Annotated in this window: 44 protein-coding genes and 1 tRNA gene (2 of these 45 cut by a window edge); 33 read left to right on the top strand and 12 right to left on the bottom strand. The window is 72.0% G+C overall.

Annotated elements, in window-relative coordinates; translation table 11 throughout:
- Together OG439_RS26180 and OG439_RS26175 are read left to right on the top strand one after the other, a co-directional pair.
- Window positions 1–20, top strand: partial view of a hypothetical protein gene (locus tag OG439_RS26180; protein WP_326943480.1) — the 3' portion only. 241 nt of this gene lie to the left of the window's left edge; only the last 20 of its 261 coding nucleotides appear in the window; its start codon lies off the left edge, out of view; the stop codon is at window positions 18–20.
- 281 nt (window positions 21–301) lie between these two features.
- Entirely contained in the window at window positions 302–907 is a 606-nt protein-coding gene (locus tag OG439_RS26175) for a response regulator transcription factor (protein ID WP_247055533.1), read from the top strand.
- Window positions 908–961: 54 nt separating this feature from the next.
- Here OG439_RS26175 and OG439_RS26170 read toward each other — a convergent pair whose 3' ends face one another.
- Entirely contained in the window at window positions 962–3358 is a 2397-nt protein-coding gene (locus OG439_RS26170) for a sensor histidine kinase (RefSeq protein ID WP_442792222.1), read from the bottom strand.
- Window positions 3359–3554: 196 nt separating this feature from the next.
- On the bottom strand, window positions 3555–4064 hold the full coding sequence (locus OG439_RS26165; RefSeq protein ID WP_326943478.1) for a DUF899 family protein: 510 nt from the start codon (window positions 4062–4064) through the stop codon (window positions 3555–3557).
- Window positions 4065–4437: 373 nt separating this feature from the next.
- On the opposite strand from OG439_RS26165, the gene OG439_RS26160 reads away from it, so the two are divergent.
- Window positions 4438–5058, top strand: coding sequence for an L-threonylcarbamoyladenylate synthase (locus OG439_RS26160; RefSeq protein ID WP_247055530.1), 621 nt, complete (start codon window positions 4438–4440; stop codon window positions 5056–5058).
- A 15-nt stretch (window positions 5059–5073) separates the two neighbouring features.
- On the opposite strand, the gene OG439_RS26155 is transcribed toward OG439_RS26160, so the two are convergent.
- Window positions 5074–5745: a maleylpyruvate isomerase family mycothiol-dependent enzyme gene (locus tag OG439_RS26155; RefSeq protein WP_326943477.1), complete on the bottom strand. Its 672-nt coding sequence runs from the start codon at window positions 5743–5745 to the stop codon at window positions 5074–5076.
- 165 nt (window positions 5746–5910) lie between these two features.
- Between OG439_RS26155 and OG439_RS26150 the strand changes: the two genes are divergently transcribed.
- Window positions 5911–6294: a YciI family protein gene (locus OG439_RS26150; protein ID WP_326943476.1), complete on the top strand. Its 384-nt coding sequence runs from the start codon at window positions 5911–5913 to the stop codon at window positions 6292–6294.
- Window positions 6291–7529: an RNA polymerase sigma factor gene (locus tag OG439_RS26145; protein WP_326943475.1), complete on the top strand. Its 1239-nt coding sequence runs from the start codon at window positions 6291–6293 to the stop codon at window positions 7527–7529. The genes OG439_RS26150 and OG439_RS26145 overlap by 4 nt, the downstream gene beginning before the upstream one ends.
- 13 nt (window positions 7530–7542) lie before the next feature.
- Here OG439_RS26145 and OG439_RS26140 read toward each other — a convergent pair whose 3' ends face one another.
- On the bottom strand, window positions 7543–8241 hold the full coding sequence (locus OG439_RS26140) for a helix-turn-helix domain-containing protein (RefSeq protein WP_326943474.1): 699 nt from the start codon (window positions 8239–8241) through the stop codon (window positions 7543–7545).
- Between the two features lie 64 nt (window positions 8242–8305).
- Complete coding sequence (locus tag OG439_RS26135) at window positions 8306–9106, bottom strand: AfsR/SARP family transcriptional regulator (protein ID WP_247055522.1); 801 nt, start codon at window positions 9104–9106, stop codon at window positions 8306–8308.
- Between the two features lie 564 nt (window positions 9107–9670).
- On the opposite strand from OG439_RS26135, the gene OG439_RS26130 reads away from it, so the two are divergent.
- From OG439_RS26130 to OG439_RS26075, 12 genes are all read left to right on the top strand, one after another.
- Window positions 9671–10498 carry a helix-turn-helix transcriptional regulator gene (locus tag OG439_RS26130; protein WP_442788295.1) on the top strand — a complete coding sequence of 276 codons (828 nt, stop codon included), beginning with the start codon at window positions 9671–9673 and terminating at the stop codon, window positions 10496–10498.
- A gap of 29 nt (window positions 10499–10527) precedes the next feature.
- Entirely contained in the window at window positions 10528–11523 is a 996-nt protein-coding gene (locus tag OG439_RS26125; protein WP_326943473.1) for a DUF1702 family protein, read from the top strand.
- Between the two features lie 83 nt (window positions 11524–11606).
- The gene (locus OG439_RS26120) at window positions 11607–12617 is read left to right on the top strand and encodes a DUF1702 family protein (RefSeq protein WP_326943472.1); all 1011 of its coding nucleotides are present in this window, start codon (window positions 11607–11609) and stop codon (window positions 12615–12617) included.
- Entirely contained in the window at window positions 12614–14587 is a 1974-nt protein-coding gene (locus OG439_RS26115) for a CRTAC1 family protein (protein ID WP_326943471.1), read from the top strand. The genes OG439_RS26120 and OG439_RS26115 overlap by 4 nt, the downstream gene beginning before the upstream one ends.
- A 4-nt stretch (window positions 14588–14591) precedes the next feature.
- Window positions 14592–15590: an enediyne biosynthesis protein gene (locus tag OG439_RS26110; RefSeq protein ID WP_326943470.1), complete on the top strand. Its 999-nt coding sequence runs from the start codon at window positions 14592–14594 to the stop codon at window positions 15588–15590.
- 53 nt (window positions 15591–15643) lie between these two features.
- A complete protein-coding gene (locus tag OG439_RS26105) occupies window positions 15644–16201 on the top strand; it encodes a DUF5987 family protein (protein WP_247055514.1) in 558 nt (185 codons plus the stop codon).
- Complete coding sequence (locus tag OG439_RS26100) at window positions 16198–17850, top strand: GMC family oxidoreductase (protein WP_326943469.1); 1653 nt, start codon at window positions 16198–16200, stop codon at window positions 17848–17850. Before OG439_RS26105 ends, OG439_RS26100 begins: the two co-directional genes overlap by 4 nt.
- Before the next feature lie 25 nt (window positions 17851–17875).
- A complete protein-coding gene (locus OG439_RS26095; RefSeq protein ID WP_326943468.1) occupies window positions 17876–18670 on the top strand; it encodes a TIGR03084 family metal-binding protein in 795 nt (264 codons plus the stop codon).
- Between the two features lie 153 nt (window positions 18671–18823).
- Complete coding sequence (locus OG439_RS26090; protein WP_326943467.1) at window positions 18824–24649, top strand: type I polyketide synthase; 5826 nt, start codon at window positions 18824–18826, stop codon at window positions 24647–24649.
- A complete protein-coding gene (locus OG439_RS26085; RefSeq protein ID WP_247055506.1) occupies window positions 24646–25098 on the top strand; it encodes an acyl-CoA thioesterase in 453 nt (150 codons plus the stop codon). Before OG439_RS26090 ends, OG439_RS26085 begins: the two co-directional genes overlap by 4 nt.
- Complete coding sequence (locus tag OG439_RS26080; RefSeq protein WP_247055503.1) at window positions 25099–25668, top strand: flavin reductase family protein; 570 nt, start codon at window positions 25099–25101, stop codon at window positions 25666–25668.
- Window positions 25669–25720: 52 nt separating this feature from the next.
- The gene (locus OG439_RS26075; protein ID WP_247055501.1) at window positions 25721–25906 is read left to right on the top strand and encodes a DUF6222 family protein; all 186 of its coding nucleotides are present in this window, start codon (window positions 25721–25723) and stop codon (window positions 25904–25906) included.
- A gap of 508 nt (window positions 25907–26414) precedes the next feature.
- Here the strand turns inward: OG439_RS26075 and OG439_RS26070 are convergent.
- Genes OG439_RS26070 through OG439_RS26055 form a run of 4 tightly spaced genes read right to left on the bottom strand, consistent with a single transcriptional unit; the run spans window position 26415 to window position 30502 of the window.
- Window positions 26415–27455 carry a carboxymuconolactone decarboxylase family protein gene (locus OG439_RS26070; protein WP_326943466.1) on the bottom strand — a complete coding sequence of 347 codons (1041 nt, stop codon included), beginning with the start codon at window positions 27453–27455 and terminating at the stop codon, window positions 26415–26417.
- The gene (locus tag OG439_RS26065) at window positions 27452–28654 is read right to left on the bottom strand and encodes a class I SAM-dependent methyltransferase (protein WP_326943465.1); all 1203 of its coding nucleotides are present in this window, start codon (window positions 28652–28654) and stop codon (window positions 27452–27454) included. Before OG439_RS26065 ends, OG439_RS26070 begins: the two co-directional genes overlap by 4 nt.
- Before the next feature lie 28 nt (window positions 28655–28682).
- Window positions 28683–30062, bottom strand: coding sequence for a cytochrome P450 (locus tag OG439_RS26060; protein ID WP_326943464.1), 1380 nt, complete (start codon window positions 30060–30062; stop codon window positions 28683–28685).
- A complete protein-coding gene (locus tag OG439_RS26055; protein ID WP_326943463.1) occupies window positions 30059–30502 on the bottom strand; it encodes an SgcJ/EcaC family oxidoreductase in 444 nt (147 codons plus the stop codon). Before OG439_RS26055 ends, OG439_RS26060 begins: the two co-directional genes overlap by 4 nt.
- Before the next feature lie 297 nt (window positions 30503–30799).
- Here OG439_RS26055 and OG439_RS26050 point away from each other — a divergent pair, with 297 nt between their 5' ends.
- The 9 genes from OG439_RS26050 (at window position 30800) to OG439_RS26010 (ending at window position 39299) form a co-directional block, all read left to right on the top strand.
- Window positions 30800–31132: a DUF6235 family protein gene (locus OG439_RS26050; protein ID WP_326943462.1), complete on the top strand. Its 333-nt coding sequence runs from the start codon at window positions 30800–30802 to the stop codon at window positions 31130–31132.
- 221 nt (window positions 31133–31353) lie between these two features.
- Complete coding sequence (locus tag OG439_RS26045) at window positions 31354–31839, top strand: DUF6423 family protein (RefSeq protein WP_326951620.1); 486 nt, start codon at window positions 31354–31356, stop codon at window positions 31837–31839.
- A gap of 28 nt (window positions 31840–31867) precedes the next feature.
- The gene (locus tag OG439_RS26040; protein ID WP_326943461.1) at window positions 31868–33178 is read left to right on the top strand and encodes an NAD(P)-binding protein; all 1311 of its coding nucleotides are present in this window, start codon (window positions 31868–31870) and stop codon (window positions 33176–33178) included.
- Window positions 33168–33620, top strand: a complete 453-nt coding sequence (locus tag OG439_RS26035) for a DUF6187 family protein (RefSeq protein WP_326943460.1) — start codon at window positions 33168–33170, stop codon at window positions 33618–33620. The genes OG439_RS26040 and OG439_RS26035 overlap by 11 nt, the downstream gene beginning before the upstream one ends.
- Entirely contained in the window at window positions 33592–34143 is a 552-nt protein-coding gene (locus OG439_RS26030; protein ID WP_326943459.1) for a carboxymuconolactone decarboxylase family protein, read from the top strand. Before OG439_RS26035 ends, OG439_RS26030 begins: the two co-directional genes overlap by 29 nt.
- Before the next feature lie 144 nt (window positions 34144–34287).
- The gene (gene aroF / locus OG439_RS26025) at window positions 34288–35316 is read left to right on the top strand and encodes a 3-deoxy-7-phosphoheptulonate synthase (protein WP_247055480.1); all 1029 of its coding nucleotides are present in this window, start codon (window positions 34288–34290) and stop codon (window positions 35314–35316) included.
- 185 nt (window positions 35317–35501) lie between these two features.
- The gene (locus OG439_RS26020; RefSeq protein ID WP_326943458.1) at window positions 35502–36650 is read left to right on the top strand and encodes a nucleotide disphospho-sugar-binding domain-containing protein; all 1149 of its coding nucleotides are present in this window, start codon (window positions 35502–35504) and stop codon (window positions 36648–36650) included.
- A 382-nt stretch (window positions 36651–37032) separates the two neighbouring features.
- Window positions 37033–38211 carry an acyl-CoA dehydrogenase family protein gene (locus tag OG439_RS26015; RefSeq protein WP_442792221.1) on the top strand — a complete coding sequence of 393 codons (1179 nt, stop codon included), beginning with the start codon at window positions 37033–37035 and terminating at the stop codon, window positions 38209–38211.
- Between the two features lie 68 nt (window positions 38212–38279).
- On the top strand, window positions 38280–39299 hold the full coding sequence (locus OG439_RS26010; RefSeq protein WP_326943457.1) for an NAD-dependent epimerase/dehydratase family protein: 1020 nt from the start codon (window positions 38280–38282) through the stop codon (window positions 39297–39299).
- Window positions 39300–40496: 1197 nt separating this feature from the next.
- On the opposite strand, the gene OG439_RS26005 is transcribed toward OG439_RS26010, so the two are convergent.
- A tRNA-Arg gene (locus OG439_RS26005) sits at window positions 40497–40573 on the bottom strand.
- Window positions 40574–41653: 1080 nt separating this feature from the next.
- Complete coding sequence (locus OG439_RS26000; protein ID WP_326943456.1) at window positions 41654–42037, bottom strand: peptidase inhibitor family I36 protein; 384 nt, start codon at window positions 42035–42037, stop codon at window positions 41654–41656.
- 390 nt (window positions 42038–42427) lie between these two features.
- Here OG439_RS26000 and OG439_RS25995 point away from each other — a divergent pair, with 390 nt between their 5' ends.
- A complete protein-coding gene (locus OG439_RS25995; RefSeq protein WP_326943455.1) occupies window positions 42428–43603 on the top strand; it encodes an MFS transporter in 1176 nt (391 codons plus the stop codon).
- A gap of 176 nt (window positions 43604–43779) precedes the next feature.
- Complete coding sequence (locus tag OG439_RS25990; RefSeq protein ID WP_326943454.1) at window positions 43780–44970, top strand: sensor histidine kinase; 1191 nt, start codon at window positions 43780–43782, stop codon at window positions 44968–44970.
- Here OG439_RS25990 and OG439_RS25985 read toward each other — a convergent pair.
- A complete protein-coding gene (locus OG439_RS25985) occupies window positions 44944–45582 on the bottom strand; it encodes a phosphoglycerate mutase family protein (protein WP_326943453.1) in 639 nt (212 codons plus the stop codon). The genes OG439_RS25990 and OG439_RS25985 overlap by 27 nt on opposite strands.
- A gap of 57 nt (window positions 45583–45639) precedes the next feature.
- On the opposite strand from OG439_RS25985, the gene OG439_RS25980 reads away from it, so the two are divergent.
- The 5 genes from OG439_RS25980 to OG439_RS25960 all read left to right on the top strand — a co-directional run.
- Window positions 45640–47658, top strand: coding sequence for a cytochrome c oxidase assembly protein (locus OG439_RS25980; protein WP_326943452.1), 2019 nt, complete (start codon window positions 45640–45642; stop codon window positions 47656–47658).
- Between the two features lie 124 nt (window positions 47659–47782).
- On the top strand, window positions 47783–49459 hold the full coding sequence (gene ettA / locus OG439_RS25975) for an energy-dependent translational throttle protein EttA (protein ID WP_247055465.1): 1677 nt from the start codon (window positions 47783–47785) through the stop codon (window positions 49457–49459).
- 16 nt (window positions 49460–49475) lie between these two features.
- Window positions 49476–52148, top strand: a complete 2673-nt coding sequence (locus tag OG439_RS25970) for a tetratricopeptide repeat protein (RefSeq protein ID WP_326943451.1) — start codon at window positions 49476–49478, stop codon at window positions 52146–52148.
- Window positions 52149–52610: 462 nt separating this feature from the next.
- A complete protein-coding gene (locus OG439_RS25965) occupies window positions 52611–57602 on the top strand; it encodes an NAD-glutamate dehydrogenase (RefSeq protein WP_326943450.1) in 4992 nt (1663 codons plus the stop codon).
- Window positions 57599–57671 carry the beginning of an acyl-CoA thioesterase gene (locus OG439_RS25960; protein WP_326943449.1) on the top strand. Its footprint extends 347 nt past the window's final position, so only the first 73 of its 420 coding nucleotides appear in the window; it begins with the start codon at window positions 57599–57601; its stop codon lies beyond the right edge, outside the window. Before OG439_RS25965 ends, OG439_RS25960 begins: the two co-directional genes overlap by 4 nt.

Raw genomic sequence — 57671 nt, 5'->3', positions numbered from 1 at the left:
ACGTCCTGGAAGCCGCCTGAGCGTCGTTTCCGCAGTTCCGCACCCGGCCCGTCGCTTGTGGACCGTCGCACAGTCCACAAGCGGGGCAAGCCGGAAAATTTCCCACCACGCTCGTTCGAGCCTCCGTCACCGGTCACCACAGGTAGCTGTCCGGTTGCGGATAGATCTTTTCCTCGAGTCGTCCCGGTGGGTGCCCGGACATTTCGCGATGCCGGCGCCAGTGGTGCCCGAATGGTGCAACCGATTCCTCGGGCAGAATGTTTAACTGGGGTTCTGGGGAATCGTGAGTGCGGAGGCATCCGTGATCAGAGTGCTCGTCGCAGAGGACATGCACATCGTGCGTGGGGCGCTGGTCGCCCTGCTCCGGCTGGAGCCCGACATCGACGTGGTCGCGGAGGTCGCGTCGGGCCTCGACATCGTGCCGATGGCCCGCGCGAAAGAGGCGCAGGTGGCGGTCATCGACATCGACCTGCCGGGCATGGACGGGCTCACCGCCGCCGGTGAGCTGCACGAACAGGTCCCGGACTGCCGGACGGTCATCCTCACCAGCCTCGGCAGACCCGGGACGCTGCGCCGGGCGCTGGACGCCAAGGTGGGGGGCTTCCTGCTCAAGGACGCGCCCCCGGACAAGCTGGCCAACGCCGTGCGAGGGGTCCTCGCCGGCCGGCGCATGGTCGACGGCGACCTGGCGCTGGCGGCCTGGGACTCGGTGGACTGCCCGCTCACCGCCCGGGAGCTGGACGTCCTGCGGATGACCGCGCAGGGCTTCGGGACGGTCGAGGTGGCCGCCCGGCTCTACTTGTCCGCCGGGACCGTCCGCAACTACCTCACGACGGTCGTCGCGAAGCTCAACGCCCGCAACCGGGTGGACGCGATCCGCATCGCCGAAGAGTCCGGCTGGCTGTGACCGCGGAAAGGTCTGGACCGAATGGTTCAGACCGCGTGGTCCAGACCGGGTGGTTCAGACCGGGACGACGGCCCGCAGCCGGAACCGGCCGTCCGGCTCGATCCCGGCGGTGAGCTTGCCGCCGAGGTCGGTGACCCGGTGGGAGAGGTTGCCGATCCCGCTGCCCGGGGACGCGTCGGCGGGCACGGCGACCGTGCCCGCGAGCCGCGGCGCGGGCACCCCGGCCGCCTGCTCTTCCGAGCGGGTGGCGGGAACGCGGGCGGCGTCCCGCTGGACACCGTCGTTGACGATGTCGAGGCAGATCCCGTTGCCGGTGCGGCGCATCGCGATCTCGCAGCTCTCCACCTTGCTGTGGCGCAGCACGTTCGTGATGCCTTCGCGCAGGACGACGGCCAGTACCGTGCGCACCGTCGTGGGCAATTCGTCTTCGAGCATCTCCATGCGCACCTTGACGTCCGCGGCCACCAGCACGGACTTCGCGGTGCGGGATTCACTGTCGAGGGACAGTTCGCGGTAGCCGCTGGCCACCGACCGGACGTCGGAGAGCGCCTGGCGGGTCAGGCCGAGGACCTCCGTCAGCTCTTCTTCGGCCCGGCCGCGGTCCAGCGGCAGCACCCGGGCGGTCAGCTCGCTCTTCAGCGCGATCGCGGACAGGCTCATGCCGAGCAGGTCGTGCAGGTCGCGGGCGAAGCGCAGGCGTTCCTCGGCGAGGGCCATCTCGGCCAGGCGCCGCCGGGTGCTGTCCAGCTCGGTGACCAGCCGGACCAGCCACAGCAGCCCGAACACGGCCAGCCCGGTCATCACGGTCGCGGCGGTGTAGAACACGGTGGAGGTGATGTCGGCGCCCGAGATCCGCTGGATCTCCGCGTAGGCGGCGATGTTCAGCGCGAAGAACGCCCAGCCCAGCACCGGCGGCAGGACCAGCAGCGCGCTGCCGATCAGCAGCCCGGGCAGGCTGACCCAGTTCTGCCCCAGCGGCAGCAGCGGGAGGTAGATCAGGCAGGCCTGGACGAACAGCATCCCGTAGCTCTGCGCCGAGCGCAGCTGGGTCGTCGGGCGGTTGAAGTAGGAGAACTGCAGGGCGAGCAGCGCCGCGATCGAGCCGACGACCAGGGCCAGGTCCCACGGCTGGTCGGTCAGCTGGAGCTCGTGCACGGTCGCGCCGAAGGCCATCATCGCCATGGTGAGCGGCAGCAGCCTGCGGATCCGCTTCGACTCGATCTGCGTCCGCTGCTCGCCCTCGTGCGGGGTGGGGGTGCCCTGGCGGCCGGGCACGGGCAGCTCGACGCGCAGCCGGAACCGGCCGTCCGCGTCGATCTTCGCGCTCGCGGTGCCGCCGAGCGCGGCGAACTCCCCGGGCAGGCTGGTCAGCCTGCTGTCCGGCGAGAGCGCCGGGGCGTCCGCCGTCATGCCGTCGTTGACGATCTCCAGGGTGACCTTGCCGTCCTGGTGCCGGACGTCGATCTCGCAGTGCTCGACGTCGCTGTAGCGCAGGACGTTCGTGACCCCTTCGCGGAGCACCTTGGCCAGCAGCGTGCGCGTCTGCACCGGCAGGTCACCCTGGTCGAGGTGGATCTGCACGGCGATCTCGGAGCCCGACAGCAGCGATTCGGCCGTCCGGGACTCCTTTTCCAGCGACAGCTCGCGATAGCCGTGGGAGATCGCGCGGACGTCGGACAGGGTGCGCTGGGCGGTGGCGGTGATCTCGGCCAGCTCGGCCTTGGCGCGGTCCACGGACTTCCGCATCAGCCGGTGCGCGAGCTCGCCCTTGAGCGCGATCGCCGACAGGCTCATGCCGAGCAGGTCGTGCAGGTCGCGGGCGAAGGCCAGCCGCTGCTCCGCGACCGCGCGCTGGGCCAGTTCGGTGCGGGCCTCGTGGAGGTTGTGCACCATGCGCGCGAGCCGGGTCAGCAAGTAGAAGACCAGGCTGTAGAACACCGAGCCGGCCGCGTTGTACACGATGCTCAGCGGCGAGGCGTCGAAGAACCAGTAGATCCAGGCGACGCTGAAGAACACCGCGGTCAGTGCCGGCCCGGCGTACCGCGCCGGCAGGGCGAGCAGCACCGCCCCGCCGACGAAGACGGGCATGTCGGCCCACAGCAGCCCGAAGGTCAGGAGGGGGACGTAGGCCAGCACGACCATCACGGCGACCAGGATCAGGCTGGTGGCGGAGTCGTGCCGGACGGCCGGGCGGCTGAACCAGAGCAGCTGGATGGCCAGCAGCCCGCCGATGCCCAGCAGCGCGTAGGCGCCGCGCACGAAGCCGACCGGCCCCGGCAGCAGCAGCAGGTTGACCAGCCCGATCACGCTGAAACCGGCGACGACGGCGACGACGATGGCCGAGGCCAGGTAGGCGGCCAGCCGGGGCCGCCGGTCCGCCGCGGTCGTGCCGCGGGGTTCGGCGGTCACCGAACGTTCGGCGGCAGACTCGAGTGCGGTGACCGGAGACAATCAGGTGCCCCCTCCGGGATCGGCGCGGCGACGTGCCTGCCGGGACGCCCGGTCCGGGCGCGGTGTCGCTCTCTTACGGGTGCTCTTTTACGGCTGATCTTAACGTACCAGAGCACACCGCAAGCGAAGAGAAGCGCGGAACACCGTTCCGACGACGGATTCGGCCGAATGGCCGCCGCGGAGCGGAGAAGACCGGTCAGCGGCCGGCCGGCGCCGGCGGATAGCCGCCCTGCTCCGCGAGCAGGCCCAGGAACCCCAGCCGCGGTACGGTGACCGACCCCATGTGCAGCACCCGCCCGCCGGCCAGCCGGAAGAAGCTCAGCCCGGACTCGTCGTCCCACGAGTCGCCGCCCGCGCCGGGCACGTGCCGGGTCGCCGGGAAGTCGTCGGTGAACGCCGTGCCGGCGGCCGAGTACGCGGGCACGCCCCAGCCGAGGTAGCGCCGGTACTGCTCGACCTTCGCGTAGGGCGCGTGGGAGACGAGCGCCAGCTGCAGGCCGGGTCCGTGCAGGGCGGTGGCGATGTCGGCGAGCGGCACGACGTCCGCCGGGCCGCTGTGGTCGGCCATCGGGTGGTGCACGGCCAGGCGGTCGTGCCTGCCGAACAGCCCGGCCAGGGAGACGAGCCCCCGCGGGCCCTCGAACAGGTGGTGCGCCCCGGCCACGACCCGGGGGCGGTCCAGCTCCAGCACGGTCGGCTTCGTCATGACTCGTCCTCCCTGGCTGCGGTCCCTCTTCGGAGTGTGACCGCGCTGCACGGGCGGGCCCAGCGTTCGCCACCGGAACCGCAAGCTGGGAGACGCGCTCGGCCGCCGTGCCAGATTCCGGCAAAGTCGTTCCAGTGCTTGTCACGCGCTGTCCGGAACGGCCGGCACACCGCCCGGAGCGGCCGACGCGGTGGCGGGAGCGGTCAACACGCCGCCCGCAGTGGCCGGCGCGGCACGCGGCGTCGACGGCGGAACCGCAAGCTGGGAGACGCGCTCCGACGTTCCGGGCGCCGTTCCGGTCGTCGACGTCGTCGCCGGGGCTGCTCGACGGCCGTCGTGCCGGGGTTCCGGGTGGCCCCTAGGCTCTGCGTTCATGGCACGCTATTTCGACCTGCACCCGGAGAACCCGCAGCGCCGGGCGCTCGGCCAGGTCGTCGAGATCCTCCGGCACGACGGGCTGATCGCCTACCCGACCGACTCCTGCTTCGCGCTCGGGTGCCGGCCGGGCAACCGCGCCGGGCTCGACCGCATCCGCACCATCCGCAAGCTGGACCACCGGCACCACTTCACCCTGGTGTGCCAGGACTTCGCGCAGCTGGGCCAGTACGTCCACGTGGACAACGCGGTGTTCCGCGCGATCAAGGCGGCCACCCCGGGCAGCTACACGTTCATCCTGCCCGCCACCAAGGAGGTGCCGCGGCGGCTGATGCACGAGAAGAAGAAGACGGTCGGCGTGCGCATCCCGGACCACCGCGTCACCCAGGCGCTGCTGGCCGAGCTCGGCGAACCGCTGCTCTCGAGCACGCTGCTGCTGCCCGGCTCGGGCGAGCCGATGACGCAGGGCTGGGAGATCAAGGAAGAGCTGGACCACCAGCTGGAAGCGGTGCTCGACTCCGGCGACTGCGGGGTCGAGCCGACCACCGTGGTCGACTTCTCCTCCGGGGAGCCGGAAATCCTGCGCGTCGGCGCGGGCGACCCGGCGCTGTTCGAGTGACGCTTCGAGTGACGCTCAGCCTTCCAGCAGTTCCAGCCACTCGGCCGTGCGCCCGCCGGTGAAGGTCAGCGCGAGGTCTTCGGCGTAGCGGCGGCCGGTCACCAGGAGGCAGAAGTCCTCGGCCGGGCCGGCGACGCGATCGGTGGCGTCCTCCGGCCCGAAGTCCCACCGCGCGCCGGACGGGGCCCGCAGCTCGAACCGGAACTGCTCGGCGGGCGGCGTCGCCTGCCGGCGCAGGTAGGCGCGGTCCCTGGTGCGGACGCCGTAGTAGGCGACGTGGCCGATGGAGTCGTCCCGGCGGGGCCGGACGCCGAACGCGTCGGCGATGTCCTGGCCGGCGGCGAACACCTCGGTCAGCACGGCCGCGGCGAGCACGGACGGGCGCAGCGGGCCGTCGCTCCACGGCAGCTGCTGCTCCTTCGGGGCGGCGGCGAGCAGGGCGGTGGCCTTCCGCTGCTCGAGCAGCCACGTCAGGATCGCCTCGTCGAGCGAGTCGTAGGAGATCTGCGGGGTCACGCCGAACACGCCCGGGTTCTCGACGCTGAGCCGGACCAGCCGCGCGGTCGACGTCAGCCGGGCGAAGTACCCGGTGATGTCGGGTCCCGGACCGGGGCCGCGCCCGTGGCGCTCGGCCAGCTCGGCCAGCGCCTCGGTCTCGGCCTGCAGTTCCGTGAACACGTCGGCCATCGGTGCCACCTCCTGGTGCCGGGAAACCGTGACTGCCCCGGTTCAGGCTGGCAGGCGCGACCGCGATGACTCCACTTCCCGCTTGCGGCGTGGCGGCACGGGCTCCGCGCGCCTCGGCTAGGGTCGGGCCGCGGACCAGGCGCGGTGGCCGAAGGGAGCCGGGACGTGAAGTACCTGCTGGCGATGTACCTGAACCCCGACGTGATGGCGAAGCTGTCCGAGCGGGACATGGACGCGATCACGACCGGGCACGGGGAGTTCATCCGCACGATCCGGGAGTCCGGCGAGATGATCAGCACGCAGGCGCTCGGCCCGGCCGGTGAGACCACCGTCGTGCGCGGGCGCCCGGGCCCGCCCGCGGTCACCGACGGCCCGTTCCTGGAGACCAAGGAATTCCTCGCCGGGTACTACCTCGTGGAGTGCGTGAGCAGGGAACGCGCGGTCGAGCTCGCGGCGATGATCCCGGACACCGCCTTCGACGGCCTCGGCGTCGAGGTGCGCGAGGTCGTCTTCTTCGCCGATGCCGAAGCCGAAGTCCCCATGGCGTGACCGCCGTCGCCGAGGTCCTGCGCCCGCTGGTGCCCTCGGTGCTGGGCGTGCTGGTGCGCCGGTACGGCCGGTTCGACGCGTGCGAGGACGCCGTCCAGGAGGCCCTGCTCGCGGCGAGCGAGCAGTGGCCGGGCGAAGGCGTCCCGGACAACCCGCGCGGCTGGCTGGTCACCGTCGCGTCCCGGCGGCTCACCGACCAGTGGCGCAGCGAGAGCGCACGACGCCGGCGTGAGGAGTCGGCCGCCGCGCGCGAACCGGTCGCCGCGGTACCCGGGCCCGGCGAGGAGCAGCCCGCGAACGCCGACGACACCCTGACCCTGCTGTTCCTGTGCTGCCACGCCGCGGTGTCGCAGCCTTCGCAGGTCGCGCTCACGCTGCGGGCGGTCGGCGGGCTCACCACGGCGCAGATCGCGAAGGCGTTCCTGGTGCCGGAGGCGACCATGACGCGACGCATCACCCGCGCGAAGGAGGCCATCGCCGCCGCGGGCTCGACGTTCGGCGCGCCGTCGCCGGACGACTTCCCGGAGCGGCTGCGCGTCGTCCTCCAGGTGCTCTACCTGATCTTCAACGAGGGTTACACGGCGACGTCGGGGGAGGACCTGCTGCGCGTCGAGCTGACCGCGGAGGCGATCCGGCTGACCCGCGCGGTGCACGCCCTGCGCCCGGACGAGGGCGAGGTGACGGGCCTGCTGGCGCTGATGCTGCTGACCCACGCGCGGCGGGCGGTGCGCACCGGCCCGGACGGCGAGCTGGTGCCGCTGCCCGAACAGGACCGCGGCCGGTGGGACGCGGCGATGATCGCCGAGGGCGCCGGGCTGATCCGGTCCGCGCTCGGCCGCGGACCGGTCGGGCCGTACCAGGTGCAGGCGGCGATCGCGGCGCTGCACGACGAGGCGCCCAGCACCGAGGAGACCGACTGGCCGCAGATCGTCGAGCTCTACGGCGTGCTGGGCGAGCTGATGCCGAGCCCGGTGGTGACCGTGAACCTCGCGGTCGCCCTCGCCCAGGTGCTGGGGCCCGACGCCGGCCTGGCCGTGCTCGACGAGCTCGACGGCGCGCCCGGCGTCGGTGCCCGGGCCGACGCCGTGCGGGCCCACCTGCTCGAACGCGCCGGTGACCCGGCCGCCGCGCGCGAGCACTACCTCCGGGCCGCGGACCGGACCGACAGCGGGCCGGAACGCCGGTACCTGCGGGCCCGTGCGGACCGGGCCGGCCGGGCGGAACCCCGGCCCTGACCCGGTCGCCGGGTCAGCGGACGACGATGCCGGTCGCCGGCTCCGGTGCCGCGGGGATGTGGAACAGCTGCGCGAACATCTCGAGGTCCGCGACGGCCCCTTCGATGCCGAGCTTGCCGGTGCGGGTCGCGTCGGCGGCGGTCAGCCGGCCGCTCATCAGGTCCAGCAGCGCGGTGCCGGCCGCCGCCTCGATCACCAGCTCGGCCCCGGGGAAGCGGCCCTCGCCGACCTTGACCGCGCCGTTCTCGACCAGCGCGTGCACGATCATCCGGTCGTCGTAGCGGATCTCGAAGTTGATCTGCACGTTCTCCGCGGCGTCGGAGCGGAACGTGGTGTAGAGCGACAGGATCGCCGCGTCCAGGGTGAACACCTCGTCGGCCTTCGGGGCGTTCAGCGAGCGGGCGCCCCAGAGCCCGAGGTCGAGCACGATGTGGTCGAGCTCGCTGCCGTACTGGGTCAGCTCGTAGACCAGACCGGCGTCGAGCTCGGCGCGGACGCGGCGGCGGAGCACGCCGGCGGCCTCCAGGTCGTTGAGCCGGGCCGACAGGATCGACGGCGGGATCTTCGGCAGACCGGCCTGCAGCTCGTCGTAGCGCTTCGCGCCGAGCACCAGATCACGGATGATCAGCAGCGACCAGCGCTCGCCGACGAGCTCGAGTGCGCGGGCGATGCCGCAGAACTGTCCATAGGTACGCGTGTGCGGAGCAGACATCGGACTTCCTCACTTCGTTCTCGGGCGTGCGACGGAAACGGCCGGAGCCGGGCAAAGCGGTGGGTCAGCGGTGATCCCCTTCGGAGATCAGCTCGCGGTGCAGCACCTGGAGGTCGTCACACGGCTCGACACCCAGTTCGCCGGCCAGCCGCGACCGCAGCCGGCGGTAGACGGCCATCGCGTCGGACCGGCGGCCGCTGCGGCCGAGCACGCGCATCAGCTGGCCGTGCAGTGCTTCGTCCAGCGGGCTGCCGGTGGCGAGCGACCGCAGCTCGCCGATCAGCTCGCGGTGCTTGCCGCTGATGATCTCCGCTTCGATCCGCAGGTGCAGCACGCTGCGCCGCTGCTCCAGCAGTTCCGTGCGGTAGGCCGACAACACCGGTCCACAGTGGACGTTCGCCAGCGGCGGCCCGGACCAGAGGTCGAGCGCCGCCCGGTAGGCGTCGGCCGCCGCGGCGTGGCGCCCGGCGTCCTGGTGCTCGTGGCCGAGCTGCTGCAGCCGGATGAACCGGTGGGTGTCCACTCGCGTCGGGTCGATGTAGAAGGTGTAGCCGGACTGCTTGGTGGCCAGCATCTTCTCGCCGTCGGCGGCCAGCCCGTTCTGGTCGATGCACCGGCGGAGGTGGTAGACGTAGGTGTGCAGCGTCGTGCGCACCGTCCGCGGCGGGTTGTCCGACCAGAGCTCCCGGATGAGCGTGTCGATGTGTACCATCTTGCCCGGGCGCAGCACGAGCACGGCGAGCAGCTGCAGCACCTTGGGCGTGGTCGGCGCGTAGTCGACCCCGCCACGCAGCACTTCCAGCGGCCCCAGGACGGTGAACGTCACCCCGGTGTCGTCCGGCGGTGGCGGCGATTCGGAGTACATGACTGGCCTCCAGCGTATTCAGTGCGCCCCCGCACTCCCCAGTGGTGCCGCTCGTGTCGCGGGACGGCCGACACCGAGCTTCTCCCTGAATGTGACAGAGAGCCGGACCGGCGGCCAGTGAGGCACCCACCAGAGTCGAGGTGCGTTTGTCGGGTGCTCACGTGCGTCACGCAGGTTCGCGGTGTGCGTTTCGCACGGTCCGCCATTCGGCCTACCCTGGTCGTCCGTTTTCGCGGGTGTCCGCCGGAACGGACCAGGCACGGGCGCGCCGGGCCCGCCCACTCCACGCGTGCGGGCGTCCCGCACCTCCGCGCCGTGCGTTCCACACGGTCCGGTCGATGTGGATTCCCCGTGGCCGCCCGGACGCCGTCCGGCCGAGTGCGTTTCGCCTGGTAGGCCTCGACCGCTCGTCAATCGAACTGCAAGCAGCGGCGTCTTCCCTGGGCACCAGGAGAACTGCCATCAGGGGAATTCGAGGTTGGACGCATGATGTTGCGGTCTATAGCTGCTGTCGGATACGAGAGCGAATTCGACGATGAGCCCCGGGCACCGGCCATCGAGCGTGTGGAGAAGTCGGTCCGGCCCGCGGTGCTGCAGGCGATTTCCATGATCCAGGAGCGCTACTACGAGCCCATCACGCTCGGGGACCTGGCCTCCGAGGTGTTCGTCAGCCGGTTCCACTTCTCCCGGATGTTCGCCCACGCCACCGGCGTGACGCCGGGCCGGTTCCTGACGGCCGTGCGCCTGTTCGAGGCGAAGCGGCTGCTGCTGACGACGTCGCTGAACGTCTCCGACATCGTGTGCAGCGTCGGCTACAGCAGTGTCGGCACGTTCACCAGCCGGTTCTCGCGGGCGGTCGGGCTGACCCCGACGCAGTACCGCGAACCGCAGGTGGCCGAGCTGCTCGTAGCGATTTCGCCGACGCTGCAACGGCTTCCGCCGCTGCGCACGCTGCGTGCGGCCGGTCGCAGCTGTGCTTCGCTGCAGTCGGGCACGGGTGTGCTGTCGATGCGGCTGGACATGCCGGGCGACGCCGCGCCCGCGGACACCCTCGTCGGGCTCTTCGCCGACCCGGTGCCCCAGTGCGGTCCGGTCGCCTTCGGCGGCTCGGCCGGCATGAGCTCGGGTGAGCTGACCATCCACGGCGTGCCCGCGGGGCGGTGGACGGCGATCGCCGTCGCGCAGCACCAGCCGGGCCTGGGCGGGCCGCGCTTCTCGATCGGCTACTCGACGGTGACCGTGACGGCGGAGGGCCTGTCCACCGGCCGGGTGGGCCTGCGCGCGCCGGCCGCGACCGACGCGCCGATCGCGATCACCCTGGCCTCGAAGCAGTCGCCGTTCACCCAGCGCATGCGCGCCGCTCAGCACCCGCACCTGCGCGCCGTCGCCTGATCCGCCGGAGAGAAGAGGACGACCACGTCATGTCCACGGTAATCGGAGTCCTCCGGAAGCGGTTCCTGGCTCCTTCACTGGCTTCGGTCGGGTTCGCCGAGCGCGGCTTCCCGGTCACCCACACCGACGCGACGGCCCGGCTGGAGGCGGTGCCGCAAGCGGTCGTGTGCGGGTTCGAATGGGCCATCGAAGGTGCGCCGCTGTGGGAGATCGAGCGCCGGCTGGCGCTGGTCGAGCCCGAACAGCGCGGCTTCGCCTACGAAGGCGCGACGATGGGCTACACGATCCTCGACGCCATGCCGGGCGGCGGCCGCGACCGCACCCGCGCACTGCTGGAAGGGCCGGGTCGCCCGCACATCTTCCTGACCTACATCGGGATCGGCTTCGCCATGGCGCGGCTGCCGCGGCCACTGTGGAAGAACATCCTGCCCGAGTTGACCGGGGTGGCCTACCACCCGGTGATGAGCTGGCTCGCCGTCGACGGCTACGGCTTCGACCGCGCCTACTTCGACACGGACAAGTGGGTGGGCGAGCAGGCGGACCCGGTGCCCTACCCGTGGGCGGGCCGGCCGGAGTACTTCGGCCGGGCGTTCGACCAGGGGGTCGGCCGCGCGCTGTGGTTCATCAACGGCGGGAACTCCGACGCCGTGGCCGAAGCGGTCGGGCGGTTCGCCGAGGCCCGCCGGGCGGACCTGTGGAGCGGGGTCGGGCTGGCCTCGACGTTCGCCGGCGGCAGTGACCAGTCCGGTCTGGCCCGGCTGCGCCACGCCGCGGGGGAGCACTACGACCAGCTCGCGCTCGGCGTCGTGTTCGCGGTGAAGGCCCGCACCTACGCCGGGTACGTGCCCGCGCACACCCACCTCGCCGCCGGCGTGCTCACCGACCTCGCGGTCGGGCAGCTGCAGGCCATCTCCGACCGGACGGAGGCGGTCGGCGACGACGGCGGCCCGCTCCCGCGCTACGAGCTCTGGCGGGCCGCGATCCGGGCGGAATTCCGGCCGCACGCACACCGAGCGGCGAGCTGAATCCGCGCCCCGGCAATCCGGCGGCAACGGTGGAGTAGACCGTCCGGAGTGGAATCTGTGACAGTTGATTCGAGTATCGGAAGATGTTCGTAGCCCGAAAGGGGAATGCGGTGGGCGACGGTTGGCGCGCATTGAGGCGCCGGATCCTGACACCGGACGACTCGGAGACGTCGCTGGACAAGCGTGGTTTCCACAAGAAGAGCCCGCAGGCTCAGGAACTGCTGGAAACGGTGGGGAAGAAATTCCTGCTCGGCTACGCGCACGCCGTCGAGTCCCGCAACCCCGCGCAGTGCGAGGAATGGCTGGAACGCATTCCGGTGCAGTTCCGCGGATTCGCCTACGAGGGCGCGGGAATGGGCTACGCGATGCTCGACGGGCTGCCTTTCGGCGGCCGGCGGCACGTCGACGACTTCATCGCCGGTCCGGGCGGAGCGCGGCAGCACTACATCATCCTGGTCGGCGCCGGCTGGGCGATGGCGCGGCTGCCGCGCTTCGCCTGGCCGAAGGCCGACCGGTTCGACCCGCTGCTGCGGTGGCTGGTGCTCGACGGCTACGGCTTCCACCAGGCGTACTTCAAGACCGAGAAGTACGTCCGGCAGCAGTACCAGGAGCCGGGCTTTCCCTGGCCGGCCAAGGAATACAGCGGTTACGCGCTGCGGGCCGTCGACCAGGGCATCGGCCGGGCGCTGTGGTTCATCTGCGGCACGGACGTCGACCTGGTGACGAAGACCATCGCCGGGTTCGACCCGGCTCGCCACGGTGACCTCTACGCCGGGGTCGGCCTCGCCTCGACCTACGCCTGCGGCGTCAAGGAAGACGAGCTGACCGAGCTGGCCCGCCGCGCGGGCGAGCACCGCGGGCAGCTCGCCCAGGGGAGTGCGTTCGCGGCCGACGCGCGGGTGACCGCGGGCCTGCTGCTCCCGGAGACCGAGGTCGCCACCCGGGCGATCTGCGGCCTGCCCGCCGAGCGCGCCGCGGCGATCACCCGGGAGGTGTGGCCGGCGACTGTCGTCGACGGCGAGCTCCCGGCGTTCGAGACCTGGCGGCAGCGGATCGCCGATGAAGTGCTGACTCACGGAGGAGTGAACAAATGACCGCGACCTCGCGCTGGCTGCGCCGGCAGCTGGCGGGCATCGTGGCGATCGCGCTGGTGCTGACGATGTTCTTCGTCGCGCGCCTGCCGACCGTCTCGGCCGCCGAGCAGGACCAGCTGGCAGCCAACTTCCACTTCACACCGATGACGATCGCGCTGCCCGCCGCGGCGAAGTCGCAGAACGTCCGGACGCTGAACAAGCAGTACGAGGCCATCTCGGCCTGGATGTCCTCGACCGGCGCCGGCATCGCGATGAACGACCTCGACGGTGACGGCCTGGCCAACGACATCTGCCTGGTCGACCCGCGCAGCGACCAGGTCGTCGTCACGCCGGTGCCGGGCCAGGGCCAGGAGCGCTACGCGCCGTTCGCGCTCGACCCGGCGCCGCTGCCGACGTGGGACTACATGGCCCCGATGGGCTGCGTCCCCGGCGACTTCAACGAAGACGGCCGGATGGACGTCATGGTCTACTACTGGGGGCGCACGCCGGTCGTGTTCCTGCAGAAGGCCGGCGCCACCAAGCTGGCTCCCGCGGCGTTCCAGCCGACCGAGCTCGTGCCGGGCAACCTGCGCGGCGCCGACGGCAAGTACAACGGCCCGCTGTGGAACACCAACGCGGCCACCATCGGCGACTTCGACGGCGACGGCCACGTGGACGTCTTCATCGGCAACTACTTCCCGGACAGCAAGGTCCTGGACCCGAACGCCGACGGCGGCATCACGATGAACCAGTCGATGTCGCACGCGACGAACGGCGGCGGCAAGTTCATCTACCGCTGGACCGGGGCCACCGCGGGGACGAACCCGTCGGTGTCCTTCGTGGACGCGTCGACGAGCATCCCGGCCAACGCCCGCACCGGCTGGTCGCTGGGCGCCAGCGCCACCGACATCGACGCCGACGGCCTGCCGGAGCTCTACATCGCCAACGACTTCGGGCACGATCACCTGCTCTACAACAAGTCCAAGCCGGGCGCCATCGAGTTCGGCGAGGTCACCGGGGTCCGCGGGATCGCCGACCCGAAGTCGAAGGTGCTCGGGAACGACTCGTTCAAGGGCATGGGCGTCGACTTCGGCGACTTCAACCACGACGGGCTGTACGACATCTTCGTCAGCAACATCACGACCTCGTGGGGTGTCGAGGAGTCGAACTACCAGTTCGTGAACACCGCCAAGGACCTCACGGACCTGCGCGGCCAGCTGCAGAAGGGCGTGGCACCGTTCCACGACGAGAGCGGCGAGACGCGCACGGCGTGGTCCGGCTGGGGCTGGGACCCGAAGATCGAGGACTTCAACAACAGCGGTGACGTCCAGATCGCGCAGGCCACCGGCTTCATCAAGGGGCAGGTCAACCGCTGGCCGCAGCTGCAGGAGCTGGCCGTGGCCAACGACGGCATGACGTCGAACCCGTTCTGGTGGCCGAACGCCCGTCCCGGTGACGACCTCGCCGGCGACCAGACGCTGCACTTCTTCGTGAAGCGCACGGACGGCACCTACGTCGACCTCGCGCCGAAGCTGGGCCTGGCCGTCCCGGTGCCCACCCGCGGCATCGGCGTCGGCGACGCGGACGGCGACGGACTGCCCGACTTCGCCGTCGCACGGCAGTGGGAGCAGCCGATCTACTACCACAACGACAGCCCGAAGACCGGCAAGTTCCTGCAGCTGAAGCTGACCACCGATGCCCCCGTGGCGCCGGGGCCCCTGCCGTCGGCCGGTTCGCCGGCGATCGGCGCCGAGGCCACCGTGACCACGGCGGACGGCAAGAAGTACGTGGGCCGCGTCGACGGCAGCAGCGGGCACTCCGGCCGCCGCAGCTTCGACGTCCAGATCGGGCTGGGTGCGGACGTCACCGGTCCGCTCGCGGTGCACCTGCTCTGGCGGGACCGCACCGGGAAGCCGCACACGCAGGACCTGAAGCTCGCACCGGGCTCCCACTCGTTCCAGCTCGGCACCCAGGCGAAGGAAGAGAAGTGACGTCATGGTGACGCCCATAACGACCAAAGTGGACACTGCACCGCCGAAGCGGACCAACAAGGTCATCACGGCCCTGCGCCGCTTCGCCATCTCGATCACGATCTTCAACATCCTCGGTTACACCGTGCTCGGGTTCGAGCAGCCGTGGATCTTCCCGTTCGTCGCGCTGGCGGTCTCCTACACCACGGAAATCGTGCTGGAGACCATCAACGCCCGCGTGACGAACCGGCCCGTCCGCTACCGCGGCGGCGGGTTCAAGGGCCTGGTGGAGTTCCTGTTCCCGGCGCACATCACCGCGCTGGCCCTGAACATGCTGACCTACGTCAACGACCACATCTGGGCGATGATCTTCGGTGTCATCGTCGCGGTCGGTACCAAGTGGGTGCTGCAGGCACCGGTGTTCGGCCGGATGCGGCACTACATGAACCCGTCGAACTTCGGCATCACCGTGATGCTGCTGGTGTTCCCGTGGGTCAACATGACGCCGCCGTACCACTTCTCGGAGAAGGTCGACACCTGGATCGGCTGGCTGATCGTGGCCGTCATCCTGATCTCGGGCACGGTGCTCAACTCGCTGCTGACCGGCCGGATGTGGCTGATCGGGGGCTGGCTGTCGTTCTTCGTCATCCAGGCCGTCCTGCGCGGGGTGCTCTTCGGCACGGCCATCCCCGGCGCGCTGGCGATGGGCACCGGGATCGCGTTCGTGCTCTACACGAACTACATGGTGACCGACCCGGGCACCACGCCGTCGAAGCCGGCTTCGCAGTTCGCCTTCGGCGCCGGTGTCGCGATGATGTACGGCTTCTTCACCGCCGCGCACATCGCCTACGGGTTGTTCTTCGCCACCGCGTCGGTGTGCCTGATCCGCGGGCTCTTCCTGTGGGGCCTGCACTTCTCGAACAAGTCGCGGATCAAGTTCGAGGCCGAGCAGGCCGCGCAGAAGGCGAAGCTCACCGCGGCACCGCCCGTCCCGGCCGGTGACGAGAAGCCGCTCGCGGCGTGATCCCGGAAACGCGGAACGCAACACTCCGCTTCGGACAGTGAGGAGGCAGGCCGGTGGCCAGCGAAGAAGAAGTCCAGGTGCTGACCCTGGAAGCGTACGCCGACACGATCGTGCCGGGGGAGAAACGCTCCCCGGACGACCACGCGGTGGCCGGGGTTTCCCCGGGGGCCGGCGCGGTCGAGGCGGGCGCGCTGGAGCTGCTGAACTACGACGCCACCGGCATCACCGCCGGCCTGCCGTACCTCGCGCAGTCGCTCAACGACCACGCGAAGACCTACGCGGGTGAGGTCGAGCTGGAGCTCGACTCCGACCTGCCGCCGTTCGTCGCGCTGCCCTACGAGCACCGGCGCGCCCTGGTGACCCGGCTGACGAAGCCGGGTCACCCGGAGAAGGAGGGCTGGGTCAGCCTGGCCCTGTTCTGCAACATGGCCTACGACACCGCCCCGCACCGGCACACCGCCGAAGCGCTGGCGGCCGGGCACCCCGGCCTGCTCGCGCTGGGCTACCGGCTGCCGGACGCCGACGGCCTGTGGCGGTTCCCGAAGTTCTCCTACGGCCGCAAGCTGGCCGAGCCGCATCCCGACACCACACCTTCGGGGAGTCCCGCATGAGCGCGATCGAGAAGACCGACGTCGTCATCGTCGGCAGCGGCTTCGGGGGGTCGATCCCGGCCTACCACCTCGCCGCGGGCGGAGCCAAGGTCGTGGTGCTCGAGCGCGGGCCGTGGCTGGCCGCGGACGACTTCGAGCACGACTACATGCTCGGCTCGAGCTACACCCGGGTGTTCGACTTCGTCGCCGGCGACGGGATGAGCGTGCTCGGCGGCAACTGCGTCGGCGGCGGCAGCGTGGTGTACTTCGCCGCGATGCCGCGGGCGCCGAAGTTCGTCTTCGACCGCCAGGGCAGCATCGGCCGCCGCATGTGGCCGGCGGAGATCAGCCGCGACTCGCTCGAGCCGTGGTACGACCGGGTCGACGAGTCGATCCCGGTGTCGCGCCAGGACTGGAACGACGTCAGCTACGCGGGTGGGCTGTGGGCCGCGGCCTGCAACCACTCGGGCCGCACGGCGAACCCGGCCCCGGTGGCGGTGGACAACGCCCGCTGCACCAACTGCAACTTCCAGATGGCGGGCTGCCGGTTCGACGCGAAGCGCTCGATGCTGACGAACTACCTGCCCGCCGCGCTGGCGCACGGTGCGCAGATCCGGCCGCTGCACGAGGTGGAACGGCTGGAGCGGACCGAAGACGGCGGCTACCGCGTCCACTACGACCTGATCGACGAAGAGGACTACCGCATCCACAACGGATCCGGCGTGATCGAGGCGAAGGTCGTCATCATCGCGGCCGGCGCCGGGGCGACGCCGGTGATCCTGCAGCGGTCCGAGGCCTCGCTCGGCCGGATGCCGCACGGGGTCGGCCGGTACTTCTCCGGCAACGGGGAACGGCTCAACACGGCCATCATCAACGAGGACCGCGTGCGCGAGGTGCTCGGACTGTCCCGTGAGGGCGGTGCCGCCTACGCCGCGAACCACATCGGCAAGGGCCCGACCGTGGCGAACTGGGACAAGCTCGACGGCTCGCTGCCCGAGTACGAGCGGTACTCGCTGGAGCAGCTGTACTTCCCGCCCGGGCTCGGCACGATCCTCGCGCAGGCGCCCGGCGGTGAGGAGCCGCGCTGGTTCGGCGCGGAGAAGAAGGAAATCCTCAAGCAGTGGTCGAGCTGGCTGACCATCTTCCTGATGACCGAGGACGACAACGAAGGCGTCTTCGGCACCCCGCCGCCGACCGGGAACGCGTACCGGATCTCGCAGCAGATGCTCGGCCGCGGGCCGTTGCGCTACGACCCGACGCCGAACACCCTGCGCGGCTGGGCCCTGGCCGACGCCGACTGCAAGGCCATCATCGAGAAGGACGGCCTGGCGAAGGTCGCGCCGTGGACCAACGACGTCGTGGGCGCCTACACCGTGCACCCGCTGTCGTCCTGCCGCATCGGTGACGACGCGGCGACGTCCGCGCTGCACCCGAACCACGAGCTGCGCGATCACGCGGGCATCTTCGTCACCGACAGCGCTTCGGTCCCCGGCGCGCTGACGGTGAACCCCGCCATGACGATCGCCGCGCTCGCCGAGCGGTCCGTGCCCGGCATCGTCCGCGCCCTGAACGAGCGCGGTGTCGACGTCAAGTACGGCGCGCCCGCTCCCGACGGCTCCATCACCGGCCGGCGCGCGGTGTCCAAACTGGACCTCGTGGCCGGCAGCTGAACCCCGAACGAGAGGACGGAACAACGTGACTGACACGACGGCTGTGCTCGCCGACCTGACCGCCGAGGCCGCCGAGGTCGACGCGCTCGTGGCCGGCCTCACCGAGTCCGGGTGGGAGACTCCGTCGCCCGCGCCGGGCTGGCGGGTCCGGGAGCAGATCGCCCACCTCACCTTCATCCTGCGCATCGCCGGCTTCGCCTCGGCGCAGCCGGAAGCATTCGTCGCGATGACGAAGTCGCTCACCGGCGGCCTCGACGCGGCGGTCGAGGCCGCGCTGAAGGAGTTCGAAACCGACCCGGGCGAAGTGCTGCTGGCCAAGTGGCGCGGCGAGCGGGACACCGCGATCAAGGCGCTCGCCGCGGTGCCGGGCGACCAGCTCGTGCCGTGGCTGGTGAACCCGCTGCCGCCGTACGTCCTCGCGTGCGCCGGGATGATGGAGCTGTTCGGGCACGGGCAGGACATCGCCGACGCGCTCGGCGTGACGCCGGTGCGCACCGACCGGCTGCGGCACCTGGTCGGGTTCGCCGTCCGCGTCTGGGACTTCGGTTACCAGGCCCGGAACCTGACACCGCCGGAGACCGAGTTCCGGTTCGAGATCACCGGGCCCTCGGGCGCGCTGTGGACGTTCGGGCCGGCGGACTCGCCGGAGCGGATCACCGGCTCGGCCGAGGACTTCTGCCTGCTGGTCACCCGCCGGCGGCACCGCGACGACCTCGACGTGCGCGCCGAGGGAGCGCTGGCCGACGGCTGGCTCGACATCGCGCAGGCGTACCGCGGGCCGGCCGGCGAAGGCCGGACGCCAGGCCAGTTCGGCCGCTGAGCGGTACCGGATCAGGCGAATTCGAGGATGCGTGTCGCCGGGTGCTGTCCCGGTGACCGCGGGCATGCAGAAAGAAGACACGACCGGAACACCGGGTCATGCTGAACCGGGGCCGGTAATCGGGGCACGAGTAGCCAGTGGGAGTGCGGTGGCATGAGCGGTGAGCGGATTTCGATCGTGGGTATCGGTCTCCGGTACCCGGACGCGGGTTCACCGGAGGAGCTCTGGGAGAACGTACTGGCCGGTCGCCGGGCGTTCCGCAGGCTGCCCGACGAACGGATGAATCGGGCAGACTACTATTCGCCAGACCCCAAGGCACCGGACCGGTTTTACGCACAGAAGGCCGCGGTGCTGCGGGACTACGAGTTCGACCGGGTCGCCCACAAGGTCGCCGGGAGCACGTTCCGGGCCACCGACACGACCCACTGGCTCGCCCTCGACGTCGCCGCGCAAGCGCTGGCCGACGCCGGGTTCCCCGAAGGCGAAGGCACGTCGAAGCCCGCCACCGGCGTGGTCATCGGCAACAGCCTCACGGGTGAGTTCTCCCGCGCCAACGTGATGCGCCTGCGCTGGCCCTACGTCCGGCGCACCGTCGCCGCGGCGCTGGCCGGGCGCGGCTGGGGTGACGACGAGACCGGCGACTTCCTGCGCGAGCTGGAAATCCAGTACAAGGCGCCGTTCCCGGAGATCAACGAGGACACCCTGGCCGGCGGCCTGGCGAACACCATCGCCGGGCGGGTCTGCAACCACTTCGACTTCGGCGGCGGCGGGTACACCGTCGACGGCGCCTGTTCCTCCTCGCTGCTTTCGGTGGTGAGCGCGGCCAACGCCCTGACGCAGGGCGACCTGGACGTCGCCGTCGCCGGCGGTGTCGACCTCTCCATCGACCCGTTCGAGGTGATCGGGTTCGCGAAGACCGGCGCGCTGGCCAAGCGCGACATGAAGGTCTACGACGCCGACTCCAACGGCTTCTGGCCCGGCGAGGGCTCGGGCATGCTCGTGCTGATGCGCGAAAGCGACGCGATCGAGCAGGGCAAGCGGATCTACGCGTCGGTCACCGGCTGGGGCGTGTCCTCCGACGGCAAGGGCGGCATCACGCGGCCCGAGGCCGCCGGGCACCGGCTGGCGCTGAAGCGCGCGTACACCCGCGCCGGCTACGGCGTCGAGACCGTGTCCTACTTCGAAGGCCACGGCACCGGCACCGCGCTCGGCGACGCCACCGAGATCGAGGCGTTGTCGACCGCTCGCCGGGACGCCGACCCGCTGGCCAAGCCGGCGGCGCTGTCCACGATCAAGGGCAACATCGGGCACACCAAGGCCGCGGCCGGGGTGGCCGGGCTGATCAAGGCCACCCTGGCCGTCTACCACCAGGTCATCCCGCCCGGCACCGGGCACTTCGACCCGCACGAGTCGCTGACCGGCGACGCGGCCCGGATGTACGTGCCGAGCGAGGCCGAGCTGTGGCCCGCGGAGCACCCGGTGCGCGCCGGCGTGTCCGCGATGGGGTTCGGCGGGATCAACTCGCACGTCACCGTGGCCGAGGGGCCGCACGCTCCCCGCCGCGACGAGCTCGACGAGCGCTCCCGCGCCCTGGTCGCCGGCCGGCAGGACGCCGAGCTGCTGCTGCTCGACGCCGACGACGTCGCCACCCTGCGCGGACGCCTCGCGGCGCTCCTCGAATCGGTGCCGAAGCTGTCGTTCGCCGAGCTGACCGACCTCGCCGGCAGCCTCGCCGCCGAGCTGTCGGGCAAGCCGGTCCGGGCCGCGGTCGTCGCCGCGAACCCCGAGCAGGCCGAGCGCAAGCTCACCCGGCTGCTCGAACTGCTCGAAGAGGGCGACTCGGTGTTCGAGAGCACCGACGGCATCTTCGCGAGCTCGCGGCCCACCGCGCCGCGGATCGGGTTCCTCTTCCCCGGCCAGGGTTCCGGCCGCGGCGGGGACAGCGCGGTCCGCCGCCGGTTCGACGTCGCCCGCGAGCTCTACGACGCGGCCGCGTTGCCGACCGACGGCGACCAGGCCTCCACCGAGGTGGCCCAGCCGCGGATCGTCACCGGCTCCCTCGCCGGGCTGCGGGTGCTTCGCGCCTTCGGCGTCGAAGCGAGCTCCGCGACCGGGCACAGCCTCGGCGAACTGACCGCCCTGCACTGGGCCGGCGCGGTCGGCGAGCGCGAGGTGGCCGAGCTGGCCAGGATCCGCGGCCGGGTGATGGCGACCGAGGTCGGCCCCGGCACGGGGGCGATGGCCGGTATCGCGGCGTCGCCGTCCCGGACCGAGGAGCTCGGGCTCGGCACCGACGTCGTCATCGCGGGCTACAACGCGCCGCAGCAGACGGTGATCTCGGGACCGATCGCGGCCGTCGACCGGGTGGTCGCACTGGCCAAGGCCCAGGGCGTCGGCGCGACCCGGATCAAGGTGTCGCACGCGTTCCACTCCCCGGCCGTCGAACCCGCCGCCACCGCGATGATCGAGCGGCTCGGCGAGTTCAGCTTCGAGCGGCTCCAGCGACCGGTGATCTCCACGGTGACCGGCGACGTCCTGCACGCCGCCGAGAACCTGCCGGAGCTGCTGTGCGAGCAGATCGTGCAGCCGGTCCGGTTCCGGGAGGCCGCCGCGAAGGTCGCCGAACGCAGCGACCTGGTGATCGAGGTCGGTCCCGGCCGGGTGCTCACCGGGCTCTTCGAGGACATCGCACCGCGGACGCCGGTTCTGGCGTTCGACACCGACAGCACCTCTCTCGGCGCCGTCCTGCGGGTGCTGGGCGCGGCGTTCGCGCTGGGCGCCCCGGTCACCCCGGAGCGGCTGTTCGCCGGCCGCGTGGTCCGGGAACTGCCCGCCGACGGGGTCTACCGGTTCCTGGCCAGCCCCTGCGAGGCGGCTCCGGCGATCGACGCCGAGCTCGCCGCGGAGCAGGCTGCCGCCGGTGCCCGGCCCGCCGAGGCGGAAGCCGCCGACACCGAGAGCACCACGCTCGACCTGCTGCGCAGGCTCGCCGCCGAGCGCGTCGAGCTGCCGCTGGAGACGGTCACGGCCGACACCCACCCGCTCGACGACCTGCACCTTTCGTCGATCACCGTGGGCCAGCTGGTCAACGACGTCACCCGGGCCCTCGGCCGGCCCGCGCTCGAGGGCATGCCGAACTTCGCCACCGTCTGTCTCGGCGATCTCGCCGAGATGATCGACGAGCTGGCGCAGACGGCGAAGCCGGCGGACGCGGCGGGCAAGGGCGAAGCACCGGGCATCGGACCGTGGGTCCGGCCGTTCGCGGTCGAGTACCTGCCCGCGGCCCTCCCGGCCGCGGACCTGCCCTCGGGCACGGTGTCCGCGCAGTGGCAGGTCTTCGCCACCCCGGGCAACCCGCTCGCCGAGCCGCTGCGGACGGCGCTCGCCCGCAGCGGTGCGGGTGAGGGCGTGCTGCTCTGCCTGCCCACCGACTGCGACGCCGGGCACGTCGGGCTGTTCCTCGAAGCCGGCCGGGCCCTGATGGCCGCGCCCAACGGCACGCGGTTCGTCGTGGTGCACCACGGCTACGGCGCCTCCGGCCTGGCGAAGACGCTGCGCCTGGAGGACCCGTCGGCGAAGACCACGATCGTCGACCTGGCCGACCCGACCCCGGCGGAGCCGGCGGCGATCGACCGCGCGGTGACGACGGTGGTCGCCGAAGTCGCGGCGACGACGGACTTCGTCGAAGCCCGCTACGGCTCCGACGGCGGCCGCACGGTCCCGCGGCTGGTCGGCTTGCCGGCGGCGGCCTCCGGTCCCATCCCGGAGACCCTCGACAGCACCGACGTCATGCTGGTCACCGGCGGCGGCAAGGGCATCACGGCGGAGAGCGCGCTGGCACTGGCGAAGGACTCCGGCGCGAAGCTCGCGCTCCTCGGGCGCAGTGACCCGGAAACGGACCCCGAGCTGCTGGAGAACCTCGACCGCATGGAGGCGGCGGGCATCCGCTACGTCTACGAGCGGGCCGACGTCACCGACGCCGCGCAGATCGCCGGCGTGGTCGCCCGCGTGGAAGCCGAGCTGGGCCCGGTCACCGCGGTCATGCACGGGGCGGGCCGCAACGAGCCGGCCGCGTTGTTCAGCCTGACCGAGGACGCCTTCCGCAAGACCATCGCGCCGAAGATCGACGGTCTCAACGCCGTGCTCGACGCGGTCGACCAGGACCGCATCAAGCTGCTGGTGACCTTCGGCAGCATCATCGGCCGCGCCGGCCTCCGCGGTGAGGCGCACTACTCCACGGCCAACGACTGGATGACCGAGGCGACCCTGCGCTTCGGCCGGGAACACCCCCGGGCGCGGGCGATCGCGCTGGAGTGGTCGGTCTGGTCCGGCACCGGCATGGGCGAGAAGCTCGGCGTGGTCAGCGCCCTGATGCGCGACGGCATCACGCCGATCCCGCTCGACGAGGGCATCACCATCCTGCGCCAGCTGCTTTCGGACCCGGCCACGCCGCCGGTGCTCGTCATCTGCGGCCGCATGAACGGGCTGCCGACCCTGCCGATCCAGCGGCGCGAGCTGCCGCTGACCCGGTTCATCGACCGGACGGTCGTGCACTACCCCGGGGTCGAGCTGATCACCGAGGCCGAGCTGTCCGCGGGCAGCGACCCGTACCTGACCGACCACCTGCTCGACGGTCAGCTGCTCTTCCCGGCCGTGCTCGGCATGGAGGCGATGACCCAGGTCGCGTCGGCCACCGTCGGTCGCGGCGGCACCCCGGTGCTGGAGGGCGTCGAGTTCCTGCGCCCGATCATCGTCTCGCCCGGCAAGTCGACCACCATCCGGCTGGCCGCGCTCGCCCGGGACGCCGACACCGTGGACGTCGTGATCCGCAGCGACGAGACGGGCTTCAGCGCCGACCACTTCCGGGCCCGGCTCAACTTCGCCCGCCCGGAGTCGCTCGGCGAGACCACCCTGCGGGACGTCGCGCTGCCGTCGGTCCCGGTCGACCCGATCCGCGAGCTGTACGGCTCGGTCCTGTTCCAGGGCAAGCGCTTCCAGCGCGTGCTCGGGTACCGGCGGGCCAGCGCGCGGCACGCGGTCGCCGAGATCTCGACGTCGGCGAACGTGGCGTGGTTCGCGCCGTTCCTGCCGCAGGACAAGCTGCTGGCCGACCCGGGCACCCGGGACGCGATGATGCACGCGATCCAGTGCTGCATCCCGGACGCGACGCTGCTGCCGCAGAGCATCGAGAAGCTCTACCTGGCCGCACCGGGCGAGCAGCACGACGAGTACGTCCTGCTCGACGCGCGCGAACGGTCCCAGGACGGCGACAGCTACGTCTACGACCTGGACGTCCGCAACCCGGACGGCACGCTCGTCGAACGCTGGGAAGGGCTGATGCTCCGGGCGGTGCGCAAGCGCGACGGGGCGGGACCGTGGGTGCCGTCGATGCTCGGGGCCTACCTCGAGCGTGCGTGCGAGCGGCTGCTCGGCGGCCGGCGATCGGTGGTGCTGGAGCCGGACCCGGCGGACCGCGTGTGCGAAGGCATCGCGGAGCGGCGCGTCCAGACGGCGCTGGCGGCGAGCCGCAGCCTCGACCGGCCGGTCGAGGTGCGCTACCGACCCGACGGCAAGCCGGAGATCGACGGGGCCGAGGTGACCGCGTCGCACACCGCGCAGCTGACGCTGGCGGTCACCGGCTCCGGGCAGCTCACGTGTGACATCGAGAGTGCGATCGAGCGGACCGACGAGGACTGGACCGGACTGCTGGGCGAAGAGCTCGTCGCCGTCGGCCGGCTGCTGGCCGCGGACACCGGCGAACCGGTCGCGGTGGCCAACACCCGGGTCTGGAGCGCGCTGGAGTGCGTGCGCAAGACCGGCGGGATGACCCAGGCCCTCACGGTCCGCCGGGTCGAGGCCGACGGGTGGGCGCTGCTCGCCTGCGGCGACGCCCTGATCGCGACCTGGTCGACCACGGTCGACGACCGGCCGGCCCCCGTGGTCTTCGCCGTCCTCCACGCAGAGGGGAACCGAGAATGACCGGCTACTACGAGCTCCGCCACACGGTCGGCTTCGAAGAGACCAACATGGTGGGCAACGTCTACTACGTCAACTACGTCCGGTGGCAGGGCCGGTGCCGCGAGATGTTCCTCGTCGAGCGGGCTCCGGCGGTACTGGCGGACATCCGCGGCGACCTGAAGCTCTACACCCTCAAGGTGGAGTGCGAATTCTTCGCGGAGATCACCGGCTTCGACGAGCTGTCCATCCGGATGCGCCTCGAGGAGCTGACCCAGACGCAGCTGCAGTTCACCTTCGACTACGTCCACCTGCACCCGGACGGCGAGCGGTTGGTGGCGCGCGGACGTCAGCGGATCGCCTGCATGCGGGGACCGAACTCGGCGACCGTGCCGGTCCGGGTGCCCGAGGCGCTGCTGGAGGCGTTGGCGCCCTACACGACGGCTACGGCGCGCAACGGCAAGGGAGTCTAAATGGGCCACCCAGGAGCAGGCCCCGCCGAGCGGACACCGCTGCAGCGGGTGCCGACGTCGGCGGCGCGCCGCGGGCTCAGCCCGCAACCGGCACTGCGCCAGGTGATGGCGCAGTTCGCGACGGGCGTCACGGTGCTCACGGCCGGCGGCGCGGACCCGCACGGGATGACCGCGAACGCTTTCTCGTCGGTGTCGCTGGATCCGCCGCTCGTGCTGTGCTGCGTCGCCAAGGCGGCCCGGATGCACAGCTCGATCGTCGCCGCGGGCTCGTTCGCGGTGAACATCCTGGCCTCGGACCAGCAGGCCGTGTCGAAGTACTTCGCCGACTGGAAGCGGCCCGACGGGCTGGCCCAGTTCGACGCGGTCAGCTGGACGCCGGGCGGCAAGACCGGGGCACCGCTGTTCACGGGCGCCCTGGCCTGGCTGGAGTGCGAGCTGGCGCAGGTCATCGAGGGCGGTGACCATTCGGTCTTCCTCGGCCGGGTGGTCGCCACCGGCCGGGGGGCCGGCGAGGACGCCCTCATCTTCTACAGCGGCGGCTACCACGACGTGGACGGCCGGGTCGCGTGAACCGACGCCGGCCCCGAGCACTACCGGGGCCGCACGAAGGAGAGGGAAAGTCATGACTGCCAACAACACGGGTCGCACGGACGCCGCCGCGGCCACTTCGCGGTACGTCGAGCCGGTGGAAGCGCCGGTCGACCTGACCGTGCGGCCGATGCCGCGGCTCGGCCGGGGCATCGTCTGGTCGGACGTCGTCGCCGAGATGGAGCGTGACCTCGAGGAGCGGCTGGGCGAGGCCGCGTAAGCGGTTCCCCGGACGGCCTCGCGCCACGAAGCCGGGCCCGGCGGGACACCGACCCCTCAGCGACGGTGTCCGCGCCGGCCCCGGCTTCGTCCCCTTGACGGGCGCCGGGTCTCGCGGTGACCGACGGCGCACCGGTGATAGCTCGAACGGCTACGGCGGATCCTTCCGCCGTAGCCGTTCGGGTTTCCGGCGTGTGGTCCCGCGGACAGCCCACAGGACATCCGGCGAGGCCGGCACGAATCGTGCCGGCCTCGCCGAGTCGGTGGTACGACATCCCGGCACACCGCCCGCAACGGCCGGCACGGCAACGAGAACGGCCGGCACACCGCCCGGCGTGGCCACCACGGCACGCGGCGTCGACAGCGAACCTGCCTGCCGGTGTGTCGGCCGTTCTCGTCCGCGCTGCTCCCATCGCGACCAAGCGGAAATGCCGCGGGCGCAAGGGTTCCACGCAACAAAGAAGGCCTCCCCGCCCTTTCGGGTGGGGAGGCCTTCTTTCTACGCAGGGTCACGCGTGGTCGGCGACGGCTCCGGCGAGCAGGCTGCTGACCCGGCGGGCCGCGGCCATCCCGGCCCACGCGGTCAGCTCGATCAGGGTGTCGTCGCCGGGCGCGGTGCGGCGGAACGCCTCGACGAGCCCCTCGTCGACCTGGTAGGACGCCAGCGCCGTGGCCAGCGCCAGCCGACCGGCCGGCCGGTCGGCCTCGGCGAGCCCGGCGACCGCCTCGTCGAGCCAGGACCGGCTGAGCCCCGGCGCCTGCCCGTCCCAGGCGGCCAGCCGCTCCCGCACCAGCGCGCGGACGCCGGCGGGCACCGAACGGGCACCCGCCGCTTCGGCCACGGCGTAGGCGCGGGCGAACGCGTCGGCGATCACCGGGTTCCCGCGCGCCCAGCCCAGGTCCTCCGGTGCCGGAGCGGCCGGGAGCAGCTCCAGTGACGCTCCCGGCCGCGGTCCCGACGTCGCCGGGGGCCGCAGCACGCCGCCGAGCACCCGCCGCGCCTGCGGCTTGGCGGACTCGGGGACGTGCGCGGGGAACGGCGAATCCCGGAGGTACACGTTCACCATGCGGTTGTAGTACTGGAACGCCACGGCGACGCCGATCAGCTCGGGCGCGTGCGCGGGCGGGAACGGCGGCGCGGGCGCCGTCGTGGTCGCCGACGCGCGGGCCCACGCTTCGAGCGCCGCCCGTTCGGAGCCGCCGGACTCGCCGGGGCCGTCCGGGATCGCGGCGAGCGTCATGCCGTGCACGTCCACGCAGTACGGGCAGCTGTTGGCCGCCGACACCCCGGTGGCCACCGCCTCCTTGGCCGCGCGGCCGGCCGGGCCGGGCACCAGCAGCGTCTCCCGCAGGATCAGCCAGGCCGCGGCCATCGACTCCGGCGCCGCGGAGTGCAGCGCCGTCGGCGGCGCGAGCATCCCGAAGTCCTGCTCCACCTGCCGGTAGACCGCGGCCACCAGGCCGCGGGCCCGGCGCCGGGGCACCACGCCGACGTGCCGGGTGTCGCGCAGGGACTTGCGCACGGCGAAGCGGACGAGACCGGCGATCATCGGGTGCTCGCGCGCGCGATCACGGCGCCCACCACGAAGTCCGGGTACTGCTCGGCGATGGCGTCCACGTCGGGCAGGACCGTCACGTCGCCGAGCCCGGCCGCCTCGAACGTGGCCCGCCAGGCGGCGGGGGTGAGGAAGCCGTGCGTCGGCCGCTTCACCGGGTCGGTGATGACGTCGGTGAAGCTGTCAAGGAAGTCGAAGATGATCTCGGCGTGGATGGGCCGGGCGAGCTTCGTCGGCCGCACGCATTCGGACACCACGACCGCGCCGCCCGGCTTCAGCGCCTTCGCCGCCTCGGCGACGACGAAGTCGAGGTCGGGCGCCACGTGGAAGCAGTTGACCGCGTACACGGCGTCGAACGTGCCGGGCTCGACCCCCTGCGCCTCCCAAGGCAGCGTCATGTCGATGCGGGCCGACTCGACCGTCGTCGACGGCGACGCGGCGGCCGCGGCCGCCTTCTCGCCGTGCCGGGCGAACGTCTCGGCGACCTCGGTGAACCGGTAGCGCGTGACGTCGGTACCGAGCGTGCGGAGCACCTGCTCGGCGCCGCTGCCGCAGCCGCCGCCGATCTCGAGGATCTCGAACGGGCCGCCCGCCGCCGGCACGAGGCGGCTCAGCGCCTCCGCGCCGACCTTGTTGTTGATCGAGTACAGCAGGTTGTCGTTGGAGAAGTACTTCAGCCACAACGGAAGCTGCGCGGGCGCGAAGAGGATCTCGTCACCGGTCGCTTCGCCGGCGAAGAACGTCTTCGCCTCGTCGACGAGCGTCCGCAGGATCTCGACGGCGACGGCGGCACCCGGCTCGCGCGCGGCGAGCTCGGCGGCGACGTCGTCGAACGACGGGACGGCCACCGTGCCGGGCACGTACCGGCCGCCTTCCCGGGCGAAGATCCCCGAGTCCGACAGCTTTTCGTACAGGAAGTGCAACGGGATCGTCCGGCGCCACGGGATCGACAGCTCCTGCTTGGCCTGCGGGACCGAGGTTCCGGAGGCGGTCGGCAGGGCGCCGATCGCGGAGAGGATCCGGTGGGCGGTGGCGTCGACGAGGCGGGCGAACGTCTCGTTGGCCGCCAGGAAGCGGAACGGGAAGTGTTCCCGGACGCCCTCGTCGGCGATGGCGGCTCGCAGCTTCGCGAACTCCGCCGCCTTCGGGTGGTCTTCGGGCCGGCCGTAGCCGTTCTCCGCCTGCTCAGTCATGTTCACTCACTTTCGCGATGTCCGGCGGTCAGGCCGCGGCACGGCCGAGGTCCGGGAACGAGTGGACGGTCAGGGGCAGCCCGCCGCCGAGGCGCAGCGACATCATCGGCTCCGGCTTGACCGCGAACCCGGGCACGGTGTCGAACCGCAGGTCGCGCATCAGCGTGGAGATGATGAAGGTGGCCTCCATCATCCCCAGGTGGTTGCCGACGCAGAACCGGGGACCGGCGCCGAACGGGATGTGCGCGTAGCGCGGGCGATCCGACGTCACGTCCGGGTCGAACCGCTCCGGGAGGAACCGGTCCGGCTCAGGCCAGTACCGCGGGTGCCGGTGCAGGATGTACGGGCAGATCAGCACTTCCGAGCCCGCGGGCACGTGGTACCCGCCGACCTCGTCGTCGGCCAGCGCCCGGCGCGGCAGGATCCACACCGGCGGGAACAGCCGCATGGCCTCCTGCAGCACCATGTGCGTGTAGCGCAGCCGGGTCAGGTCCTCGTAGGCCGGGCGACGGTCGCCGTAGACCGCCACCGCCTCCTCGTGCAGCCGCTCCCGGACCTCCGGGTGCCTGCTCACCAGGTCCAGCGTCCAGCCGACGGTGCTGGCCGTCGTCTCGTGCCCGGCCAGCAGCAGCGTCACCAATTCGTCGCGCATGCGGCGGTCGGCGACCCGTTTGTCGGATTCCTTGGCGGTGGAGGCGATGAGCCGGGTCAGCACGTCGTCGCCGGTCGCGGACGGCCGGGCCTTCCGCTGCTCCACGAGGAGCCCGACGACGTGCTGGAGGTGGTCGCGGCCGGCGCGGAACGCCCGCTGCCCCTTGAGCGGGAGCCACCGCGGCACCATGCCCAGCGTCTCCATCTCGAACATGGCCTGGTCCTGCACGGCCTCGAAGGAGTGCTCGACCGCGTCGAACGCGCTGAGGTCGGTGTCCAGCAGGGTGCTGCCGAGCACGCCGAGGGTCAGCGCGGTGATCTCGGACAGCACGTCCACCGGCGCGCCGGAGTCCCGGTGGGCGGTGAGGCGCTCGACCAGGCTGAGGGCCTCGTCGATGATCACGTCGGCCTGCGCGGCGATCCGCTTGTGCTGGAACACCGGCTGGATGGTGCGCCGCTGTTCCTTCCACAGCGCGCCTTCCGACGTCAGCAGCCCGTCGCCCAGCGCCCGCTTGGCCTCGGTGTAGCCGATGCCCTTGTGGTAGTTGGCCGCGTTGTCCGCGAGCACGTGCTTGGCGTGGTCGGGGTGGTTGAAGATGTAGAGCGTCTTCGGGCCGATCGACACCCGCACCGCGTCACCGTATTCGCGGACGGCCTCGCTCATCAGGCCGATCCGGTCCGAGCGGAGCTTGCGCAGGATCCCGGGGGCGGCCCGGCGCGGCGGTCCCGGGGGAACGCGGCGGGGGCTGCCGGTCATGCCGTCGGGGCGGTCGAGCCGGGCGTGGGCAGGCCTTGCTTCGAGGTGCTGTTCTGGTAGGCCGCGAGCCGCCACTGGCCCTCGGTCCGCACGGCCAGCCAGGACGAGCGGATCGCCTGCGCGGCCGACACCTCGGTCTCACCGGCCGCCAGCACGCCGCCGGACGACAGCAGCAGCGCGACGTCGGGGCCGAGGAAGCGCAGGCCGATCGGCTTGCCGACGACCTGGGTGCCGGCGTACGGGCCCTCGAAGGCCTCGGCGAAGTACTCCTTGATGTCCTGACGGCCCTGGCGGAAGACGCCGGGCAGGATCAGCGTGCCGTCCTCGGTGAACAGGTCGGCGATCGACGCGGCGTCCTGGTGCGCCCAGGCCGCGAGGAGCCGCTGGGGGATGACTCCGATGGCCGCCTGGTCGGCGGCCGGCACCTCGGTGGTCGTCATGGCGCTTCCTTTCGGGCGAACGGCGGGACGGCGGCGGGCACGGGAAACCGGCCGGACGGCGCGGCTTCCCGGTCACTCGTCCACGTTCGCACCGCGCACCGCCCGCCCACGTCTCCCGCAGTGCGGCGGTGCCGGGCCCGCCCGGGCGCCGCAGCGCAAGTTCGGAGATGAGCCCGGCGGGTGTCCCGGGGCAAACTGGAAGCTGTTTGGGCCGGGGTGTCAGCACGGCCCGGCACGGGCCGGGGCCCGCTACCCGTCTCGGGTAACCCCGCGGACGTTTGGTTGGGAGGCCGGCGGATGGCGATGCGCCTCCAGCTCATCGAGGGAACCGAACTGCTCGACAAGTGGGCCGAATCGGCGTCACAGGCCCAGCGAAATGTCATGTACGAAGCATTGTTCGCCGTCGGCGACGGTTCCGCATTCCTCATTTACGACATTTTCGGCGATCCCGGGGACCGCGGTATTTTCGTGGTCGCGGTGCGACCCGATCTGGTCCTCAAGGTCCTGCTGCGGCGCGCGGACTCCTCGTTCGCGATTCGCTACGTCGGCCTGCCGGACAGCGAAGCAGCCGGTCTCGGCGGTGAGGTCGGGCCGCCCGTGGAGGAGCCCAGCAGCCCGGACGGCGGCTAGGCCGAACGGCCTAGCGCCGCCCGCCGCCCGGCGGCCGGGCGTCACGCGCTGTGGATGTATTCCTCACCTTGACAGCGTCTCTCGGCGTGTGAAAGCCTTTTCTTGTTTGCGGGTCGGTCCGCATTCTGGGGGATCCTTGGTTAAAAGGAGGACGGACCATGTCGTCACCCGAGTTGCCCGGACTGGATGTCCACGGACGCGTGCGGGCTCGTGACATCCAGATGACCGGAACGGCCGATCTCGGCCGCCGCGTCCTGATGATCACCGGCGCCATCGACACGACCGACCACGACGTCTCGATCAGCGTCACCCTGCCGGAGCCGGGCCGCTGGCAGGTGATCAAGGCCGAGACGAACCTGACCGACCGCACCTGGGTGGCCATGCAGGCCGTGCTCGACGAGGACTCGACGTTCGTCGACGACCCCGGGACCGCGGTGATGTCCCCGCAGTTCGCGAAGAGCTTCATGACGCCGGACCAGCGCCGCCTCACCTTCTACGACGGTGAGGTCCGCCCGGGCGAAGCGGTGCTCAAGATGTATTCGATGGAGACGAACGGTCGCAAGCCGGGGTACTTCTACTCCCGTTACAGCCCGATCGCCTCCGACAGCGCCGAGCAGTCGGAAGCGATGCTGAGCCAGCTGGTCAGCGACGGGATGCAGCAGCGTCCGGTGATCGAGCTGATCGTGCCGATCACCGTCGTCGGTTGAGCCCGGCGGGCGCGGCTGTGAGTGCGTCATGATCAAGTTCGTGCCGGAGCCGCACCTGCTCGAGTCGCCGCGCGGGCGTGACTGGCCGCGGCTGCCGCGCCCGGCCGTCCGCGACCGGCGCGAGGGGCCGGCGAACTCCGCCGAAGTCGTCATCGTCGGCGCGGGCCCGGCCGGGCTCGCGGTCGCGTCCGCGCTGTGGCACCACGGCGTGCGCGACGTCGTGATCATCGACCGGGACGGCCGCCCGTGCGGCCGGTTCTTCGACCGGATCGACCGGCTGGGCCAGCGGGTCCTCCGCTCGCCGTACGAGCACCACCCCGGCGTCGAGGGGTACCGCGACTGCGAGCTGCTGGACTTCGCGCGGCTGCACTGGGCGCGCCTGAGCGCCACCGAGCGGCGCGAGGTCCGGATGGCCCAGGCGGGGCACCGCTCGGTCGTGCCGGTCGACGTCTTCGAGGCCTACTGCGACCACCTGGCCACCAGCCACCACGTCGTGGAGAACACCTGGCCGGGATCGGTGCGCGAGGTGCTGCCGACCGACGACGCGGTGACCGTGCGCGCGAACCGGTTCACCGTGACCGCCCGGCACGCCGTGCTCTGCCTCGGCGAAGAACGGCGTCCGGCGCCCGAAGCCTGGTGGGGTGGCGGCCGGCCGCCCGCCGGAGTGTCCTATTGGGACGAACCGGTGGCGCCGGGCGGGCAGAGCCAGGTCGTGGTCGGCGCCGGGCTCACCGCGGCGCACCTGATCGCCGGCGCGCTCGAGGCGGGCCGGCAGGTGCACTGGGTGGTCCGCGAGGCCGGTGAGCACTACCAGTGCGCCGACGTCAACTCCTCGTTCTTCCGCCCGGAGGGCCGGGCGCGCTTCGACGGCGTCGACCGGGCCGGGCGGCTGGACCTGATGCGCCGCTTCCGGCGGGCCTCCATCATGTTCGAGTTCCGGCCCCTGCTGCAGCGGGCCGAAGCCGACGGACGGCTGGTCGTGCACCGCGGCGAAGCGGTCAAGGAAGTCGACGCGGGCGTGGTCTGCCGGCTGGAGAGCGGCCGGACGATCAAGGCGGACACCGCCGTGCTGGCGCTGGGCACGACCCCGTCGATCGGCAGCGGTCTGCTGCCGTCGGCGGTCGTGGGCGAGCGCGACGGCTGGCCGGACCTGGACGAGCGGACGCTCCGCTACACCCGCGCCCCGCGCGTGTCGGTGGTGGGCGCGGCGGCCGGACTGGTGTTCGGCCCGGCCGCGCGCAACATCGACGGCCACCGGGTGGCGACCGCGCGGGTGGCCGCGTCGATCGCGCACGGCCTGCGCCACGGCCTCGTCCCGGCGGTGGCCGGTGCCCGATGACCTCCGGTTCGCGCTGGCCTCGATCGACGACCCGGACGGCACCGAGGTGGGCGTCATCCTGCTCGGCCTCGACGCGGAGCGGCTGCTGGCCGGCGTCGGGTCCGCCCGGCTGGCCGACGACGACACGGCGCTGGTCACCCAGGCCGTCGACCAGGCCCGGCACGAGGTGGCCGGTCCCCGTTACGCCGACCTGATCGCGGCCGGGCGGGCCCGCTGGCGCGCGGTCCGGGCGTCCCTCGCGAGCCTGCCCGTCGCGGCGAACCCGGCTTCCCCGCGGCGCGCCTGGGCCGAGACCGCCGCGCACGTCGCCGCCGCCGTCCCCGGCGCCGGACCGGCCTCCATCAGCTACCTGACCGCCTGCACGCTGCGTCGCCGGGAGGTCGACCGGCTCGCCGACGAACGAGGAGAACCCGATGTCCCACTTGAAGGCCCTGCCGGCTGAGACCGCCCTGCTGGACGTGTTCCGGGCCTACCCCGGCCCCGCCGGGCCGCTGCTGGACCTGCACGAGCAGGTGATGCGGGCCGAGTCCCCCTTCACCCCGGGGGAGCGGGAGCTGATCGCGGCGTACGTCTCGGGCCTCAACGGCTGCGACTACTGCCACGGCATCCACACGGTCACCGCGGAGGCGTTCGGCGTCCCCGAAGGGCTGCTCGCCGCCGCGGTGCAGGACCTCGACTCCGCGCCCGTCGACGAGAAGATGCGGCCGGTGCTCGCCTACGCCGGCAAGCTGACCCGCACGCCGTCCCGGGTGACCGAGGCCGACGCCGAAGCCGTGTTCGCCGCCGGCTGGGACGAGCGCGCGCTGCACGACGCGGTCCTCGTGTGCGCGCTGTTCAACTTCATGAACCGGATGGTCGAGGGCGTGGGGCTGCGCGCCGACGCGGCCTACGCCGAGGTGTCGGGCCGGCGGCTGCACGAAGTCGGCTACGCGGGCTTGGGGAAGGTGCTCGCCGCGGAGAGCTGAGCCGCGGGCCGCCGGAATCGAGCACGACGGCGGGTGCGCAACCGTGGAGACGCAGCTAGCGGCCGCCCTGCCGGATGCTCGGTTCCTCGGGCCACCGCCACGGTGGTCGCGGCCGGCGGAAGGTGCGGAATCATGGTCGTCGTGATGGCTGCCGATGCCACGGAAAATGACGTCGAGGAAATCGTCGACCGGGTGGCGGCCGCGGGCGGCGAAGCCTTCGTCAGCCGCGGCGTGAGCCGGGTGGTCGTCGGGCTCGTCGGCGACGTCCACCGCTTCGAAACGCTCAACATCGGCGCGATGCCGGGCGTCCACAGCGTCACCCGCATCTCCGCCAAGTTCAAGCTGGTGAGCCTGGAGCACCACCCGCAACGGTCCACCGTGTACGTCCGCGGCGTGCCGATCGGCCCGGACACGGTGACCCTGATCGCCGGGCCGTGCGCGGTGGAAACCCCGGAGCAGACGCTGGAAGCGGCGCGGATGGCGCAGGCCGCGGGCGCGACCTTGCTGCGCGGCGGCGCGTTCAAGCCGCGCACGTCGCCCTACGCCTTCCAGGGCCTCGGCGAGCTGGGGCTGAAGATCCTGGCCGACGTGCGGGCCGAGACCGGTCTCCCGGTGGTCACCGAGGTGGTCTCCGCGCACGACGTCCCGATGGTCGCCCGGTACGCGGACATGCTGCAGATCGGCACCCGGAACATGCAGAACTTCGGACTGCTGCAAGCGGTCGGCGAGGCCGGCAAGCCGGTGCTGCTCAAGCGCGGCATGAGCGCGAGCATCGAGGAATGGCTGATGGCGGCCGAGTACATCGCCCAGCGCGGCAACCTCGACATCGTGCTGTGCGAGCGGGGGATCCGCACGTTCGAGACCGCGACCCGCAACACCCTCGACATCTCCGCCGTGCCGGTGGTCCAGCGGCTTTCGCACCTGCCGGTGATGGTCGACCCGTCGCACTCCGGCGGGCGGCGCGACCTCGTGCTGCCCCTGTCGCGCGCGGCGGTCGCGGTCGGCGCGGACGGCGTGCTCGTCGACTGCCACCCCCACCCGGAGCAGGCACTCTGCGACGGCCCGCAGGCCCTCGTCGCCGAAGACCTGCGGATCCTGCAGAGCTCCCTGGAAGACCTCGCCGCGGTGCTGGGCCGGCAGTCGCCGGCGTGGCGGACCCGCAGCGCCGGCTGAGCGGACCCGGGCGCGTCCGGATGTCAGGTCCCCCAAGGGATTGCGCACCGGCGACCCATCGCTTCGCCACGGAGGGGGAGCATCTCCGGCGTTGCGAGCACGCAGCAGCGGCGGAGATGTGCCGGTGTGCCAACCGTTCCTAGTGTCGGGCAGGCACATCTCGGCGGCTCGACGGGGAGACACGCATGCGAGTACTGCTCACGTCCGCGGCCCTGTGCGGGCATTTCTACCCGCTCGTCCCCCTGGCGTGGACGTTTCGCGGTCTCGGCCACGACGTACTGGTGGCCGTCGCCGACGACTTCGTCCCCGAGGTGCTGCGGGCCGGGCTCCCCGCCGCCTCGTGCGGCCCCGCGGCGGACTTCGCCGGCCTCGCGGTCGGCGGCGCGACCGACCGGCTGTCCGCGCGGCGCTACGGCAACGGCCGGGTGTTCGGCCGCAACGCCGCGCGCAACCTGCCGGGCCTTCTGTCCATTGTAGACTCGTGGCGGCCGGACCTGGTGCTCGGCGAGCGGGCGGAGGCGGCGGGCCCGGTGGCCGCCGCGGCGGCCGGCGTACCCGCGGTCGAGCTGCAGTGGGGCATCCCGCTGTTGCGCGAGTACCGCATCGCGGCGGAGGACGAGCTCGAGCCGCACCTGGACCGCCTGGGCGTGGCCGCCGCACCACCGCCGATGACGGTGCTGAACCCGTGGCCGCCGAGCCTGCGCCGCTCGCACGCCGTGCGCCAGCGCCGGATGCGCAACGTGCCGTACGACGGCCAGGCCCGGGTGCCCGACTGGGTGTGGCAGCCGCGGAAGCGGCCACGGATCTGCCTCACCCTGGGCACCGTGCTGCCCCGGTTCGGTCCGGGCGGGGGAGCGGAGGTCGTCATGCCGATGCTGCACGCGCTGGCCCGCCTCGACGTCGAGGTGGTGGTGGCGGTCGAGGACGAGGTCGTCGCCGCCTGGCCCCCGCTGCCCGCAGTGGTGACCCACGCCGGCCGGCTACCGCTGTCCCACGTGCTCCGGGCGTGCGACGTCACCGTCCACCACGGCGGCCAGGGCACATCCCTGACGGCCCTCGGAGTGGGCACGCCCCAGCTGGTACTACCGGTGTTCGACGACCAGCTGGACAACGCGGCGGCCGTAGTGTTGTCGGGCGCCGGCCTGAGCCTGCCGCCGGGCGAGGCGGACCCGGCCGTGGTGGCCGACCGCTGCGCCGAGCTGCTCGAGAGGCCGGCGTTCCAGCAGGCCGCGGCCGCGATCGCCACGGAGATCGCGACTCAGCCGTCCCTGGCCGCCGTGGCGGTCGACCTGACGGCCCTGGCGGGTCCCGCACGCCGGCTGAACGCCGCATGACGCGCTTCCGGTGAACAAGAGCAATCCAGAGTTGCCAGCGGAGTCACCGCCTCCTGCCCTCCCGGATAGGCGGTCCACCTTCCGCGCCGCACGCCGTGAACTCGCAGGCGCCCCACGGATTCCCGGCTGTTCCGGCGTCGGTGCCGAGCCGCGACCGCCTGCCGACCAGGATGACAATCCCGTTCACGCCGGGACATCGGGGAGCCGAAGGGTGAATTCCCTTCGGCCGCAAGAATCTTGGAGGTCCGGGCGGGCCCGGCGCAAACGAGGAGATGCGCGAACCGGGTCCCCGGGGGCAGCCTGGAAGGGGAAGTTTTCCGGACGCCGGCCCGGTTTCGCGCGACTGGTGTTCCTTCTCGTCCGCTCCCTTTTGGAGGATATCTTGGCCACCACGATCCCGACGCGCGAGGAAATCGTGCGCAAGGTGTCGGACCTGCTCCCGTCGCTGCGCAGCCGCGCGGCGTCGGCCGAGGAGAACCGGCGGCTGCCCGAGGAAACGATCGAGGCGCTGGCCGACGCCGGGGTCTTCAAGCTGCGTCGCCCCAAGCACTTCGGCGGGTACGAAGCGGACACCCGGACGATCACCGAGGTCGCCACCGAGCTCGGCCGCGGCTGCGGCTCGACCGCCTGGGTCGCGTCGGTGTACTGGATCCCGACCTGGATGGCGTGCCAGTTCCCGGACGACGTCCAGGAAGAGGTGTTCTCGACCCCGGACACGCGCATCTGCGGCACGCTGAGCCCGACCGCGATGGCCACGCCGGTTGACGGCGGCATCGTCGTGAACGGCAAGTGGGGCTTCATCAGCGGTGCCCACCACGCGCAGTGGCAGGAGATCATCGCGATCCTGATCCCGCCGGACGGTGAGCCGTACCCGGTGACGGCGCTCGTGCCGATGTCGGACCTGCTGATCGTGGACGACTGGGACACCGCGGGCCTGCGCGGCACCGGCAGCGTCAGCACGTTCGCGAAGGACTTGTTCGTCCCGCAGGAGCGGGTGCTCCCGCTGCCGGTGGTGCTGTCCGGCCAGGGCGCGTCCCAGCGCAACGCGGACTCCCCGATCTACCGCCCCCCGCTGATGCCGGTCGCGGCGGCGTCCTCGACGGGCGCGATCGTCGGCATGGCCAAGGGGGCCATGGACGTCTTCCTGGACCGCCTGCCCGACCGCAAGATCACGTACACGAACTACGAGAGCCAGCGCGAGGCCCCGATCACCCACTTCCAGGTGGCAGAGGCGACGCTCAAGCTCGACCAGGCCGCGTTCCACGCCTGGCGCGCGGGTGAGCTCGTGGACCGCAAGTCCGAAGAGGGCACCGAGTGGAAGCTGGAGGAGCGGGCCCGCACCCGTGCCGACGTCGGCAGCGTGATCCAGCTGTCCAAGGAGGCCATCGGGATCCTCGCCAACGCCAGCGGCGGGACGTCCATCTACAAGGGAATCCCGATCCAGCGCATCAACCGCGACATCCTCGCGGTCAACCAGCACGCGCTGATGCACCCGAACACGAACTTCGAGCTGTACGGCCGCGTCCTGTGCGGCCTGGAGCCCAACACGCTGTACGTCTAGTCCCGGTCGAGACGGGGCCGCTACCCGCATCCGCGGGCAGCGGCCCCGTTCCGCTTCCTGGAGGTCCGATGTTGGTAGGCATCACGGGCGGCACGGGATACGTGGGCGCCCACTCGGCGGCGGCCGTCCTGCGGGCGGGCCACCGCGTCCGCCTCCTCGTCCGCGACGAGTCCGCAGTGGAGCGTGCGCTGGCACCCCTAGGCGTGGACGCGGGAAACGTGGACGTCGTCACCGGCAACGTCCTGGACCGCTTCAGCGTGGACCGCCTGGTCCGTGGAACGGACGCCGTTCTGCACGCGGCATCGGTGTATTCGTTCGACAGCCGCGCACGCCACGAACTGGCCCGGACGAACGTCGCCGGCACGGAGCGGGTCCTGGAAACGGCCCGCCGAGCCGGAATCGGCCGGATCGTGTACGTCTCCAGCTTCGGAGCGCTGCTGCCGTCCCCCGGCAAGGTCCTGGACGCGGATTCCCCGGTCGGCCGTCCCCGCGAGAGGTACCTGGCGGCGAAGGCCGCGGCGGAGTCAGTGGCCCGCGCTCACCAGAAGGCGGGAGTCCCGCTGACGATCACCTACCCACCGGCGCTGCTGGGCCCCCACGACCCCAAGCTGGGCGACCAGGTGACGCGGCTCCGCAACACGTTGCGCCACTTGATGCCGATCTGGCCGACGGGCGGCCTCCCGATGGGCGACGTCCGCGACACAGCAGCCCTCCACGCGACGTTGATCACGGGCACCGGCCCGGCAGGCGGCCGCCACTTCGGCCCCGGACGGTACGTGAGCACCCGCGAGTTCATGGCCACGCTGCGAGAGGTGACGGGCCGGGCCCTACCCGCGATCCACCTACCGGCCCGGGCGATGCTGCCGCTGGGCGCGCTGGTGGACTGGGCGCAACGGGCATGGCCGTGGCACATCCCGGCCGAGTACGGCGCGATCTACACGTGCGCCTGCGCGGCCCAGGTGCCCGGCCAACCGGGCCGCCCGCTGGCGGAGACGCTGGTCGACACGATCCGCTGGCTACACGGCGAGGGCCTGCTCCCAGTCCGAGCTGCGGGAGCTGCGGCAGCCGAGGGATTGCGCGCGGCTTGAGGGACGTGGAGCGCGCGGTCTCCGCGTGCTGCGCACGCTTGCCTGCCGCGCCGGAGAAAGTTGCCGGCCTTGACCGCATCTCGCTCGCCTGTGGTGCTGGGGAAGCCTGTTGGACTTCACCGCATCACGCTCGCCTGCCGCGCCGGGGATAGCTGCTGGACCTGAGCGCTTCGTGCTCGTCGGCCGCGCTAGGGAGGCCTGCCAGGCGGCTTGACCGCATCACGGTCGCTCGTCGCGCCGGGAAGGCCTGCTGGGCTTGACCGCTTCGCGCTCGTCGGCCGCGCCGGGACGCCTGCTGGACTCGACCGTATCGCGCTCGCCTGCCGCGCCGGGAAAGCTTGCTGGTTGACCGCACTGCGCTCGCCTCCAGCACCGGGGAAGCCTGCTGGTTGACCGCACCGCGCTCGCCCGCCGCGCCAGGGGAGCGCTGTCGGGCTTGACCGCTTCGCGCTCGCCTGCCGCGTGCGGCAAGCTGTCCCGACTTGACTGCGCAGCCCTCGGCAGGCTCTGGCCGGCGGCCCCAGTGCGAGCGGTAGACGTGGCCACCGGCTCCGGTGGTCGAGTCCTCTTCCCGACCTGTCGGGCCGCCTGCCCGGAGCTGCCACCCGGGGCGTGGCCCAGTGGCAGGGCGGGCCCGGATGGGCCAGTGGCTGCCGGGCAGTGTCAGGCGGCGTCCGATGTGGAGTGCGGGTCCTCCGTTGCCTGCTCGGGCGTTCGGGGGTCGGGTTCGGCGGTGGGCGGGGTGCGTTCGGCCAGGTATCGGAGCTTCGTCAGGTGGCGTCGGACCAAGCCTGCTCGGCGGGCTTCGTCGAAGGCTGTGCGTGTGATGGCGTTCTCCCTTCGCCGGCGGTGGCGGCCGCCTGGTGATTCCTGGTTCACCGTGGGCGTCTTCCTTTCTGCGTTTCGCTCGATCGGCTTGCTCAGCGGGCGTTGGCCTGATCGCTCGGCGTGACGGTTCGGCTGCGGAAGGGCGCGAGCAGCCACCGAACCGGTCAGGTAACAAGGTTGTCTCGGATGGGTTCGGCCGGAGAGCGTTGGGCCACCTGGACGCACACGCGGTGCGACTTCCGGGCTCAGGCAACCGGGAACGAAAACGGTGACCGTCCACAGTGGGAGTACGGCCGAGAAGGGGGCGGTGTGGGGCCGATCACTCGCGCGGTGGACGTCGTGCGCGCTCGCGCACGACGTCTTCCCTGGTGGCGCCCCCGGCAGGACTCGAACCTGCGACCTAGAGATTAGAAGGCTCTTGCTCTATCCAGCTGAGCTACGAGGGCCCGCGCCGACGGACCGCGCCGACCGTGCCGGTCGCCCGGCATCGGCAGCTTAGTCGTCGCCATCCTCTCGATCGTTCGACACCGGCGAATCGTTTCAGGTCTCGTTCGACGGAATTTCGGAGTTCGGCGGCGTCGAGGTCAAAGCGGTGCGGCGTCCCGAGGTCGCGGACCGGTGCGCGAAAGTGGTGCGGACCTTTCCGCGCGGTGGTCGAGGATCCGCGGGTTCCACCCGGTCGGGTGAGGTCCCGGCCGTGGGGCCGGGAGGGTGTGGCGGGGCATGGTGTTCGACCCTTTCGAGGAGCGGCGCGCGGACTGCCGGTGACGCGCGGGAGTTGGCTGGTGGAGGTGCTTCGGACTGTCAGGCTGGCGGCGCGGGCGATCGGCCTGGCGCCGTGAGTCGGGTGTGGTCACCGGTAGGTGATGGTTGCGGGCTTGCTCGCCGCTGGTGGCCGGGGCTTGTGGACGACTGGTGGTGCGCCAGGGCCTTGGCGCTGGGTGTGTGCGGCGCCTGGGTGGTGGGCCCGTGGGCGCGCCCTGCCGCTGGGCGCGCCCACGGGCGGGGCCGCTTCGGGGCAAGCGGCCCCCCGGGGCTCGGCTGTCGCCTGGCGAGCCGGCTCGCTCCATGGAGCTGGCGGTCTGCCGGGCCCTGGTCGGGGATTGCCGCTCCTGAGGTCGCGCGAGACGGCTCGGGAGCAGCAGGTGGTCGCAGAGGACCACGTTCGGTGGCTTCGCTTGGAAGCGCCAGTTCGTGGCCGGGCGGCCACGGCTGGACGGTTTGATGCGCCCCGGCCCCGGCCCCGGCCCCGGCCCCGGCCCTGGCCCGCGGTCGGCTTGGCCTTGGGCGCGGACCAGGCGCTGAGAAGATCGCGCGAGGTGCGGTCCTGTCTGGTGCTGCGGTCGGATCGGCTGAGTCTTGGTCACGGGCACACGCCGGGCTTTCGCCCGATCGCGTGGAGTCCGGTCCGGCCGGCTGGTCGCGTGGGCCGCGGTCGAGGGCCGCCGTCTCTGGTGCTGAGCGCGGGCTGGTTGCCGGGCTCGGTGGTCGGCTGCGTGGACCGCGGTCCGAAGAGGCGGTGCGGGCTACTCCCAGATCTTGATCGCGCGGACCACGAACGGGGCGTTCGGGACGTACGTTCCCGCACCCGGGTAGGTGATGAAGTCGCCCTCTGTTGTGCATTCCTCGCTCTGGTAGACCGTGACGTCGCGGCTCATCAGGTTGACGAACGACGATCCGTCGAATCCCTCGGGCAGGGGAATGCAGTCCTCCGGATTCGCGGTGCGCAGGTCGAAACGCTGGGCGTCACCCGAATAGTGGTCGGCCGACCAGATGCAGAATTCGCCCTTCTTGCAGACCGGGTCCGGCTGGGACGGGGCGGCCTGGGCGACTCCTGCGCTGGTCAGGAGGCCGACCGTGGCCAGGAGCAGCAGGTGCGGCAGGCGGGCGCGGAGGCGGCGTGAAGACATCGTGGATCCCCTCGGGAGTGCGGCCGGTGGGCCGCGGTGAATGTGTGATTCCAGGTTGGCGGGTTTGCGGGGAGTTGTCAGTACGCACTTTCGAATCTGTGGACAACGGACGGAAACGAGAATGGTTGTCCACAGATCTGCGAATGGTCTTGATCAACAGGCGTGGCAGTGCTAGGCGCGCGCTGTGCCGGTGCGGATCACCAGCTCCACCGGCATTTCGGCGGGGCCGCCCAGGTTGCAGGCGTTTGACACCGTGGCGCGCGAGACCCCCGGACGGCGCGGGGAGCGTCGGACAGCAGCGGCCGGTCCTCGGCGCAGTCCTCCTTGCCTCAGCGTCACCGAGGCGATTCAGTCACGCTGAGGAAAGAGCTGAGGCCAGAAGGGGGTCCGATGCGGGATCGGGTCGCGGTGTTCACCGTGTTCGCGCTCAACGGGCTTGCCCTGGGCTCCTGGGCCTCTCGCACGCCCGCCCTGTCCGCGCACGTGCACGCCTCACCAGGGGTTTTCGGGCTCGCGCTGCTGGGCGCCAGTGTCGGCATGCTCGCCGCCGCGTCGGTTGCCGGGCGGCTTGTCGAACGGGTCGGGGCCCGGGCGGTCGTCGCCGGGAGCACCGTGCTCGCCGCCGGCTCGCTGGTGCTGATCGGGTTCGCGCCGGACGTGCCCCTGCTGGCCGGTGCGCTGCTCGTGATCGGGGTCAGCGTCGGGCTGCTCGACGTCGCGATGAACGTGGCCGCGGTCGCCGTCGAACGGCGCGTCGGCGTGGCGATCATGCCCGTGTTCCACGCCGGGTTCAGCTTCGGCGCGCTCGCCGGGTCGCTGGCCGCGGGCCTCGCCGCCGGGCACGGCTGGTCGCCGGCGCGGCACCTGACCGTCGCCGCGATCGTGGCCGTCCTGGTGCTGCTGGTCGTGGTCCGCGCGGTTCCCGGCAGCCGGCCCGAGCAGGCGAAAGACGCCGCACCGGGCCGGGCGCCCATCCGGCGTCCGGTGCTGTGGCTGCTCGCCGCGGTCGCGTTGTGCTCGGCCATCGCCGAGGGCGCGTCGTCGGACTGGTCCGCGTTGCTGATGACGGCCGAACGCGGGGTCGGCCAGGGGGCCGCGGCGCTGGCGTTCGCCGGGTTCCAGCTGGTCATGGCCCTGTCCCGGCTCGCGGGGACGTGGGCGCAACGCCGCTTCGGCCCGACGCGCTGCCTCGTCGCGGGGTCCGCGCTCGCCGCTCTCGGGCTGCTCGCGACGGCCACCGTGCCCGTCGCCGCGGCCGGTTACGTCGGGTTCGCGCTCGCCGGGGCCGGGCTCGCCGCGTCGTTCCCGCTCGCGCTGAGCCTCGCGGGTGACGCCGGGAAGCGCGGGGACGGCACCGGCGGCGAGCGTGAGATCGGCTTCGTCACGGCCATCGCCTACACCGGTTTCCTCGGCGGTCCGCCGGTCATCGGCGGCATCGCGCAGGTGAGCGACTACAGCGTGGCCTTCGTGTTCGTCGCGCTCGTGGCGGCCCTGATCCTGCCCGCCGCGCTGGCCGCCCGCCGGTCGCGACGGCGCGAGGACGCGGCCGCGATCGTCGGCCGCTAGCCGTTCCCGATGCGAAATCCGTGCCGCCAACCGGGTTTCAGCCACGCCCCGGGCGTTGACAGGCTCGCGGTGGGAGAGGCAAGCTGAGCCCCGTCGGTAAACTGAAATGAATACGGCGACGTTTTCATTTCAGTTCGGCTGATCGGGGTAGGGGCCTCGGTCGCGGGAGGGACGTCGTGAGGGTTGTACTGCTCGGCGGCGCGGGGGCGCTCGCCGGCGTGAGCGGGCGCTTAGGGCCTGGGCTTTCGCTGGTCCAGGGCGCCGTGCCGCGGCTCGTGCTGATCCCGGTCGTGTTCCGGCTGGCGCTGTTCGTGCAGGTGGTGTGGGCCGCGGATACCGTCACCACGCCCGTGCTCTGGTTCGGGGTGGCCGGCTACCTGGTGCCGAACCTCCTCGAGATCGCCTGGGTCTTCCGCCGCACCACCGGCATCCGGCCGGTCCTGGCTGCCGACACCACGTACACGGTGGTCACGAGCGTGGCCGCGGCCTTGTTCGCGGCGCACCCGTCCTTCGCCGACCTCCTGACCCTGACCTGGCCGAACATCATGGGCACGGTCATGATCTGGACGCTCCTGCGCGGCGCGCTCGCCGGTGGCGCCGCGATCGCCGCGGCGGTGCTCCTGCGGTACGTGCTGGCCGCGCTGTCCGGCACGGCGGCGCCCGCGACGTGGATCCTGCTCGCGCTGGTCGCCGCGGCGGCGACGTCGCTGGCCATCGTGGTGCTGGTCGCCGGCTCGATGCGGTTCGCGCTCGGGCTGGGCGAGCAGCGCGGCCGGGCCGCCGAACGCGAACGGCACCGCCGCGACGTCCACGACACCGTGCTGCAGGTGATGGAGGCCCTCGCGCTGCCCTCGCCCGGCGACCTGCGCGACCCGGGCGCCAGCCTCGACCAGGTCCGGCGCACCGCCCGCGCGCACGCCCTGCGCCTGCGGCTGAGCCTCGAAGGCGACGCGCCGGCCGAGCCGGGTGGCCTGGAGCACCGGCTCGGCGCGCTGGCGGTCGAGATGACGGCCGAGGGGCTGCGGGTCGACCTCGTGGTGCTCGCGAAGGTCACTGACGTCCCCGAAAGCCTCGTCAACGCGCTTCACGACGCCGCCCGCGAAGCCCTGCGAAACACCTTGAAGCACGCAAGGACGCCTCGAGCCGTGTTGTGCCTCGAAGAGACCGGAGGCGTCGTGACGGTGTCCGTGCGCGATCACGGCACGGGCTTCGACCTCGGCGCCCGCCGTGCCGGGTTCGGCATCGAGAACTCGATCCACGCGCGGCTCGCCGAGATCGGCGGCGCGGCCCGGATCGACTCGGCGCCGGGCCAGGGCACCCGCGTCGTGCTGAGCGCCCCGCTAGAGCTGCGTTTCCCCGTCGGGTGAGTCCCGCCACTGGCCGAACGGCCGGTCCAGCGTCCACTTCCCGTCGTGCTCCTCGAGCACGCGGTATTCGCAGGTCCCGGGGTTGGACAGCGATTCGAAGAGTTCGACGCTCCAGCCGAACAACCGGCGGCACAGCAGCCGCAGCGTGAGGCCGTGCGAGACGATCAGCACCGTCTCCGGGTGACGTTCGTCGCGCCGCTGCAGGTCCGAGAGGAACCCCGCGACGCGGTCGTCGACGTCGGCGCCGGACTCGCCGAAGGGCAGCCGGTAGTAGAAGTGCCCGAACTCGTTGCGCCGCGCCTTCTGGACCTCCTGGTCGGCCGGGTCCTGGAGGTTGCCCCAGTCCTGCTCGCGCAGCCGCGGCTCCTGCAGCAGCCGGTCGCACGAGGCCTCGATGTCCAGCAGCCGCAACGTCTCCCGCGTGCGCAGGTAGGGGCTGACGTACACCGCGGGCCGCGCGTCGCCGAGCAGCCGGGCGATCTCCGGCGCCACCGCGGCGGCCTGCGCGCGGCCCGCGTCGGTCAGCGGCAGGGCGTGGTCGGGGATCCGCGTGTAGGCGCGCTCGTCGACGTTGCCGAGCGACTCGGCGTGCCGCAGCAGGATCATCTTCACGCACTCCATCCTGCCCGTCACACGGACGTCACCGCGGCTGGGCATACCCTCTGGGACGTGTCCAGCGAGCCCGTGACGAAATCCGGCGTGCCCCCGCGTCGCCGGGCCAGTGTGCTGCCCCTGCTCTCGGTCGGCGTGCTGCTGGCGGCCGTCGTCGCCGTCGGGCTGATCGCGCTGACCGGCGGTGCCGGTTACGTCATCGCGGGCCTGCCGGACCCCGGGCTGGTCACCAAGTACGGCATCACCGTCGTGCGCGTGCTGTCCGAGGCCGCGTCCGTGATCTGCGTCGGTTCGCTGCTGCTGGCGGCGTTCCTGGTGCCGCCGCAGAAGTCCGGCACGCTCGGTCCCGAGGGCTACGGCGCGCTGCGCGCCGCCGGGATCGCCGCCTGGGTGTGGTTCGCCGCGGCGCTGCTCTCGGTCGCCTTCACCGCCGCCGACACCGCCGGGAAGCCGTTCGGCGACGTCCTGGACCCGCAGACGCTGCTCGACCTCGTCGGCGCCATCGAGCAGCCCAAGGCGTGGCTGTGGACGGCGCTGATCGCCGTGCTCGTCGCGCTCGGCTGCCGGCTCGCGCTGTCCTGGGGCTGGACGGCGGTGCTGTTCTTCCTGGCCGTCGGCGGGCTGGTGCCGGTCGCCGTCACCGGCCACTCGGCCAGCGGCGGCTCGCACGACGTCGCCACCAACAGCCTGCTGTTCCACCTGGTCGCCGCGTCGCTGTGGGTCGGCGGGCTGATCGCGCTGCTGGCGCTGGGCTACCGGCGCGGGGCGCACTTGAGCCTGGCCGCGCAGCGGTTCTCGCGGCTGGCGCTGGTCTGCTGGATCGTGATGGCGATCTCCGGCGTGATCAACGCGCTGGTCCGGATCGGCCTGAACGACCTGTTCACCACCGACTACGGCCTCCTGGTCGTCGCCAAGACGGTGGCCCTGCTGCTGCTCGGCGTCTTCGGCCACCAGCAGCGCCGCAAGGGCGTCGCGGACCTCGTCGACGGCAGGGGCGGCGGGCAGCTGCTGCGCCTGGCCGCGGTCGAGATCCTCATCATGTTCGTCACGCTCGGCATCGCCAGCGGGCTCGCCAGGACGCCGCCCCCGGCCGACGCGGTCACCCAGCCGTCGACGACCGAGCTGCTGATCGGCTACAACCTCGACGGCGAGCCGACGCTGTGGCGGCTGCTCTTCGACACCCGCTTCGACCTCGTCTACGGCACCGCGGCCCTCGTCTTCGGCGTGCTGTACCTGGCCGGCGTCCGGCGGCTGCTGCGCCGCGGCGACACCTGGCCGGTCGGCCGCACGGTCGCCTGGATCGCCGGCTGCGTGGTGCTGCTGATCGCGACGTCGTCGGGCATCGGCCGCTACTCGCCCGCGATGTTCAGCGTCCACATGGGCAGCCACATGCTGCTCTCGATGGTGACGCCGGTGCTGTTCGTGCTGGGTGGCCCGGTGACGCTCGCGCTGCGCGCGCTGCCCGCCGCGGGCAAGGACGACCCGCCGGGGCCGCGCGAGTGGCTCGTCGCCTTCGTGCACTCCCCGGTGTCGCGGTTCCTGACCCACCCGGTGGTCGCGCTGGCGCTGTTCGTCGGCTCGTTCTACGCGCTGTACTTCTCGGGGCTGTTCGACAACGCGCTGAGCTACCACTGGGCGCACCTGGTGATGAACGCGCACTTCCTGCTCGCCGGGTACGTCTTCTACTGGCCGGTGATCGGCGTCGACCCGGCGCCGCGGCGGCTGCCGTACCTCGCAAGGCTCGGGATGATGTTCGCCGCGATGCCGTTCCACGCGTTCTTCGGCGTGATCCTGATGAGCAAGCAGACCGTGATCGGGCAGGCGTTCTACAGCCAGCTGCACCTGCCGTGGGTCTCCGACCTGCTGACCGACCAGCGGCTCGGCGGCGGCATCGCGTGGGCGGCCGGCGAGATCCCGGTGCTGCTGGTGCTGATCGCGCTGCTGGTGCAGTGGGCGCGTCAGGACGAGCGCGAGGCGAAGCGGCGCGACCGGCGCGAAGCGGTGACCGGCGACGAGGAACTCAACGCCTACAACGCGATGCTGAAGAACATGGCCGACGGGAAGCGCGCCGAATAGTCTCGACTTCCGGTTGAGCTTGAGACTCCGGCGATCGGCCGTTCCGGTGATCCGCGGCTGACTTTCGGTAGCCCGACGGTGACCGGCGTCAGGTCGCGATCAGGTGCGCTCTACGATCGTGCGTATGGCCGAGTTCATCTACACCATGAAGAAGGTGCGCAAGACCGTCGGGGACAAGGTCATCCTCGACGACGTCAGCACCGCGTTCTACCCCGGCGCCAAGATCGGCGTGGTCGGGCCGAACGGTGCCGGTAAGTCCACCGTTCTCAAGATCATGGCGGGGATCGAGCAGGCCAGCAACGGCGAGGCGTTCATCCATCCCGGGTCGAGCGTCGGCATCCTGATGCAGGAGCCGGAGCTCAACGAGGAGAAGACGGTCCGCGGGAACGTCGAAGAGGGCCTCGGCGAGATCAAGGTCAAGCTCGACCGGTACAACGAGGTCCTCACGCTGATGGAGACCGAGTACACCGAAGAGCTGATGGAGGAGATGGGCCAGCTCCAAGAGGAGCTGGACCACGCCGACGCCTGGGAGCTCGACTCGACCGTCGAGCAGGCGATGGACGCGCTGCGCTGCCCCCCGCCCGAGGAGGCCGTCACCCACCTGTCCGGTGGTGAGCGCCGCCGCGTCGCGCTGTGCAAGCTGCTGCTGTCGGCGCCAGACCTGCTGCTGCTCGACGAGCCCACCAACCACCTGGACGCCGAGAGTGTCCTGTGGCTGGAGCAGTTCCTCTCCCGCTACGCCGGCGCCGTCCTCGCCGTCACCCACGACCGGTACTTCCTGGACAACGTGGCCGAGTGGATCATGGAGATCGACCGCGGCCGCGTCGTCGGGTACGAGGGCAACTACTCGACGTACCTGGAGAAGAAGCAGGAACGCCTCGCGGTCCAGGGCAAGAAGGACATGAAGCTCGCGAAGCGCCTGAAGACCGAGCTGGAGTGGGTCCGGTCGAACGCCAAGGCGCGCCAGACCAAGTCCCGGTCGCGGCTCGACCGCTACGAGGAGATGGCGGCGGAGGCGGACAAGCACCGCAAGCTCGACTTCGAAGAGATCCAGATCCCGCCGGGCCCCCGGCTCGGCAGCGTCGTGGTCGAGGTCGACAAGCTCAAGAAGGGCTTCGACGAGCGCGTCCTCATCGACGGCCTCTCGTTCGACCTGCCGCGCAACGGCATCGTCGGCGTGATCGGCCCGAACGGCGTCGGCAAGACCACGCTGTTCAAGACAATCGTCGGGCTCGAGGAGCCGGACGACGGCATCGTCAAGATCGGCGAGACGGTCAAACTGTCCTATGTGGACCAGAACCGCGGCGGGATCGACCCGAAGAAGACCGTCTGGCAGGTCGTCTCCGACGAGCTGGACTACATCCACGTCGGCCAGACCGAAATGCCGTCGCGGGCGTACGTCTCGGCGTTCGGCTTCAAGGGCCCGGACCAGCAGAAGCCGGCGGGGGTGCTCTCCGGTGGTGAGCGCAACCGGCTCAACCTGGCGCTGACCCTCAAGCAGGGCGGGAACCTGATCCTGCTCGACGAGCCGACGAACGACCTGGACGTCGAGACCCTGGGCTCGCTGGAGAACGCGCTGGAGCAGTTCCCCGGCTGCGCTGTGGTGATCTCGCACGACCGGTGGTTCCTCGACCGGGTCGCGACGCACATCCTGGCCTGGGAAGGCACCGACGAGAACCCCGCGCAGTGGTTCTGGTTCGAGGGCAACTTCGAAGGGTACGAGAAGAACAAGGTGGAGCGGATGGGCGCCGAGGCGGCCCGCCCGCACCGTGTCACCCACCGCAAGCTGACCCGCGACTGAGGGGGCGGGTTTCCCCGTGGAAGCCAGCAAGCAGCACTTGACGGGCCCGCTCGCGCCGTCGACCGCCACCTCCGCCGGAGGACGCGCGTCGACGGGCACCGAGAGCGGGCGATCCGCCAATGCCGGGGGAACCCTCTCCGCCGTCGGCCGGCTCATCGAGCGGGCGGACGCGCTGCACCTGCGCGCGCCCGAGCTCGCTCTGGTCCTCGGCGAACGCGCGGCCGCGCTGGCCGAGGCCGCCGGGGCCGACGAGCAGTGGATCCGGGCCGAGAGCCTGGTCGTGTCCGCGCGCGTCCGGCTCGGCGACCGGCCGGCCACGGTCGGGCGGGCGGTCGCGGCGTTGCGCGCGGCCGAGCACGCCGGGTACGGCGACATCGCCGCCCGGCTGCGCATCGACCTCGCCGTCTGCGCCCGCAGCCTGGGCGTGCCGCTCACCGGCCTGTCGGCGCTGCGCCCGGTGCTCACCGACCCCGTCGTCTCGCCGGTGCACCGCGCCGCCGCGCTCACGCACCTGGTCGGCTGCCTCGCGCAGATCGGCCGGAAGTCCGAGCTGGACCGCGTGCTCGTCGAAGCCGACAAGCTCGTGCTGGGCGACGACTCGCTGGGCGCCGACACCCAGCTGCTGGTGCGGGCGCTGCTGCGGGTCGGCACGGCCGCGCACCGGCGCCGCCACGGCGACCTGACCGCGGCGGCCGACGCCGCCCGCACCGGGCTGGGCTTCCTGGAGAAGCTCGACAACCCCTCCGACGACGGCGGGCTCGTCCGGATCCGCCTCGTCCTGCTGCTGGTCGGCACGCTGCTCGACCGCGGTGACAGCGAAATGGCTTACGAGATCGCCGAGCCGATGCTGGCCGAGCCCATGCGCGCCGCCGGCGTCGCGCCCGCGAGCTGGCTGCGGCTGGCCGTCGCGACCCGGATCCACCTGCCATCGGGCTCCGGCGAGGCCGCGATCGAGCTGGTCCGCGAAGCCGTCGCGAGCACCGACCGGCACGGGCTGTCCGCGGTCACCGCACGGCTGTGGCTGGAGCTGGCGCAGCTGCACGAACGCTTCGGCCAGGCCGAGGAAGCTATCGCGTGCCTCTACCGCTCGCGCGCGGCCGAGCAGCTGTACGCGCGAGCCCGGCGGCAGGCGTGCAACGTCCTGGCCGGCGAGTTCGGCACCGGCGAACCGGCGTCGATCGACCTCGACGAGGTGCTCAAGGCGGTGCCGTCGCGGCCGGTCCCGGTCGTCGCCGCCGAGCCCGCCCCGGCCTCCGTCGCCCCCGCTGCCCCTGTTGCCCCCGCCCCGCAAGCTCCGGCTTGGTCCTTCGGCAGCCGCGAGCCGGAATCCGGGACGCCGGCGCCCGCGTGGTCGTTCGAACGGCCCCGGGCGAGCGCCGACGCGGCCGAGACGACGTTGCTGCCGGCGGTGCGGGACGAACCCGCGCGGCCGGAGCCGGTGGTCGTCGAGCGTCGCCCGGAGCGGCCCGCGACCCGGCCGGAACCGATCGAGGTCCGCTCGGCCGAGCGTGCCCCCCAGCTCGAGACACGGGAGCGTCCGGAGCCGGCCGAGGTTCGTCCGGCGCGGGAACGGCGCCTGGAACCGAGCGAAGCCCGCGCGGCCGAGCCCGGCCGGCGGCCGGAGCCGAGCGAGGCCCGTCCGCCGTGGCAGCGCGCGGGCACGGGCGAGAACCGGGCCGTGGAAGCGCGGCCGCAGTCCCGGGCCGAACGGCGGTCCGCGTCCGAGCCGCGCCTGGATCCCATCGAGGTGCGCTCGGCGAAGCCGGAGTTCCGGTCCGAGCCGGTCGAGGTCCGCCCGGCGCAGCCCGATTTCCAGTCTGAGCACGACGAAGTCCGGTCGAAGCCGGAGTTCGGCTCGGAGTCGGCCGACTTCCGGTCCGGCCGCCGTGCCGCACCGGAATCCGGCCGGTCGGCCGCGCCCGAGTCCAACGGCCACTCGGCGCCGCAGCCCGCTGCCGAGGCGCCCGAGTCCAACGGCCACGCGACGCCGCAGCCCGCCGCCGAGGCGCCCGCCGGAAACGGGAAGGCCAAGTTCTCCTGGGCCGCCGTCGCCGAGGCCCGGCTGCGGGAGACCGCCGCCGAACGGGAGTCGGCACCCACGCGCGTGACGCCGGCCCTGCCGCTCGCGCCCGAACCGGCGGCCGAGCGGGAACCGGTGCGGCGCGAGCCGCAGCCCTCGACCCGGCACGACTCCGAGCACGGTTCGCAGTCGGTGCTGGACCGGCTCGGGATCTCCGCTTCGGGTGGTGGCGGGGGCCGCGGCCGCCGCCGAGCCGAGGACGCCGAAAGCCCCCGTGCGGAGCCGGCGCCCGAACCGAAGCGGCCGGAAGCCCTCGCGCCGGCACCGCGTCCCGAGGACTACAGCGACGACGCCGAGCCGTGGCTGCCGCGGCTGCGGATGCCGCCGTCGCTGGAGCCGATGGAGGACTTCGGGCACTGGACGCCCGCGACGGCGCCGTTCCCGGAGAGCTACGCGCGCGCCATCGCCGAGGACGAGCCGCCGCCGGACGCCGGTCTCGCCGACCTGCTGGCCCGCGCGCTCGCCGAGCACCAGGCGGGCACGGCCAGCGCCGCCGCGCTCGTCAAGCAGCTGGGGTCGGAGGACAACGGCGGCCGTCGCAACGGGCACGGCCGCAACGGCCACGGCGCGGAAGTCCCGGACACCCGCCGGCACGGCTCGTCCGACTGACCCGCTCCGCGCCGACGTCGAACACCGCCACCCATCGCCGGGTTCGTGTCGGCCGCATCGGCGAACGCCGTTCATTCGGTGAGACACCGTCTTTCGTCGCCGACTCGCCGGCGGCCCGGGAGAGTGGGATGCGTCGCACTTCGCTGTCGGTGACCGGCCGTCACCGTTCGCCGAGCGGCTCGGGACCCTCCGTCGCGCGGGTCTGCTGAACCGATCATGTAGCCACCGCGCTGCGCACCGGCCGGTGCGCGCGGCTGGTCAGCGCCGCGGGAAGGCCCGCAACACAACCCGTCAGTAGCTTGACCGATCACGCGAATCCGCAGGCCCATAAGGGTTTTCCGGCGCCCGGCAAGCTCCGGGTCTTCGTGTGTTCCTCCAGCCCGGCGGATTAGTGTGGGGTGGCCGGCGTTCAACGCCGAACCCGGCGCGGAGTCACCCACGCATCTTGGAGAGTTGCCTCGAATGAGCTCGACCGGAGTCTCGTCCCCACCCGGAACCGGAGCCGTCACCGAACCCGAGTTCGGTCCCGCGCGCTCCACCCTCAGCCCGGAGCAGATCAGGGACGACCTGATCGACGCCGCCGCCGGGCTGGCCCCGGAGATCGGCGAGCTCATCCGGCTCTACTACCGGCACATCCCGGCCGAGGAGATCGTCGGCGACGAGCCGGTCAACCTGGTCGGCGCGGTCCGCTCGCACCGGCAGCTGGCCCAGCAGCGGATGCCGGGCCGCCCCGCCGTGCGGCTGCTGAACCCGACCGTCGCCGAGGACGGCTGGGCCCGCGAGGCCACCGTCGTGCAGGTCGTCACCGACGACATGCCCTACCTGGTCGACTCGATCGCCGCCGAGTTCGCCCGCGACGGCGTGCAGGTGCAGCGGATCGTCCACCCGATCGTCGTCGTCACCCGCGACCTGACCGGTGAGCTGCTGGAAGTGCACCCGGACGCGGACCCGGCGCAGCCGCCCGCGAACTCGGCCGCCGAGTCGTGGATGTACATCGAGATCGACTTCGTCACCGACCCGCACCGGGCCCGCGAGCTCGACAACCGGCTCTCCAGCGTGCTGGGCGACGTCCGCGAGGTCGTCGAGGACGCCGAGAAGATGGCCCAGACGGCCTGCCAGCTCGCCGGCGAGCTGGAGACCGACCCGCCGCAGCTGCCCCAGGCCGAGGTCGCCGAAGGCGCCCGCCTGCTGCGCTGGCTGGCCGACGGCCACTTCACGTTCCTCGGTTACCGCCGCTACGAGCTGGTCGAGAACCCGCACCCGGACTCCGACGAGCCGGCCCTGCGCGCGGTCCTGGCCTCCGGCCTCGGCGTGCTGCGCCAGGACAGCCTGGCCGCGCGCGGCCTCACCGCCGGCCCGGACAGCTCGACGACCGCGCTCGCGCCGTCGCTGCTGGTGCTCACCCAGGCGAGCGCGCCGTCGACCGTGCACCGGCCGGTCTACCCGTACTACGTCGGCGTGAAGACCTTCGACGCCGAGGGCACCGTCACCGGCGAACACCGCTTCCTCGGCATGTTCACCACCACCGCGCTGCACGAGAACGTCCTCGACATCCCGGTGGTCTGCGACCGCGTCCGCGAGGTCATCCACCGCGCCGGGTTCCCGATGGAGTCGTTCTCCGGCCAGCGGATGCTCGAGGTGCTGCAGAACTGGCCGCGCGCGGACCTGTTCTCCGCCGACACCGACTCGCTGTACTCCACGACGACCGGCGCGATCACGCTGTCGGACCGCCGCCGGCTGCGGCTGTTCCTGCGCCGCGACCCGTACGGCCGCTTCTACTCGTGCCTCGTCTACCTCCCGCAGGACCGCTACACGACGCGCTCGCGGCTCGCGATGCAGGAAGTCCTGCTCGAAGAGCTCGAAGGCACCCAGCTCGAATACAGCGCCCGCATCGGGGAAACCGTGCTGGCGCAGGTGCACTTCATGGTCCACACCGATCCCGCGCGCGGCCAGGAGCCGGACACCCCGCGGATCCAGGACCGGCTCAACGACGCCGTCCGCAGCTGGGACGACCGGATGGTCGAGGCGGTCCTCGACGAGCGCCGGGAGCGTTCGGACGGCGGCGTCGCGGTCGGGGTCCTCGGCGAAGAGTCGGCGACCGAGCAGGGCCAGCGCTACGCCGGCGTCTTCCCCGAGGGCTACAAGGAGGACTTCTCCGCCGAGGAGGCCCTCTCCGACCTGCGTGCCCTCGACTCGCTCTCCGACGAAGGCGACCTCGCGCTGTCGTTCTACCTGCCGGGCGACGCCGAGCCCGGCGAGCGGCGGTTCAAGCTCTTCCTGCGCGGTGAGGGCGTGACGCTGTCGAAGGTCCTCCCGGTGCTGCAGGCGATGGGCGTCGAGGTCGTCGACGAGCGGCCGTACGAGCTGCACCGGGAAGACGGCGGCCCGTGCTGGATCTACGACTTCGGCCTGCGCATCAGCCAGAAGATGCTGGGCCAGCAGCCGGACGACGCCGCCGTCGCCGAGCTGCGCGATCGCTTCCAGGACGCCTTCGAGGCCGCCTGGCGCGGCGACGCCGAGGTCGACGGCCTCAACGGCCTCGTCCTGCGCGGCGGGCTCACCTGGCGCCAGGCCGCCGTGCTGCGCGCGTACTCGCGGTACCTGCGCCAGGCCGGCAGCGCGTTCTCCCAGGACTACATCCAGAACACGCTGCTGTCCCACACCGAGGTCGCCACGAAGCTGCTGCGGCTGTTCGAGGTCCGGTTCGACCCGTTCCTCTCGGACGCCGACCGCGAGGCCGCGACCGACGGCCTGGCCGGCGAGCTGAACGCGCTGATCGACGAGGTCACCAGCCTCGACGAGGACCGGATCCTGCGCCGGCTGATGGCCGTCATCCGGGCCACCCTGCGGACGAGCTACCACGTCACCGACGCCGAGGGCGCGCCCCGGCCGTACCTGGCGATCAAGCTCGACCCGAGCGGCGTGCCCGACCTGCCCGAGCCGCGGCCGCGCTTCGAGATCTTCGTGTACTCGCCGCGCGTCGAAGGCGTGCACCTGCGCTTCGGCGAGGTCGCGCGCGGCGGCCTGCGCTGGTCGGACCGGCGCGAGGACTTCCGCACCGAGATCCTCGGGCTGGTCAAGGCGCAGGCGGTCAAGAACGCCGTCATCGTGCCGGTCGGCGCGAAGGGCGGCTTCGTCGTGAAGCGCCCGCCGGTCCCGACCGGCGACTCCGGCATCGACCGCGACGCCCAGCTCAACGAGGGCATCGCCTGCTACCGCATGTTCATCTCCGGCCTGCTCGACCTGACCGACAACCGCGTCGAGGGCAAGACCGTGCCCGCGCCGGGCGTCGTCCGGCACGACGCCGACGACTCCTACCTGGTCGTCGCGGCGGACAAGGGCACCGCGAAGTTCTCCGACATCGCCAACGAGATGTCGGCGCAGTACGGCTTCTGGCTCGGGGACGCCTTCGCCTCCGGTGGCTCGGTCGGCTACGACCACAAGGCCATGGGCATCACGGCGAAGGGCGCCTGGGAGAGCGTCAAGCGGCACTTCCGCGAGCTGGGCAAGGACACCCAGGCCGAGGACTTCACCGTCGTCGGCATCGGCGACATGATGGGCGACGTCTTCGGCAACGGCATGCTGCTGTCCGAGCACATCCGGCTGGTCGCGGCGTTCAACCACATGCACGTCTTCCTCGACCCGATCCCGGACGCGGCGGCGACCTACGCCGAGCGCCGCCGGCTGTTCGACCTGCCGCGCAGCTCGTGGGACGACTACGACCGCTCGCTGATCAGCGAGGGCGGCGGCATCTACTCCCGCTCGGCCAAGTCGATCCCGGTCAGCCCGCAGGTGCGCGAGGCGCTCGGCCTCGACGCGAGCGTCACCGCGCTGGCGCCGATGGACCTGATCCAGGCCATCCTGCTGGCGCCCGTGGAGCTGCTCTGGAACGGCGGCATCGGCACCTACGTCAAGGCGGAGACCGAAACCCACGCCCACGCCGGCGACAAGGCCAACGACGCCATCCGCGTCGACGGCAAGCAGCTGCGCGTCAAGGTGTTCGGCGAGGGCGGCAACCTGGGCCTGACCCAGCTCGGCCGGATCGAGTTCGCCCGCGAGGGCGGCAAGATCAACACCGACGCGCTGGACAACTCGGCCGGCGTCGACTGCTCCGACCACGAGGTCAACATCAAGATCCTGCTCGATCACCTGGTGCAGACCGGGAAGCTCGAGCAGGCCCAGCGCAACGCGCTGCTGGAGGAGATGACCGACGAGGTCGGCGCGCTGGTGCTGGCCGACAACTACCGGCAGAACGCGGTGCTCGGCGTCAGCCGGGCGCACGCCGGGCCGATGGTCTCGGTGCACGCGCGGCTCGTCGCGTCGCTGGTCGCCGAGGGCGCCTTCGACCGCAAGCTGGAGGCGCTGCCGAGCAACTCGGAGTTCCGCGAGCTGGAGAAGGCGGACAAGGGTCTCACCTCGCCGGAGCTGGCGACGCTGCTCGCGCACGTCAAGCTGGAGCTGAAGGACGAGCTGCTGGCCAGCGACCTGCCCGACTCGCAGGTCTTCGCCGGCCGGCTGCCGGAGTACTTCCCGAAGCCGTTGCGCGAGCGGTTCGCGCCGGCGATCGGCGAGCACCCGCTGCGCCGCCAGATCATCACCACGCTGATCGCGAACGAGGTCGTCGACGGCGGCGGCATCTCGTTCGTCTACCGGCTGATGGAGGAGATGAACGCGACGGCGACCGACGCGGTGCGCGCGTACGCCGTCGTGTCGCGGGTGTTCGACCTCCCGTCGCTGTGGAGCGCGATCGACGCGCTGGACAACGTCGTGCACACCGACGTCGCCGACGAGATGACCCTGGAGACGCGGCGGCTGCTCGACCGGGCCGCGCGCTGGTTCCTCACCAACCGGCCGCAGCCGCTGGCGCCGCTGGCGGAGATCAACCGCTTCGGGCGGGTCCTCAACGAGCTGGTGCCGAAGCTCGGCGACCTGCTGCGCGGCCGGGAAGCCGAGTCGGTGCAGGCGAAGGTGGCGGAGCTGACCGCCGGGCACGTGCCGGCCGAGCTGGCGCGCCGGATCGCCTTGCTGCTGCACACGTTCGGCTTGCTCGACGTCACCGAGGTCGCGGAGCTCGCCGAGCAGCAGATCGGCGTCGACGCGACGCACAGCCCGGCCGAGACGGCGGAGCTGTACTACGCGCTGTCGGCGCACCTGGACGTCGACAAGATGCTCACCGAGATCAGCGCGCTCGAACGCGGCAACCGCTGGCACGCCCTCGCCCGGCTCTCGCTGCGCGACGACGTCTACGGCTCGCTGCGGGCGATCACGCTCGATGCGTTGCGGCACAGCGATCCCGGGTCGTCGGCGGACGCCAAGATCGCGCAGTGGGAGAAGACCAACGCCTCCCGGCTGCAGCGGGCGCGCGTCGCGCTCGACGAGATCACCAAGTCCGGCCGCCTCGACCTGGCGACGCTGTCGGTGGCGGCCCGCCAGATCCGGAGCACGGTGCGGTGACCTACGTTTCGCTGGTCCGCCCGCGCTGGACGGACATGGACGTCTACGGGCACGTCAACCACGCCAAGA

The sequence above is a fragment of the Amycolatopsis sp. NBC_01307 genome (assembly GCF_035975215.1).
GTDB lineage: Bacteria > Actinomycetota > Actinomycetes > Mycobacteriales > Pseudonocardiaceae > Amycolatopsis.
This window is presented reverse-complemented; position numbering and strand designations above follow the sequence as displayed.

Coding starts and splice junctions, on each gene's coding strand:
- OG439_RS26165 (WP_326943478.1), bottom strand. CDS start 4,064: ATGACGAAGCCGACCGTGCTGGAGCTGGACCGCCCCCGGGTCGTGGCC.
- OG439_RS26160 (WP_247055530.1), top strand. CDS start 4,438: ATGGCACGCTATTTCGACCTGCACCCGGAGAACCCGCAGCGCCGGGCG.
- OG439_RS26155 (WP_326943477.1), bottom strand. CDS start 5,745: ATGGCCGACGTGTTCACGGAACTGCAGGCCGAGACCGAGGCGCTGGCC.
- OG439_RS26140 (WP_326943474.1), bottom strand. CDS start 8,241: ATGTCTGCTCCGCACACGCGTACCTATGGACAGTTCTGCGGCATCGCC.
- OG439_RS26135 (WP_247055522.1), bottom strand. CDS start 9,106: ATGTACTCCGAATCGCCGCCACCGCCGGACGACACCGGGGTGACGTTC.
- OG439_RS26125 (WP_326943473.1), top strand. CDS start 10,528: ATGTCCACGGTAATCGGAGTCCTCCGGAAGCGGTTCCTGGCTCCTTCA.
- OG439_RS26120 (WP_326943472.1), top strand. CDS start 11,607: ATGTTCGTAGCCCGAAAGGGGAATGCGGTGGGCGACGGTTGGCGCGCA.
- OG439_RS26115 (WP_326943471.1), top strand. CDS start 12,614: ATGACCGCGACCTCGCGCTGGCTGCGCCGGCAGCTGGCGGGCATCGTG.
- OG439_RS26110 (WP_326943470.1), top strand. CDS start 14,592: ATGGTGACGCCCATAACGACCAAAGTGGACACTGCACCGCCGAAGCGG.
- OG439_RS26100 (WP_326943469.1), top strand. CDS start 16,198: ATGAGCGCGATCGAGAAGACCGACGTCGTCATCGTCGGCAGCGGCTTC.
- OG439_RS26090 (WP_326943467.1), top strand. CDS start 18,824: ATGAGCGGTGAGCGGATTTCGATCGTGGGTATCGGTCTCCGGTACCCG.
- OG439_RS26085 (WP_247055506.1), top strand. CDS start 24,646: ATGACCGGCTACTACGAGCTCCGCCACACGGTCGGCTTCGAAGAGACC.
- OG439_RS26080 (WP_247055503.1), top strand. CDS start 25,099: ATGGGCCACCCAGGAGCAGGCCCCGCCGAGCGGACACCGCTGCAGCGG.
- OG439_RS26075 (WP_247055501.1), top strand. CDS start 25,721: ATGACTGCCAACAACACGGGTCGCACGGACGCCGCCGCGGCCACTTCG.
- OG439_RS26070 (WP_326943466.1), bottom strand. CDS start 27,455: ATGATCGCCGGTCTCGTCCGCTTCGCCGTGCGCAAGTCCCTGCGCGAC.
- OG439_RS26065 (WP_326943465.1), bottom strand. CDS start 28,654: ATGACTGAGCAGGCGGAGAACGGCTACGGCCGGCCCGAAGACCACCCG.
- OG439_RS26060 (WP_326943464.1), bottom strand. CDS start 30,062: ATGACCGGCAGCCCCCGCCGCGTTCCCCCGGGACCGCCGCGCCGGGCC.
- OG439_RS26055 (WP_326943463.1), bottom strand. CDS start 30,502: ATGACGACCACCGAGGTGCCGGCCGCCGACCAGGCGGCCATCGGAGTC.
- OG439_RS26050 (WP_326943462.1), top strand. CDS start 30,800: ATGGCGATGCGCCTCCAGCTCATCGAGGGAACCGAACTGCTCGACAAG.
- OG439_RS26045 (WP_326951620.1), top strand. CDS start 31,354: ATGACCGGAACGGCCGATCTCGGCCGCCGCGTCCTGATGATCACCGGC.
- OG439_RS26040 (WP_326943461.1), top strand. CDS start 31,868: ATGATCAAGTTCGTGCCGGAGCCGCACCTGCTCGAGTCGCCGCGCGGG.
- OG439_RS26030 (WP_326943459.1), top strand. CDS start 33,592: ATGTCCCACTTGAAGGCCCTGCCGGCTGAGACCGCCCTGCTGGACGTG.
- aroF (WP_247055480.1), top strand. CDS start 34,288: ATGGCTGCCGATGCCACGGAAAATGACGTCGAGGAAATCGTCGACCGG.
- OG439_RS26020 (WP_326943458.1), top strand. CDS start 35,502: ATGCGAGTACTGCTCACGTCCGCGGCCCTGTGCGGGCATTTCTACCCG.
- OG439_RS26010 (WP_326943457.1), top strand. CDS start 38,280: ATGTTGGTAGGCATCACGGGCGGCACGGGATACGTGGGCGCCCACTCG.
- OG439_RS26000 (WP_326943456.1), bottom strand. CDS start 42,037: ATGTCTTCACGCCGCCTCCGCGCCCGCCTGCCGCACCTGCTGCTCCTG.
- OG439_RS25995 (WP_326943455.1), top strand. CDS start 42,428: ATGCGGGATCGGGTCGCGGTGTTCACCGTGTTCGCGCTCAACGGGCTT.
- ettA (WP_247055465.1), top strand. CDS start 47,783: ATGGCCGAGTTCATCTACACCATGAAGAAGGTGCGCAAGACCGTCGGG.
- OG439_RS25965 (WP_326943450.1), top strand. CDS start 52,611: ATGAGCTCGACCGGAGTCTCGTCCCCACCCGGAACCGGAGCCGTCACC.